Source organism: Dyadobacter chenhuakuii (assembly GCF_023821985.2).
GTDB lineage: Bacteria > Bacteroidota > Bacteroidia > Cytophagales > Spirosomataceae > Dyadobacter > Dyadobacter chenhuakuii.
The window spans coordinates 4,753,187-4,810,857 of sequence record NZ_CP098805.1 but is presented as its reverse complement, the minus strand read 5'-3'; the positions used below and the strand labels follow the sequence as shown (position 1 = coordinate 4,810,857).

55 protein-coding genes and 5 tRNA genes (2 of these 60 running past the window's edge) are annotated in these 57,671 nt (G+C 43.6%); 6 read left to right on the top strand and 54 right to left on the bottom strand.

From position 1 onward, the window contains the following. The 16 genes from rpoC to NFI80_RS20020 form a co-directional block, all read right to left on the bottom strand. Nucleotides 1-2,021 carry the beginning of a DNA-directed RNA polymerase subunit beta' gene (gene rpoC, locus NFI80_RS20095; protein ID WP_235165983.1) on the bottom strand. The gene continues 2,302 nt to the left of window position 1, outside the view, so the window shows 2,021 of its 4,323 coding nt (coding positions 1-2,021); the start codon lies at nt 2,019-2,021; its stop codon lies beyond the left edge, outside the window. A 79-nt stretch (nt 2,022-2,100) separates the two neighbouring features. Beyond that, entirely contained in the window at nt 2,101-5,967 is a 3,867-nt protein-coding gene (gene rpoB / locus NFI80_RS20090; RefSeq protein WP_233798994.1) for a DNA-directed RNA polymerase subunit beta, read from the bottom strand. 321 nt (nt 5,968-6,288) lie between these two features. Then, the gene (gene rplL, locus NFI80_RS20085) at nt 6,289-6,675 is read right to left on the bottom strand and encodes a 50S ribosomal protein L7/L12 (protein ID WP_026631780.1); all 387 of its coding nucleotides are present in this window, start codon (nt 6,673-6,675) and stop codon (nt 6,289-6,291) included. A gap of 85 nt (nt 6,676-6,760) precedes the next feature. Beyond that, the gene (gene rplJ, locus NFI80_RS20080) at nt 6,761-7,291 is read right to left on the bottom strand and encodes a 50S ribosomal protein L10 (RefSeq protein ID WP_026631779.1); all 531 of its coding nucleotides are present in this window, start codon (nt 7,289-7,291) and stop codon (nt 6,761-6,763) included. Between the two features lies 1 nt (nt 7,292). Beyond that, nucleotides 7,293-7,991: a 50S ribosomal protein L1 gene (gene rplA, locus NFI80_RS20075; protein ID WP_233798995.1), complete on the bottom strand. Its 699-nt coding sequence runs from the start codon at nt 7,989-7,991 to the stop codon at nt 7,293-7,295. Nucleotides 7,992-8,028: 37 nt separating this feature from the next. Beyond that, nucleotides 8,029-8,478 (bottom strand): 50S ribosomal protein L11, encoded by a 450-nt coding sequence (rplK, locus tag NFI80_RS20070; protein ID WP_026631777.1) that lies wholly within the window; start codon nt 8,476-8,478, stop codon nt 8,029-8,031. A 77-nt stretch (nt 8,479-8,555) separates the two neighbouring features. After that, the gene (nusG, locus tag NFI80_RS20065; protein ID WP_026631776.1) at nt 8,556-9,110 is read right to left on the bottom strand and encodes a transcription termination/antitermination protein NusG; all 555 of its coding nucleotides are present in this window, start codon (nt 9,108-9,110) and stop codon (nt 8,556-8,558) included. A 36-nt stretch (nt 9,111-9,146) separates the two neighbouring features. Further along, entirely contained in the window at nt 9,147-9,338 is a 192-nt protein-coding gene (gene secE, locus NFI80_RS20060; protein ID WP_026631775.1) for a preprotein translocase subunit SecE, read from the bottom strand. 16 nt (nt 9,339-9,354) lie between these two features. Further along, nucleotides 9,355-9,425 (bottom strand) — tRNA-Trp (locus NFI80_RS20055). Nucleotides 9,426-9,528: 103 nt separating this feature from the next. Continuing rightward, nucleotides 9,529-10,716 (bottom strand): elongation factor Tu, encoded by a 1,188-nt coding sequence (gene tuf, locus NFI80_RS20050; RefSeq protein WP_026631774.1) that lies wholly within the window; start codon nt 10,714-10,716, stop codon nt 9,529-9,531. A gap of 215 nt (nt 10,717-10,931) precedes the next feature. Next, a tRNA-Thr gene (locus NFI80_RS20045) sits at nt 10,932-11,003 on the bottom strand. 85 nt (nt 11,004-11,088) lie between these two features. After that, a tRNA-Gly gene (locus tag NFI80_RS20040) sits at nt 11,089-11,161 on the bottom strand. Nucleotides 11,162-11,219: 58 nt separating this feature from the next. Next, nucleotides 11,220-11,302 (bottom strand) — tRNA-Tyr (locus tag NFI80_RS20035). Between the two features lie 168 nt (nt 11,303-11,470). Next, nucleotides 11,471-12,574: an outer membrane beta-barrel protein gene (locus tag NFI80_RS20030; RefSeq protein ID WP_235161103.1), complete on the bottom strand. Its 1,104-nt coding sequence runs from the start codon at nt 12,572-12,574 to the stop codon at nt 11,471-11,473. 10 nt (nt 12,575-12,584) lie between these two features. Then, nucleotides 12,585-13,400, bottom strand: a complete 816-nt coding sequence (locus NFI80_RS20025) for a hypothetical protein (protein WP_235165980.1) — start codon at nt 13,398-13,400, stop codon at nt 12,585-12,587. Continuing rightward, complete coding sequence (locus tag NFI80_RS20020; protein WP_235161101.1) at nt 13,381-13,971, bottom strand: RNA polymerase sigma factor; 591 nt, start codon at nt 13,969-13,971, stop codon at nt 13,381-13,383. Before NFI80_RS20020 ends, NFI80_RS20025 begins: the two co-directional genes overlap by 20 nt. 160 nt (nt 13,972-14,131) lie before the next feature. Here NFI80_RS20020 and murI point away from each other — a divergent pair, with 160 nt between their 5' ends. After that, the gene (gene murI / locus NFI80_RS20015; protein ID WP_235165979.1) at nt 14,132-14,941 is read left to right on the top strand and encodes a glutamate racemase; all 810 of its coding nucleotides are present in this window, start codon (nt 14,132-14,134) and stop codon (nt 14,939-14,941) included. Between the two features lie 2 nt (nt 14,942-14,943). Here murI and NFI80_RS20010 read toward each other — a convergent pair whose 3' ends face one another. From NFI80_RS20010 to smpB, 21 genes are all read right to left on the bottom strand, one after another. Continuing rightward, complete coding sequence (locus NFI80_RS20010; RefSeq protein ID WP_235165978.1) at nt 14,944-17,460, bottom strand: glycosyl hydrolase; 2,517 nt, start codon at nt 17,458-17,460, stop codon at nt 14,944-14,946. A gap of 130 nt (nt 17,461-17,590) precedes the next feature. After that, nucleotides 17,591-17,872: a CAMCR motif-containing small membrane protein gene (locus tag NFI80_RS20005; protein WP_235165977.1), complete on the bottom strand. Its 282-nt coding sequence runs from the start codon at nt 17,870-17,872 to the stop codon at nt 17,591-17,593. Continuing rightward, on the bottom strand, nt 17,869-18,408 hold the full coding sequence (locus tag NFI80_RS20000; RefSeq protein WP_235165976.1) for a DUF420 domain-containing protein: 540 nt from the start codon (nt 18,406-18,408) through the stop codon (nt 17,869-17,871). Before NFI80_RS20000 ends, NFI80_RS20005 begins: the two co-directional genes overlap by 4 nt. Nucleotides 18,409-18,410: 2 nt before the next feature. After that, nucleotides 18,411-19,034 carry a hypothetical protein gene (locus NFI80_RS19995; protein ID WP_235165975.1) on the bottom strand — a complete coding sequence of 208 codons (624 nt, stop codon included), beginning with the start codon at nt 19,032-19,034 and terminating at the stop codon, nt 18,411-18,413. Nucleotides 19,035-19,043: 9 nt separating this feature from the next. Continuing rightward, nucleotides 19,044-19,373 (bottom strand): cytochrome C oxidase subunit IV family protein, encoded by a 330-nt coding sequence (locus NFI80_RS19990; protein WP_026631765.1) that lies wholly within the window; start codon nt 19,371-19,373, stop codon nt 19,044-19,046. A gap of 29 nt (nt 19,374-19,402) precedes the next feature. Further along, complete coding sequence (locus NFI80_RS19985) at nt 19,403-20,173, bottom strand: cytochrome c oxidase subunit 3 (RefSeq protein WP_233799003.1); 771 nt, start codon at nt 20,171-20,173, stop codon at nt 19,403-19,405. A gap of 10 nt (nt 20,174-20,183) precedes the next feature. Next, complete coding sequence (locus NFI80_RS19980) at nt 20,184-20,771, bottom strand: cytochrome c oxidase subunit 3 (RefSeq protein ID WP_235165973.1); 588 nt, start codon at nt 20,769-20,771, stop codon at nt 20,184-20,186. A 19-nt stretch (nt 20,772-20,790) separates the two neighbouring features. Beyond that, entirely contained in the window at nt 20,791-21,684 is an 894-nt protein-coding gene (gene cyoE / locus NFI80_RS19975) for a heme o synthase (protein ID WP_235161099.1), read from the bottom strand. Nucleotides 21,685-21,702: 18 nt separating this feature from the next. Further along, nucleotides 21,703-22,728, bottom strand: coding sequence for a COX15/CtaA family protein (locus NFI80_RS19970; RefSeq protein WP_235165971.1), 1,026 nt, complete (start codon nt 22,726-22,728; stop codon nt 21,703-21,705). Beyond that, a complete protein-coding gene (locus NFI80_RS19965) occupies nt 22,706-24,586 on the bottom strand; it encodes a cytochrome c oxidase subunit I (protein ID WP_051350275.1) in 1,881 nt (626 codons plus the stop codon). Before NFI80_RS19965 ends, NFI80_RS19970 begins: the two co-directional genes overlap by 23 nt. Nucleotides 24,587-24,614: 28 nt before the next feature. Further along, nucleotides 24,615-25,721, bottom strand: a complete 1,107-nt coding sequence (locus NFI80_RS19960) for a cytochrome c oxidase subunit II (RefSeq protein WP_235165970.1) — start codon at nt 25,719-25,721, stop codon at nt 24,615-24,617. A gap of 22 nt (nt 25,722-25,743) precedes the next feature. Then, entirely contained in the window at nt 25,744-27,096 is a 1,353-nt protein-coding gene (locus tag NFI80_RS19955; RefSeq protein WP_235161096.1) for a quinol:cytochrome C oxidoreductase, read from the bottom strand. A 33-nt stretch (nt 27,097-27,129) separates the two neighbouring features. Beyond that, nucleotides 27,130-27,753: a c-type cytochrome gene (locus NFI80_RS19950; RefSeq protein ID WP_235161095.1), complete on the bottom strand. Its 624-nt coding sequence runs from the start codon at nt 27,751-27,753 to the stop codon at nt 27,130-27,132. After that, a complete protein-coding gene (locus NFI80_RS19945; RefSeq protein WP_233799010.1) occupies nt 27,753-28,283 on the bottom strand; it encodes a DUF3341 domain-containing protein in 531 nt (176 codons plus the stop codon). The genes NFI80_RS19950 and NFI80_RS19945 overlap by 1 nt, the downstream gene beginning before the upstream one ends. 34 nt (nt 28,284-28,317) lie before the next feature. Continuing rightward, complete coding sequence (gene nrfD, locus NFI80_RS19940) at nt 28,318-29,751, bottom strand: NrfD/PsrC family molybdoenzyme membrane anchor subunit (RefSeq protein ID WP_026631755.1); 1,434 nt, start codon at nt 29,749-29,751, stop codon at nt 28,318-28,320. A gap of 48 nt (nt 29,752-29,799) precedes the next feature. Next, nucleotides 29,800-32,892 carry a TAT-variant-translocated molybdopterin oxidoreductase gene (locus NFI80_RS19935; RefSeq protein WP_235165969.1) on the bottom strand — a complete coding sequence of 1,031 codons (3,093 nt, stop codon included), beginning with the start codon at nt 32,890-32,892 and terminating at the stop codon, nt 29,800-29,802. A gap of 46 nt (nt 32,893-32,938) precedes the next feature. Beyond that, entirely contained in the window at nt 32,939-34,177 is a 1,239-nt protein-coding gene (locus NFI80_RS19930; protein ID WP_235161093.1) for a c-type cytochrome, read from the bottom strand. A gap of 342 nt (nt 34,178-34,519) precedes the next feature. Further along, a tRNA-Cys gene (locus tag NFI80_RS19925) sits at nt 34,520-34,590 on the bottom strand. An 81-nt stretch (nt 34,591-34,671) separates the two neighbouring features. Then, nucleotides 34,672-36,498 (bottom strand): 30S ribosomal protein S1, encoded by a 1,827-nt coding sequence (gene rpsA / locus NFI80_RS19920; RefSeq protein WP_233799013.1) that lies wholly within the window; start codon nt 36,496-36,498, stop codon nt 34,672-34,674. A gap of 198 nt (nt 36,499-36,696) precedes the next feature. Next, nucleotides 36,697-37,206 carry an HNH endonuclease gene (locus tag NFI80_RS19915; protein ID WP_026631751.1) on the bottom strand — a complete coding sequence of 170 codons (510 nt, stop codon included), beginning with the start codon at nt 37,204-37,206 and terminating at the stop codon, nt 36,697-36,699. A gap of 144 nt (nt 37,207-37,350) precedes the next feature. Further along, entirely contained in the window at nt 37,351-37,809 is a 459-nt protein-coding gene (smpB, locus tag NFI80_RS19910; RefSeq protein WP_026631750.1) for an SsrA-binding protein SmpB, read from the bottom strand. 60 nt (nt 37,810-37,869) lie between these two features. On the opposite strand from smpB, the gene NFI80_RS19905 reads away from it, so the two are divergent. Next, a complete protein-coding gene (locus NFI80_RS19905) occupies nt 37,870-38,349 on the top strand; it encodes a nuclear transport factor 2 family protein (protein WP_235165967.1) in 480 nt (159 codons plus the stop codon). 1 nt (nt 38,350) lies between these two features. On the opposite strand, the gene NFI80_RS19900 is transcribed toward NFI80_RS19905, so the two are convergent. Together NFI80_RS19900 and accD are read right to left on the bottom strand one after the other, a co-directional pair. Then, nucleotides 38,351-39,328: a radical SAM protein gene (locus NFI80_RS19900; protein ID WP_235165966.1), complete on the bottom strand. Its 978-nt coding sequence runs from the start codon at nt 39,326-39,328 to the stop codon at nt 38,351-38,353. A gap of 1 nt (nt 39,329) precedes the next feature. Beyond that, a complete protein-coding gene (gene accD, locus NFI80_RS19895) occupies nt 39,330-40,172 on the bottom strand; it encodes an acetyl-CoA carboxylase, carboxyltransferase subunit beta (protein ID WP_233799016.1) in 843 nt (280 codons plus the stop codon). 238 nt (nt 40,173-40,410) lie between these two features. Between accD and NFI80_RS19890 the strand changes: the two genes are divergently transcribed. Continuing rightward, nucleotides 40,411-40,953 (top strand): NADPH-dependent FMN reductase, encoded by a 543-nt coding sequence (locus NFI80_RS19890; RefSeq protein ID WP_084439741.1) that lies wholly within the window; start codon nt 40,411-40,413, stop codon nt 40,951-40,953. 38 nt (nt 40,954-40,991) lie between these two features. On the opposite strand, the gene ftsZ is transcribed toward NFI80_RS19890, so the two are convergent. The 15 genes from ftsZ to NFI80_RS19815 all read right to left on the bottom strand — a co-directional run bounded on the left by ftsZ (nt 40,992) and on the right by NFI80_RS19815 (nt 55,568). Beyond that, a complete protein-coding gene (gene ftsZ / locus NFI80_RS19885; RefSeq protein WP_235165964.1) occupies nt 40,992-42,416 on the bottom strand; it encodes a cell division protein FtsZ in 1,425 nt (474 codons plus the stop codon). A 34-nt stretch (nt 42,417-42,450) separates the two neighbouring features. Next, nucleotides 42,451-43,812: a cell division protein FtsA gene (gene ftsA, locus NFI80_RS19880; RefSeq protein ID WP_233799018.1), complete on the bottom strand. Its 1,362-nt coding sequence runs from the start codon at nt 43,810-43,812 to the stop codon at nt 42,451-42,453. Between the two features lie 15 nt (nt 43,813-43,827). Beyond that, nucleotides 43,828-44,526 (bottom strand): cell division protein FtsQ/DivIB, encoded by a 699-nt coding sequence (locus tag NFI80_RS19875; protein ID WP_233799019.1) that lies wholly within the window; start codon nt 44,524-44,526, stop codon nt 43,828-43,830. Nucleotides 44,527-44,629: 103 nt separating this feature from the next. Further along, complete coding sequence (gene murC / locus NFI80_RS19870; RefSeq protein WP_235165962.1) at nt 44,630-46,021, bottom strand: UDP-N-acetylmuramate--L-alanine ligase; 1,392 nt, start codon at nt 46,019-46,021, stop codon at nt 44,630-44,632. A gap of 33 nt (nt 46,022-46,054) precedes the next feature. Beyond that, entirely contained in the window at nt 46,055-47,152 is a 1,098-nt protein-coding gene (gene murG / locus NFI80_RS19865; protein ID WP_235165960.1) for an undecaprenyldiphospho-muramoylpentapeptide beta-N-acetylglucosaminyltransferase, read from the bottom strand. Between the two features lies 1 nt (nt 47,153). Further along, nucleotides 47,154-48,308 (bottom strand): FtsW/RodA/SpoVE family cell cycle protein, encoded by a 1,155-nt coding sequence (locus NFI80_RS19860; protein ID WP_233799022.1) that lies wholly within the window; start codon nt 48,306-48,308, stop codon nt 47,154-47,156. A 21-nt stretch (nt 48,309-48,329) separates the two neighbouring features. Beyond that, entirely contained in the window at nt 48,330-49,682 is a 1,353-nt protein-coding gene (gene murD, locus NFI80_RS19855) for a UDP-N-acetylmuramoyl-L-alanine--D-glutamate ligase (protein ID WP_235165952.1), read from the bottom strand. A gap of 117 nt (nt 49,683-49,799) precedes the next feature. Continuing rightward, entirely contained in the window at nt 49,800-50,132 is a 333-nt protein-coding gene (mscL, locus tag NFI80_RS19850) for a large-conductance mechanosensitive channel protein MscL (RefSeq protein WP_235161085.1), read from the bottom strand. A gap of 25 nt (nt 50,133-50,157) precedes the next feature. Next, entirely contained in the window at nt 50,158-51,081 is a 924-nt protein-coding gene (locus NFI80_RS19845) for a DUF3078 domain-containing protein (protein WP_235165950.1), read from the bottom strand. A 93-nt stretch (nt 51,082-51,174) separates the two neighbouring features. After that, the gene (locus tag NFI80_RS19840) at nt 51,175-51,777 is read right to left on the bottom strand and encodes an RNA polymerase sigma factor (protein WP_235165948.1); all 603 of its coding nucleotides are present in this window, start codon (nt 51,775-51,777) and stop codon (nt 51,175-51,177) included. Between the two features lie 135 nt (nt 51,778-51,912). After that, a complete protein-coding gene (gene tsf, locus NFI80_RS19835) occupies nt 51,913-52,749 on the bottom strand; it encodes a translation elongation factor Ts (protein WP_233799026.1) in 837 nt (278 codons plus the stop codon). Between the two features lie 184 nt (nt 52,750-52,933). After that, a complete protein-coding gene (gene rpsB, locus NFI80_RS19830) occupies nt 52,934-53,767 on the bottom strand; it encodes a 30S ribosomal protein S2 (RefSeq protein WP_233799027.1) in 834 nt (277 codons plus the stop codon). Between the two features lie 88 nt (nt 53,768-53,855). Beyond that, the gene (gene rpsI, locus NFI80_RS19825; RefSeq protein ID WP_026631735.1) at nt 53,856-54,242 is read right to left on the bottom strand and encodes a 30S ribosomal protein S9; all 387 of its coding nucleotides are present in this window, start codon (nt 54,240-54,242) and stop codon (nt 53,856-53,858) included. 3 nt (nt 54,243-54,245) lie between these two features. Then, nucleotides 54,246-54,689 (bottom strand): 50S ribosomal protein L13, encoded by a 444-nt coding sequence (gene rplM, locus NFI80_RS19820; RefSeq protein ID WP_026631734.1) that lies wholly within the window; start codon nt 54,687-54,689, stop codon nt 54,246-54,248. A 165-nt stretch (nt 54,690-54,854) separates the two neighbouring features. Further along, complete coding sequence (locus tag NFI80_RS19815; protein WP_235165947.1) at nt 54,855-55,568, bottom strand: hypothetical protein; 714 nt, start codon at nt 55,566-55,568, stop codon at nt 54,855-54,857. Between the two features lie 127 nt (nt 55,569-55,695). On the opposite strand from NFI80_RS19815, the gene NFI80_RS19810 reads away from it, so the two are divergent. From NFI80_RS19810 to NFI80_RS19800, 3 genes are all read left to right on the top strand, one after another. Then, nucleotides 55,696-56,415, top strand: coding sequence for a 3-keto-disaccharide hydrolase (locus NFI80_RS19810; RefSeq protein ID WP_235165946.1), 720 nt, complete (start codon nt 55,696-55,698; stop codon nt 56,413-56,415). A 51-nt stretch (nt 56,416-56,466) separates the two neighbouring features. Then, on the top strand, nt 56,467-57,270 hold the full coding sequence (locus NFI80_RS19805) for a Rossmann-like and DUF2520 domain-containing protein (RefSeq protein WP_233799030.1): 804 nt from the start codon (nt 56,467-56,469) through the stop codon (nt 57,268-57,270). A gap of 65 nt (nt 57,271-57,335) precedes the next feature. Continuing rightward, on the top strand, nt 57,336-57,671 hold the 5' portion of the coding sequence (locus NFI80_RS19800; protein ID WP_235161081.1) for a KdsC family phosphatase. It continues 186 nt past the right edge of the window; only the first 336 of its 522 coding nucleotides appear in the window; it begins with the start codon at nt 57,336-57,338; its stop codon lies beyond the right edge, outside the window.

Genomic DNA, 57,671 nt, shown 5'->3' with positions numbered 1-57,671 from the left:
ACGTCCAGTTTCGCTTGCTCGATCAGTTTCACTTTTTCGTCTGGCACCATTACGTCGTTCAATCCCATTGACAAACCGCCTTTGAAGGCCATCTGGAAACCAAGTTCTTTGATTTCATCCAGGAACTGAGCTGTACGGGCAACACCAGCCAATTTGAACACCAAACCGATGATCTGCTGCAATTTTTTCTTAGTCAGCAACTCATTAATGTAACCTACTTCCTCAGGAACAGCCTGATTGAAAAGGATACGTCCGGCAACAGTGTCAACCATTTTCGTTTCAAATGTTCCGTCGTCGTTACGAACGCGCAGGCGGCATTTGATATTCGCATGTTTTGACAATTTGCCTTCGTTGATGGCAATGATCACTTCGTCAGGACCGTAGAAGATCATTCCTTCTCCGATAATCGGATAATGATCTGTGCTTACGCGGCCTTTTGTAACATAATACAGACCCAAAACCATGTCTTGTGATGGAACCGTAATTGGCGCACCGTTGGCAGGGTTAAGAATGTTATGTGACGAAAGCATCAACATTGAAGCTTCCAAAACGGCTTCTTGACCCAATGGCACGTGAACGGCCATCTGGTCACCGTCAAAGTCAGCGTTGAATGCAGTACAAACCAATGGGTGCAACTGGATCGCTTTTCCTTCGATCAGCTTAGGCTGGAATGCCTGGATACCCAAACGGTGCAATGTTGGAGCACGGTTAAGCAGAACAGGGTGTCCTTTCAAAACGTTTTCCAAAATATCCCAGATCACAGGATCCTTACGATCTACGATCTTCTTCGCTGATTTTACAGTTTTAACAATTCCACGCTCGATCAGCTTGCGGATAATGAACGGCTTGAATAATTCTGCCGCCATATCTTTTGGCAAACCGCATTCGTGCAATTTCAATTCAGGTCCAACGACGATTACCGAACGACCAGAATAATCGACACGCTTACCAAGCAAGTTTTGACGGAAACGTCCTTGCTTACCTTTCAGCATGTCAGAAAGTGATTTCAATGCACGGTTACCTTCTGAACGCACCGCGTTTACTTTACGGCTGTTATCGAAAAGCGAGTCTACCGCTTCCTGCAACATCCTTTTTTCGTTACGCAAGATCACCTCAGGTGCTTTGATCTCGATCAGACGCTTCAAACGGTTGTTACGAATAATAACACGACGATAAAGGTCATTCAAATCGGAAGTCGCAAAACGACCACCATCCAAAGGCACAAGCGGACGAAGTTCTGGTGGAATTACCGGAACCATCTTGATCACCATCCACTCAGGACGGTTTTCGATACGTGTATTTGCATCACGGAATGCTTCGACAACTTTCAGACGCTTCAATGCTTCTGCTTTACGTTGCTGCGAAGTGTCCGTTGCTGCCTGGTGACGAAGTTCGTATGAAAGCTCATCCAGTTTAATTCTGTTCAAAAGCATTTCAAGCGCATCAGCACCCATTTTCGCGATAAACTTATTTGGATCCGTGTCCGGAAGCATTTGGTTTTCGCGAGGCAATTTGTCAATGATATCCAGATACTCATCTTCGGTCAAGAAGTCAAGATAACCTACGCCATCTTCTTCTTTAACACCAGGCTGAACGACTGCATATCGCTCGTAATAAATGATTTGATCCAATTTCTTGGTCGATAATCCCAGCAGGTAACCGATTTTGTTCGGCAAGCTGCGGAAATACCAGATGTGCGCAACTGGAACCACCAGTTCAATGTGGCCCATACGCTCGCGACGCACCTTTTTCTCAGTAACCTCTACACCGCAACGGTCGCAGATGATTCCTTTGTAACGGATACGTTTGTATTTCCCACAATGACATTCCCAGTCCTTCACAGGACCGAAGATCCTTTCGCAGAATAATCCGCCCATCTCCGGCTTGTAAGTCCGGTAGTTGATGGTTTCAGGCTGGGTTACTTCACCAAATGAGCTCTCAAGGATAGACTCAGGTGAAGCCAGACTGATCGTCATTCTGGAAAAATCACTATTAAGTTTTTTGTTCTTTTTGAAAGACATAATTAAAAAGTCGTTTGTCTGTTAGTCGAAACTCAATTGATTTCATTATGGCGCGGTTTCCCGCGCCAACGACTAAATATTAGTCCAGTGTAATCTCCAATGCTAATCCACGAAGCTCGTGAACAAGTACGTTGAATGACTCCGGAATATTCGGTTTCGGAAGGTTTTCACCTTTCACGATTGCTTCATATGCTTTGGCACGGCCCACCACGTCATCAGATTTTACCGTAAGAATTTCCTGAAGAATGTGAGATGCACCGAATGCTTCAAGCGCCCACACTTCCATTTCTCCAAAACGCTGACCTCCGAATTGTGCTTTACCACCAAGCGGTTGCTGTGTAATGAGTGAGTATGGCCCGATAGAACGCGCGTGCATTTTATCGTCAACCAAGTGACCCAGTTTCATCATATACATCAAACCAACTGTGATCTGCTGATCAAAGCGCTCTCCACTCAAACCATTATAAAGGAATGTACGTCCCCAATCTGGCAATCCGGCTTCTTTCAACTCAGCCGCAACTTCTGCTTCCGTAGCTCCATCGAAGATTGGAGTAGCATAGCGACGACCTAGTTTCAAACCTGCCCAAGCAAGAATGGTTTCATATATCTGACCAATGTTCATACGTGAAGGCACCCCAAGTGGGTTCAACACGATATCCATTGGTGTTCCGTCTTCAAGGAATGGCATATCTTCATCACGAACGATACGCGCAACAACTCCTTTGTTACCGTGACGACCTGCCATTTTATCCCCAACTTTCAATTTACGTTTCTTGGCAATGTATACTTTTGCCAACTTCACGATTCCAGCTGGAAGCTCATCACCTACTTCAAGCGCGAAACGATCACGTTTGAAACGGCCCATCAATTCGCTACGGGCGTTCAGGTAATTTTTCAACACCAAAGAAACTTGCAAGTTGGTTTCTGAATCCTCAGTCCAGGAATCCGTTAACACGTCACCGATCAAGTTAACTTCTTCGGCAACTGCATACTGAGATTCATCGCGGTAAGGGTTATTTGCAGGGAACAAGTTCTCAGAGATATTTCTCACATTGAACTTCATTCCTTTGCTTACTAACTCATCACCGAATTTATGCTTAACACCCTGGCTGGTTTTACCGTCAACCAATGCAACCAACTTCTCAATAATACGACCACGAAGCGCTGTAAGCTCACGGCCATATTTTTTCATCAATAAGCGAAGCTCATCTTTGTGTTTAGCACGCTCTTCTTTGGTAGGGCGAGAGAAAAGTTTAGTGTCGATAACCACACCCTTCATCGATGGCGGTGCTTTCTTAGAAGCATCCTTCACATCACCAGCTTTATCACCAAAGATCGCACGAAGCAGTTTTTCTTCCGGAGTTGGATCCGATTCTCCTTTTGGAGTGATCTTACCAATTAAAATATCTCCTTCTTTAACTTCTGTACCAACCTGAACAATACCATTCTCATCAAGATTCTTAACAGTTTCCTCACTTACGTTTGGAATCTCAGCTGTAAGTTCTTCTTCTCCGCGTTTTGTATCACGCACTTCCAATTCAAATTCTTCAATGTGAATAGAAGTAAAGATATCTTCACGAACCACTTTCTCCGAGATTACAATCGCATCCTCGAAGTTGTATCCCTGCCAAGGCATGAACGCAACCAAAAGGTTACGGCCCAAAGCAAGTTCACCACCTTCTGTTCCATATCCCTGGCAAAGTGCTTCTCCTTTCTTCACCTTTTGGCCTTTAAGAACCATTGGTTGAAGGTTAAGGCAAGTGTCCTGGTTGGTACGACGGAATTTAACAAGATCGTAAGAAACGCTGTCTTCAATGAAGCTTACAAGGCGCTCATCATCTGTTCTATCGTATTTAACAACGATTTTCTTAGCATCTACAAATTCAATGACACCGTCGCCTTCTGCAACAACTAATGCTCTTGAATCCATTGCAACACGCTTTTCAAGACCTGTTCCAACGATTGGCGCTTGTGGACGCAACAATGGAACACCTTGGCGCTGCATGTTGGATCCCATCAAGGCACGGTTCGCATCATCATGTTCCAAGAAAGGAATCAATGAAGCAGCAACCGAAACGATCTGGTTCGCAGCAACGTCCATGAACGATGCTTGTGAAGGATCCACCATCGGGAAGTCACCTTCAAAACGCGTCTTAATTTTTTCTACCGTAAAGTTTCCTTTGTCATCCACAGAGGCATTTGCTTGTGCAATGTATTTGGAATCTTCTTCCTCGGCAGTCATATATATAAGCTCATCAGTCAGCTTACCAGCGCCGTCGATTACACGATATGGCGTTTCGATAAAGCCCATTCCGTTCACTTTTGCGAAAACGCAAAGTGATGAAATCAAACCAATGTTCGGACCTTCCGGTGTTTCAATCGTACAAAGACGACCGTAGTGCGTGTAGTGAACGTCACGAACCTCGAAACCAGCTCTTTCGCGAGAAAGACCACCTGGCCCAAGTGCCGACATTCTACGCTTGTGGGTAATCTCAGCCAATGGATTCGTTTGATCCATAAACTGTGATAATTGGTTTGTACCAAAGAATGAGTTGATAACAGAAGACAAGGTCCGCGCATTGATCAGATCAACCGGCTTGAAATCTTCATTATCACGCACGTTCATACGCTCCTTAATAGTACGCGCCATACGCGCAAGACCTACACCAAACTGAGCATAGAGCTGCTCGCCTACTGTACGCACGCGACGGTTTGACAAATGGTCAATATCATCGACAACCGCTTTCGCATTGATCAAGCCGATCAGATACTTCACGATGGAAACGATATCGCCGGTTGTAAGAACGCGAACGTCCAAACTTGTGTCAGAACCTAATTTTTTGTTAATCCTGTAACGACCAACATCACCAAGGTCATAACGTTTGTCACTGAAGAACAAGCTCTGGATAACATCGCGAGCAGTTTGTTCGTCCGGTGCCTCAGCATTACGCAATTGGCGGTAAATTTGCTCAACTGCCTCTTTATCAGAGTTTGAGCTATCTTTTTGAAGCGTATTATAAATAATGTTATAATCCGCAACATTCATATCTTCTTTATGCAGGATGACAGATTTCTGACCTGATTCCACGATTACTTCAATGTCCTCAGCAGAAATAGTCGAATCACGTTCAAGTAACACTTCGTTACGTTGAATAGAAACCACCTCGCCAGTATCCTCGTCAACGAAATCTTCTGTCCAGGTTCTCAAAACCCTTGCAGCCAAGCGACGGCCAACAGCTTTTTTCAAGTTTGTTGGTGTTGCACTGATTTCTTCTGACAATCCAAAAAGGTCAAGGATATCTTTATCAGATCCAAAACCGATGGCACGAAGCAATGTTGTAACCGGGAATTTTTTCTTACGGTCGATGTACGCGTACATCACATTGTTAACATCTGTCGAGAATTCAATCCAAGAACCCTTGAAAGGAATAATACGCGCAGAGTACAATTTAGAACCGTTGGTGTGCTTGCTCATTGAGAAGAACACACCTGGTGAGCGGTGAAGTTGTGAAACGATAACGCGCTCAGCACCATTGATTACGAAAGAACCTCTTTCGGTCATGTAAGGAATGTTTCCTAAGAAAACCTCCTGCTCAATGGTTTCAAATTCTTCGTGATCAGCATCATTACAAATTAAACGTAATTTTGCTTTCAGCGGCACTGCATAAGTCAGTCCGCGATCAATGGATTCATCGACAGAATATTTCGGTGGTTCAAGGAGATAATCAATGAACTCCAGCACGAAATTGTCGCGTGAATCGGCAATAGGAAAGTTTTCAGCGAAAACTTTGTACAATCCTTCTCCCGAACGATCTTCAACCGATGTATCAAGACTGAAGAAATCCCGGAATGATTGAACCTGGATTCCTAACAAATCCGGATAATCGATAATCTGATTGATCCTTGAAAAGTTTTTTCTAGGTGTTGTTGCTTTAATTGTAGCCAAGGCTATGTTTGATTTGGGTTAGTAGAAAAACTAATGCGCCGGAGTAACCTTTACGCGCCGCAATCGTAATAATTAGTTTTAAACCTAATCTATTGCCTCGTAGAGATAAATAACTGCCCCTATTCTCCTTTCCTACGAGTAAAGAAGTGTTTCGCGCAAATTATTTGAAAAGAAGAATGATAAACCCCGAATTAATAATGGGCTATCTAAGTACAAACGCAAAAAAATTATTTTTCGTTTGGTATACACATAAATAGGAAAAAGACCTGACGTAAATCAGGCCTCATTCCCTAGAATTATAGGCTATTGGTATAAAGCAAATTACTTCACTTCAACTTCTGCACCTGCTTCTTCAAGTTGTTTTTTCAAAGCTTCTGCTTCGTCTTTTGCAACTCCTTCTTTAACAGGCTTAGGAGCGCCGTCAACTAGTTCTTTCGCTTCTTTCAAGCCAAGACCAGTAAGGTCTTTAACCAATTTCACAACAGCTAGTTTGCTTGCACCAGCTGCTTTCAAGATAACATCAAAAGATGTTTTCTCCTCTGCTGCAGGAGCATCAGAACCACCACCAGCAGCAGGACCTGCTACCATTACCGCACCAGCCGCTGCAGGCTCAATACCGTACTCGTCTTTAAGAATTGTAGCCAATTCGTTCACTTCTTTAACCGTAAGGTTAACAAGCTGTTCTGCGAAAGCTTTCAAATCTGCCATTTTTATTTAGATTTTTTGATTATACAATAAGATGATTTTAAAAGCTCCATTTTTTGTCCCGGAGAGCTCAGCCTGGCTATTAATATTAGTCTTCTTTCTCAGACAAGGTCTTCAAAATACCAGCCAATTTGTTTCCACCGCTTTGTAGGGCGCCGATAACATTCTTAGCAGGCGATTGCAACAATCCGATAATCTCTCCAATCATTTCTTGTTTTGATTTCAGAGCGATCAGAACGTCAAGCTGGCTTTCGCCAACGAAAACAGATGAATCAACAGAAGCTCCTTTGAATTTAAGCTTGTCTGTGCCTGATTTCTTCTTGAATTCCTTAATCAATTGTGCAGGAACCTTACCTGACTCCGGGTGAAACATAACTCCGGAAAATCCTTTCAAAACTTCGTCAAAAGAGGAATAATCCGTATCTAATGTTTCTAGTGCTTTCTTAATCAATGTATTCTTAACAACACGATACTCCACACCGCGTTCGAAGCAAAGGCCTCTTAGCTGGTTTGTTTCACCGACAGACATTCCGTTTGCGCTGGTGATATAGAAGTATGGGGTGCTAGCGAATTTTTGACTTAACTCGTCTATAATTACTGCTTTCTCTTCCCGTGTCATATTATAATCCTGGAATCGTGTTTTTATCAATAGTAACACCCGGGCTCATCGTGCTTGACAAGTGAATGCTTTTTACGTAAGTTCCTTTTGCCGATGATGGTTTAAGGCGAACCAGAGTATTGATAACTTCTGTAGCATTTTGTACAAGCTGCTCGTTTCCAAAAGAAACTTTACCAACACTTGCATGAATGATTCCTGTTTTATCAACTTTGAAATCAATCTTACCTGCTTTTACTTCCTTCACAGCTTTCGCTACGTCCGGCGTTACCGTTCCTGATTTAGGGTTTGGCATCAATCCGCGAGGACCTAAAACCTTACCTAACCGTCCCACTTTTGCCATCACACTCGGCATTGTGATAATTACGTCGATGTCTGTCCAGCCTTGTTCTATCTTTTGGATATATTCATCAAGACCAACAAAATCTGCTCCTGCTTCTTTCGCTTCTGCCTCCTTATCTGGAGTACACAAAACCAATACACGCACTTCCTTTCCGGTTCCGTGTGGCAATGTTACCACGCCACGTACCATCTGATCTGCTTTACGAGGATCTACGCCCAAACGAACGTCGATATCCACGGAAGAATCAAATTTGGTATAAGAAATCGTCTTAAGGACGTCCGCTGCTTGTTCAAGAGAATAAACTTGATTCGCGTCGAATTTCGAAAGAGCTTCTTTTTGCTTTTTGGTTAGTTTTCCCATGTTCTTTGTTTCTTTCAGCGTATAAAAATTTCTACGCTCAGTTGTTTTCTTCCCACGGGGCTTTGCCTGCTACAGTAATACCCATACTACGAGCCGTTCCCGCAATCATTTTCATAGCAGAATCAATTGTAAAGCAGTTTAAGTCTGGCATTTTAGTCTCAGCGATCGTACGAACCTGATCCCATGATACCGAACCTACTTTCAAACGGTTTGGCTGAGCCGAACCTGTCTTTACTTTTGATGCTTCCAGAAGCAGAATCGCGGCCGGGGGGGTCTTAATGACGAAGTCAAAAGACTTATCCTTATAGTATGTAATAACTACCGGCAATACCACACCCATTTTATCTTGGGTACGGCCATTGAATTGCTTGCAAAACTCCATGATATTCAAACCTTTCGATCCTAGTGCAGGACCGATTGGAGGTGAAGGGTTGGCTTGGCCACCTTTTACCTGTAGTTTGACGTATCCACCTATTTCTTTTGCCATTGTTTTGTAATTTGTCGGTTCATTGATCGTTTAACGGCTTAACATGCAAGTGGAAGCTTACCCTGCCCGTTACTCTTTCAACTATCCTTTTCTACTTGTGCGTAACTGAGTTCCACGGGTGTATTACGCCCGAATATTTTTACAACTACATTGAGTTTTTTCTTCTCATCGAATACTTCTTCAACCACGCCTATAAATCCGCTGAAAGGACCGTCTACAACTTTGACAGTTTCCCCTCTGATAAATGACATGCTTGGTGCTTCTTCGTGCTGCTCAGCTTCGTCTACTTTACCTAAAATCCGGTTGATCTCAGATTGACGAAGCGGCACAGGAACTTTTGAGTTGCCTTCTGCACTTCCGAGGAAGCCTATAACACCAGGAATACTGGTTATAATGTGCAAAACCTCTCCTTTTGACAAATCCGCTGAAATGATAATGTAACCAGGAAAGAAGTTTTTTTCTCTAACCCTTTTCTTACCGTTACGCATTTCATATATCTTCTCAGAAGGTATCAGGATCTGCGGAACGAATTCATCCAGTTTCTGCCGAGCGATTTCATTTTCAATGTAGGACTTGATTTTCTTCTCTTGTCCAGACACCGCTCTCAATACAAACCAATTTAGACTACTCATACCATTCCGGGGGTTGCCACTATAATAAAAATAGCCTTAGAAAGACTGATAAAACAGATTCAGTGCATTCTCAAAGACAAAGTCCATAATGCCTACAACGAAGGCAAAAATGAGGGAACCGACAAGCACTAGTGTCGTATTAGCCTGAAGCTCGTTAAAAGGAGGCCATGTTACGTGCTGGGTGATTTCTTCCCAGGAAGCTTTCAAAAAAGAAGTAAATTTTTCCATTTTTCCTTTTAATATGCACGGGTGGAGAGATTCGAACTCCCATCAACGGTTTTGGAGACCGCTATTCTACCCTTGAACTACACCCGTTTATCGAACGACCCGGTACTTTCGGGCTGCAAAGATACGATTTAATTATAAAAAACAAGTGCATCTCATAAGAAATGCACTTGTTTTAATATGCTAATCTTGATTAGTCAAGAATTTCAGTTACCTGACCAGCACCTACGGTACGTCCACCTTCACGAATCGCGAAACGAAGACCTTTTTCCATAGCAATCTTGTTGATCAATTTCACATCAATTGTGATGTTATCACCAGGCATAACCATTTCAACACCAGCTGGCAGAGAAATTTCACCTGTTACGTCCGTGGTACGGAAGTAAAACTGAGGACGGTATTTGTTAAAGAATGGAGTGTGACGTCCACCTTCTTCTTTCGAAAGTACATAAACCTCGCCTTTGAATGCAGCGTGAGGCTTAACTGAACCTGGCTTGCAGATTACCATTCCACGACGGATATCTTCTTTGTTGATACCACGAAGCAAAAGACCTACGTTATCACCAGCTTCTCCACGGTCAAGGATCTTACGGAACATCTCAACACCAGTTACTACTGATTTAAGACCTTCTGCACCCATTCCTAGGATATCAACTGCTTCACCAGAGTTGATTACTCCTCTTTCGATACGACCAGTTGCAACAGTACCACGACCAGTGATCGAGAATACGTCTTCAACAGGCATAAGGAAAGGAAGATCAGTCATACGTGGAGGAATTGGAATGTAGCTGTCAACAGCGTCCATCAATTCTTCGATCGTTTTAACCCATTTTTCTTCGCCATTCAAACCACCCAAAGCAGAACCTTGGATTACAGGAATGTTGTCTCCATCGTAATCGTAGAAGCTTAAAAGCTCACGGATTTCCATTTCAACAAGTTCAAGAAGTTCTGGATCATCAACCATATCCACTTTGTTCATGAACACAACAAGCTGAGGAACACCAACCTGGCGAGCCAAAAGAATGTGCTCACGAGTTTGTGGCATTGGTCCATCAGTAGCAGCAACTACGATGATAGCGCCGTCCATCTGAGCAGCACCAGTTACCATGTTCTTTACATAATCCGCGTGACCTGGACAGTCAACGTGAGCATAGTGACGGTTTGCTGTCGAATACTCAACGTGGGATGTGTTAATCGTAATACCACGCTCTTTCTCTTCAGGAGCATTATCAATTGATGAGAAATCGCGAAGTACTGCTAAACCCTTTTTCGCCAACACAGTTGTGATAGCAGCAGTAAGGGTAGTTTTACCGTGGTCAACGTGCCCGATAGTACCAATATTTACGTGGGGTTTCGAGCGGTCAAACGTCTCTTTTGCCATGACTTAAGTACGCTTAAAATTAAAAGTTACAATTTATTAAACACTAATGATTGATCCTGTTTAGCTTACACTAGCCAAGCACCCCAAAATCAATTTAACTAAATACAAGGATCAAAATCTTTACCGAGCTTTTGAGGGGATTTGAACGGCACCGGCCGCCAGGCCCTGACCTCTTCCTTACCAAGGAAGTGCCCTACTCAACTTCTCATCTTCCGAGCTTTTGAGGGGATTTGAACCCCTGACCTCTTCCTTACCAAGGAAGTGCTCTACCCCTGAGCTACAAAAGCAGAAAACCGATTACAACCAAAAAGCGATTAGCGAAAAAGTATCTAATGAATGTTTTCGCTAATCGCTTCGATGGTGTTTTAAATGAGCGGAAGACGAGGTTCGAACTCGCGACCTATAGCTTGGAAGGCTATCGCTCTACCAGCTGAGCTACTTCCGCATTTGTTTTTGCCTGCTTCTAAACTGGTAATTTCAGAAGCACATTGTGGCATTAACTGTGGGGGCGGATGGATTCGAACCACCGTAGGCATACACCAGCAGATTTACAGTCTGCCCCATTTGGCCGCTCTGGTACACCCCCAATCAACATTTCAACACAACCGTGAAAACCGCTTGTCTCACTTTTTGGAGTCGCAAAATTAAGCCCTTTTCTTAAATTCTCAAATTCTTTTGAAAAAAAAATAAAGAAAAATAGCGGCTCAAACAAAATACATTGTTTTAAACCGCTATTACGCACATTTGAACTCTTTTAAAATAACCTTACCCCAAAACTAAGCATCCTTACAGACGGTCCTTTGCCATCCTGATAGAGATTATTGAAATCATAGTTGACAAAGAAATCGGGGAAGTTTCTGATTCCTAGCTCTGCGGACAGGCCATATCTCAGATCTTCAATGTAAAAGTTTTTTCTGACATGGTCTACATCCTTACTTCCCTCACGTCTTAACTTGGTGTAGCTGCCTAACCGGTAACCTCCGTAAACGCCTGCGCTAATATAGGAAATGAATGATCGGGAGAAACTAAGCGTCGGCATGAATGAAATGTTTACGTAAGGAACAGTGAGCTTGCTCTTTTTCATCTCAATCTCTTCGCCGTTTTCATTGGTAACAAGTGGAAAACTAATTTGAAGCGAATCTTTCGCAACTGTATTATTCCCATCGAACATCAAATTGTACCAAGAGAAATCAACCCCAAAATCAAGGTGAAGGCGCGCATTTTTACCTTTTGCAATGGTTGTACTCGCAATGTAGCCTAAGCTGATATATCGGGACCCAAATGGTTTAAGGTCATAGTCGTCCTTGGAGAAGCCTGGCGTCGTTTCATTTGTACCGTAAGTATTGAGGCCTAATGCAATATTGAACCCTTTTCGTGGACTGGATCCACCGCCCGATCGATAGAAACGCTTGCCCGTGCGCCTGTAATTTGAATCTGATTTATCGTTGTCATCATCCTCGTCCTCCACCTCGACTCCCTTCGCATTAATTTTGACTTCTGTGTCCCCATTTTTAATATGGATTCCTCGCAGGCCAATTCTTACATAATCCTCGTCATTCGATTTATCTTTCAAATATTTGCTGCCATTAATCTCCTCCCGCAAATAAGTGGTGTCTGCATCGGTGCTGTCAAGCCTGATTTTCAAGTCTTTCAACAATGTGTTCAGGTCATACTTCATGATCTTTTCTAGTTCCTTGCGGTCTTCTCCATAGATAATGAGTCTTGTCCTGTCGCCAAAGGTCACGATAATTGAATCTTTCTCCTGTGGGGTATTTTGTTGTGCAGGTTTCAGAGCGCCTGCATACACATTCATTCCAAAAACAAGGAATAGGCCGGCAATATATAATTTCAGTTTCATGGCTGTGATTTTAAAGTTTTGTTTTGTCTTTGAGGTTATGATACTTTTCCGACACTTTTTCTTCTCCGTTGCGCAAACGGTCGTCTACTTTCGCAACGAGGCTTTTTGGATTAAAACCCACTTCTTCCCAATCCACGCGCTCGCCCGCTCTCGCATTTTTTAGCTGACGAAATACTTTTGAAAATTTAGAAGACTTGGGTTTATCCTCATCCTGATCACTGGTCTCCACGGCGACTACAACAATCCTGGTCTGTTCAACAGGCGTTGGCGTGATCTTAGCCGCTAAAACTTCTTCTGCTATCGGGGCACTTTTCTCGATCGCCGGCAACTTAGCAACAGGCTCTTTCTCTAATTCAACATCATTTATTGCCAGGTTTTGAGGTTCAATGCTCTGAATGGGCTTATCAATAGAAATCGGTTCCTTCGCATTTGGCCTTGCATTACCTGGATGCTGTAATGGCTTTTTCTTCTCATTTAACGCAATGTCCTCAGAAGAAACTTGAATCTCCTTAGCAGGAACCGGAATCTTTTCAACTTGATGTTCCTGAACGATTTCCCTTTCCTTTGCTATTTCCGTTTGTTTAGAAATAACTGCGATTTTCTCCTCCTTACCAATCGTTTCAATATTGGAGCGCTCACTATTCCAAACGATATAACCTGCTACAAGCGTGATGACAACGCTCGCTGCGGCATACCAGACCCAACCCGCAAGCCTGCGCTCTTTTTTTGTGCTTGTCTGAATTTTTTCCCAGGCAGCGGCAGATGGCTTTTTTTCGAACTCCGAAAGCCTGCGCTTGAAAAGATCATCAACCGGATGCTTTTTCATATACTACTTTTTTTTTAAAATCATTTTCCCAATCCGCCACCATTTTTTGCAGCATTGCCCTTGCCCGGTGCAACTGCGACTTGGATGTGCTTTCTGTTATGCCAAGCATTTGCGCAATTTCAATGTGCGGATAACCTTCAATGGCATATAAATTGAAAACCGTCCTATATCCTGTTGGCAGCGACTCAATCAATTGCAACAATTCCTGCGTTTCCAGATTTTGATCAGCGTGTGCATAATCCGGAATGTTATTAGCCTCTTCTGACAGCGTGTCTTCGAGGATTCGTTTTTGTTTTCTTAAATAACCCAGCGCCTCATTTACCATAATCCGACGGATCCAGCCTTCAAAACTGCCTTCTTCGCTGAACTGCTCTATTTTGGCAAACACTCTTATAAAACCTTCAACCATCACATCCTCAGCCGCCATGTCATCACAGATATAACGAAAACATAAAGCCAGCATGCGAGCGCTGTATTTATCGTACAACTGTCGCTGAGCCTTAGGATCTTCCTTCCTAAGTGCTTTGAGCAGCTGTGCTTCGTTACTGAAAAGTGATAAAAGTCGACCCATTCATTTGGTGGTTTCAATAGCAAGATGCGCATTCCACATCGTCGGGTTGCATGCATTTCCAAAAAATTTCTGAATAGGTCTAATTTTTGAAAAGTTATTCAAACCGTTCCTTTAGTTTTGGACCAAATATTCTTAGTCAAAAAGATTTACTTCTTCCATTATGTTTGATTCTTCGGCGCCGATTGGGATTTTTGATAGTGGCATTGGCGGGATGACCGTTGCCAGTGCAGTTACCAGGCTTCTGCCGCAAGAGAATACAATTTATTTTGGCGACACGGCGCACCTTCCCTACGGCGATAAGTCTCAGGCGGCAATTCAAGCTTATTCTATCAAAATTTGCAACATGCTTCTGCAGCAAAATTGCAAGCTTATCCTCATTGCCTGCAACTCGGCTTCTGCGGCGGCTTATGAGCTGGTGCGGGAATATGTGGGTAGTAAGGCGAAGGTTTTGAATGTAATTGATCCGGTGGTGGATTACATTAAGGAACATTATGACGGCAAGACGATCGGCCTGATCGGAACAAAGCAAACGGTCCTTTCTAATGTATATAAAAAGAAAGTGGATGCTTTGGGTAAAAATATTCAGTTAAAATCACTGGCTACTCCTTTGCTGGCGCCCATGATTGAAGAAGGTTTTTTTGATAATAACATTAGTGAAAGCATTATAACCAGTTATTTGTCTGATCCTTCGCTGACAGATATTGAAGCATTGATTCTTGGCTGCACGCATTATCCGCTGATCAAAAACCAGATCGGCGAATTTTATAAAAGCAATGTAGAAATCCTCGACACATCCGAGATCGTGGCTTTTTCACTAAAATCCTGGCTCGAACAACATTATCTGGTCAATGAAAAGGGAGATGGCAAGCGCGCATTTTACGTGTCCGACTACACGCTGTCCTTTGAACAATCGACAAACATATTCTTTGGCAGGCAAATCCAGCTTGAACATTACCCGCTTTGGGAGTAGTATTAGTGGAAAAGGATTTTCACTGGTCCCAGTAAACCTGATGGCATAGGCTCCCATTTTGTCGCGTCAAACTTTTTATAAGTGATATCGACAATGTTAATGTCATGAAATTTTTTCCAATCGGGCTTTTGCGTGTCCCTCAGGCGCATATAGTTGCCTGAAAGATTGGTAACCTCAATTTCAAGCACGTTATCCTTTGATTTAAGCTTATCTGTAAAACCCAATTGGAAAGGAATGCTCCAAGCTGTTCCTATGGGCTTACCATTCAGTTTTACGGTGGCCACTTCTCGCACATCACCAAGGTCCAGGATTTTAGCGTCAGTGTTCATCAAATTGGCAGGACAATCGAAGTGAATTTCGTATCTGGCTGTCCCTGAGAAGAAAATTGCGGAATCAGGCAGGCTTGTCCAGGTTTTGAGTTCGTTCAGATTGGCGGTGACTGGAATTGAAGGCCGGCCTTTTAGAAATTTCAGATTCCAATTACCTTTTATTTCAAATTGCTTATCGGCAATGTTCGCTTTCTCTGTGCGTGTATTTTTTGCTGTTTCTCGTAAAAAACATGATTGTCCTGGCAAAAGCTTTAAATAAATCGCATCTCCATTTCGCGGAACTGACTTCCAGGTTGCATTTTCATCCAGTGCATCAAATTTTTCAAACCCGCCGACATTGCTAACCTTAATCCAACCTTCCTTAAACTTATCAGCCAAGTTACTGACAAAGTAAAGTCGTTTGTTGTCTTGTGTTTTTTTACGGATAAATGTCAACCCATTATCTGCAAACGATTCCCGAAGTGCTCCGCTTGCCACCAATTCTTTTTCAAAATCATTCGAAATGCGGACATTCCTTTCTTTTTTCAGCATTACTAACTCATTCTCAAAGCTGTTTTGCCTTTCAGTCTCGACAGCGTAACCGGTTGCTTTTTCCGGCATGTGGTTTTGGAATATGATCTTTGCTCCGTTCCCGGCGAGTCGTTGTAGTTCTTTTAATGTTTCCCCGGGCATATAGGTGCTTGAGGGTATGATTATGGATTTATAAATTGCGTTTCCGCTGGTAAGATTACCATTACTATCCAGCTTTAAACGGCTCAATTGCAAATCCGAAACGTAGTCAAATCCAAAACCCTTTTTCCAAAGTTGCTGTGCAAGCTTACCAAAAGGCAGGTCCAGCAGCCATCGATCCACGTGATGCACTTCCAGTAAATGCACATTGCCGGAAGACTTCGCTTTGGTTGCCCAAAGGTCATGTATCGGAAAATATACCAGCACATCATTGTCCGATTTAGTGTTTTGAAGCAGCTCCTGGCAGCGTTGTACGTATTTATTTAGCAGGGAAAAGTGTTGAGCGAAATGTGAGGTCGATCCAAAGTTCGTGGAAGCGTAAAATAACCAACCCGGAAATGGCTCCTGAGCAGGTGAATAAGTGCTCCCATGATAAAAAATGTGGTTAATGCCGGCGGTAAAAAGCTCATCAATTTGCGGCTTGACCTGCGACAGCGAAACTTTGAAATGATTGGCAAGCCATGTTCCGGTTTCGGAACTGACAAGCTTCTTGCCAGAAAAATGTGCTGCCGATGAGGCAAATTTCATTGCCAACGGATCAGGTGTCCCAAACTGGTCGATGGAATAGTCAGGATCAATGCGTAATCCGGGAATTGAAAAACGGCTGGTTCCAAAAGATTCAGTTTCCGGAATGTCGGCGGTGTCGTACAAGTCGAGCAGGTTTCCGGGCGAACCATGCGCCTGATATCTGGTCAGAAAACCGTGATTTGTGCTCCAATCGGTCCAGGGCTTGGCATAGCGCTCTCTCAGTAACTCCGATAATGTTTGATGGTAATCGATCCGGACAAGATCTGAGCCGGCCTTTCCAGTTGAATCAGTCAGTAAAGCCAGATTTTCACCCAGTTCATAACCGCGTCTTTTTTTAAATTCCTGCAAAAAATCGTCGGTCCAGTTGGCTCCATATGCCTCATAGGAATCATTGTACATGGAACGCGGCAAATCTTTTCTATTAGCAAACGCAGAATCGAACCTTGTAAGATAGCGTAGCATTGCGGTGGCATGAAACGGATCGAGGACCAATCCTTCTCCACCTGGCGCCGCACGTTTTACTCTTTGTTTTGTGGGTTCAATGGCGATAGCTCCATTTTTAACCAGCATTTGCTTCGCCCCGAGCTCTGGAGAAACATTGGGACCGCCAAATGGCCAGCCGGTTCCTGTCGTCATATCGACACCCAGTCCCAGCCGCTTGCCTTCGCGCACTGTATACTGCATCAGATCCAACCACTTTGGCGTCAAAAACGGAACGGATTGTGACTCGTAACCCTTAACCTGATAAATGGGGATAATGTGTACGCCACCTACTCCTGATTTTTGAAAGTATTCTAATTGAGCCGTAATGTCTTTCTCATTCACCGCACTGCCCATCCACCACCAGAAAGTCCAGGGTTTTGAAGTTGAAATTGTTTGTGCATTTGCTAAGGCACTATTCAGAAGCAATATGAGTAAAATTAACAGTCGCATAATCCCAGTTTTCTCATTAAAGACACTGAAACGCTTTTCTACGCCCTTTGATAACATTATTTATGCATTCAGATTGGACATAAAAAAAGCGAAGCATTTTGCCTCGCTTATCATATCATTATCCTAAGTCCTAGCCTTGATAAGCCTGCTTCACACGGGAAGCGATGAACTGGCGTTCCTGTAAATTCTTTTTGCTATTGCGATACCATAGGTAGCCAATTATCCCAACTAATAAATAAGGCATTACGAATAGAAACATAATGCCGGTGTTAAGCCCGACTCCTACATTGTTCCTGCCATTTCCCATAGAACTTTCCACAGAACCGCGGCACATCGCACATTGCGCCCAGGTATCGACGCCTGAGAGAACAAACAGCATTACAAAACCGAATATGATCTTAAAGTTTTTCATACATAATAAGGACTAATCATCAGGTAAACCACAACACCACTGATACTCACGTAAAGCCAGATAGGAAAAGCCCATTTCACAGCCTTTCTGTGTTCAATAATTTGATTAGTATAACCAAAATACACCGCACGCAACACAAACCAAACGACTACAATAGACAAGGTAATGTGCGAAATCAATAAAAAGTAATAGATCGGCCGCACAACTCCTTCACCACCAAAAGGTGTAGATTGATTTGAAATGTGATATAAAATATAACAAACCAAAAATACAGCTCCCAACAAAAATGCACCTGTCATCGCCTTGCGGTGCCCACTAATGTTATTGTTTTTGACAAAATAAAACCCTGCAATCAAAAACACCGCCGTCAGCGTGTTAATTACCCCGATAACATGAGGCAGAACCTTCGTCCATGCTCCTAACTCAACTTTCTGCCGAATGCCTAACAACGCCGCAACCGCAATCGGGATCACAATGGCGAGAATGTTGATAATGCGTTCGTATTTGGGTTTCTTTTCTAATACTAATGAAGCCATAACTATTTATCAGCACTTGCTTTATTCTCGTAATTTAAAATCTTTATTTCCGCCATCAGGCGATCAATCTCCTCGGGATCCATCCCATTGTAGTAACCTCTGGTGTAGCCTCTGCTATCTATCAACATTAACCTGCTTTCGATCGGATAAAGCTCAGAGGTATCTTGCGAAGATGGCAACGCCAACAAACGCTCGGCGTCCATTATTGAAGCTTTCCAAGTTTCCCATCCCTCCTTACCCAACTCAATCGGATAGGTTGAGGAAGTGGCTAAACTATCCTCTGTAAGCGTCTTAATAGTGAGATTATTGGTCTCGCTGCGCATATCAAAGATCCTTTTCAGGTTTGACAGCACAAGCTGGCAACTATCCGCGCAATTTTTTGGCAAAAAACTGATTACCGTAATTTGGTTTGCAATATCAAAACTTCCCGATGACAGTTGCACCTTTGACTGCTTGCGAAAAACAGTATCTCTATTTGCTATCACCACCTTTCCATCGTTACTAATCTCCGGGTTGAAATAGGGAAGATCGTAATGATTGGTTGCGAAAAGTCTGAGGAGTACAAAAATCAAAGCCGGTATTACTAATGTTACGATCAGTAATCCGGCCTTGGGAAAATTCTTCATGCGTATTATTTAATCGAATATGGCTTCAAAAATCGCATTACCTTCTAACATAAGCGCCAAAATTAACCAGGCTACGAAGATAACGGGAACCAGGATCGACCAGATCAGTGACTTCGTTTCATGCTTTAAGTGCATGAATTCACCCACGATATAGAACGCCTTAACAATCGTCATCACGATGAAAATGGTGACCTTCAATATTCCGTGAGGAACCGTGAATGCGATAAGGAATTCTACGGCAGTCAGGATAAGGAGAATCCAAAAGGTTTTCCAGATTGCTTTACGTTGCTCAGCACCTGCGTTTGGATCCTGGTTATGAATATGGTGTACTTCCGACATTTGATTAGGAATTAGTATTATTGGATGATTTAAACCAGATAAAAGAATGTAAATACGAATACCCACACTAAGTCTACAAAGTGCCAGTAAAGTCCAACTTTCTCGACCATTTCGTAGCTTCCCCTCTTATCATAAAAACCTGTGGCAGTACGGAAGAAGATCAGAATGTTCAGGATCACGCCACTGAATACGTGCGTTCCGTGGAAACCCGTGATAAAGAAAAAGAAGTCAGCAAATGCAGGAGGACCATACTGGTTTTCCGTAAGGTTCGCCCCAAATATTGTCTTATCCACCCAAACTCCGTTTTCAATAACTTTCATTACACTTCCTGTATCCGTTCCATGGATAAAGTGAGCCCATTCCCAAGCCTGGCAGCCCAGGAAAGTAAATCCGCCAAGGATTGTCCAAAGCATATATTTTTCAACATTGGCACGGTCCATACGGTGACCTGCTTCTACTGCAAGAACCATCGTCACACTACTCGCGATCAGGATGAATGTCATGATCCCTACAAAGACCAGGGGAAGAGAAATTCCGTGAAGGAAAGGCACCGCCTCGTACACCTTTTCCGGAATTGGCCAATACATGTTTGAAAATGTAAAGTCATCCACGTTTCCGGAAAATGCCGGAAAGGCGAACCTTGCTGTACCGTAGGCAACGAGCAGGGCTGAGAAAGTAAAGGTATCCGAGATAAGGAAAAACCACATCATCAGTTTACCATAACTAGCTCTCATAGGCTCAATTCCCCCCATCCACATTTTGGGTTCTACCGCGCCAGGTGTTGTTACATTTGCAGCCATTGAAAAAGTATTAATTAAAAGTCAATAAAAAAACAAAAAGGTATAACCAAAGTAAATCTAGAAAATGCCAGTAACTGGCACAGATCTGAATGCGTCTCAAATTCTTCGAGTGCACTTTCAACTTGAACGCCGCCGTCAAAGAATAAAGCAACACGATTAATCCGCTGATGATGTGAAAACCGTGTAATCCTGTGAACACATAAAAAAACGAACCAGACGGGTTTCCAACGAAATAAACATTCATGGCAACCAGCTGTTTCCATCCTTCAAATTGCATCCAAAGGAACGCCAGACCAAGTACAAAAGTAATAGAAATTGCTATTTTCAATTGTTTGAACTGATCTTTTTTTGCCGAATAAAACGCCCATTGCATAGCTGTGCTGCTCATTAAAAGAACGCCTGTGCTATACCAGAAAATCGTTGGCATTGAGAATTCCAACCAGTTCCCCTCGGCTCTTCTCACCAAATAAGCACTTGATTGAGAAGCAAATAACATGATAATACTAACCAAAAACAGCCACAGAATGAATTTCATTGGATCCATTGCCAATGTTTCCTGCGGTTCTCTATCTACTTTATACTGCTGAACACTTTCCATTTTCACTGATTTTTCATTTTCACAATTTATCCAACAAAAACGCGATCTGCACAATTGGCAAATATATAAACGATCCGAACATCAATTGCCTTGCCGTTTTATCCGTGCAAGTGCGCATCAAATGGAACGTCTGAGCCAGGAACAAAACGCCAAACACGGTTGCAACAAAAGCCGAATTGATCCCGGTCATACCCAATTCGTAAGGCAGCCAGCCAATCGGCAACAGGAACACCGTATAAATCATTATTTGCAATGTCGTATTAACGTCCTTCAGGCCGTTGGCAGGAAGCAATTTAAACCCTGCTCTTTTATAGTCCTCATCAAGCACCCAGGCAATCGCCCAAAAGTGTGGAAATTGCCAGAAGAACTGAATCGCGAACAAGATTCCCGGCTCTAAGCCGAAATGATTTGTCGCTGCTACCCAGCCAATCATCGGAGGAAATGCCCCTGGAAAAGCTCCGACAAAAACCGCTATCGGACCAACCCTTTTTAATGGTGTGTAAACAAAACCATACAGCACCAGCGACAAAAGCGAAATTAAACCTGTGCTCAGATTAAATACTAGCACGAAAATCGCCAGAGAAGTAATTCCCAGAAAAACCGCCCAAATGATTGCCTGATCTACCGTAATGCGCCCACTAGGCAACGGCCGGTTGGCAGTCCGCTTCATCAATTTATCAAAGTCCTTTTCGAGAATCTGATTGATAATGTTTGCTGCTCCGGTGATTCCGATTGATGCAATGATGAAAAGCACCAACTTTCCCGTCTCAACTTCCTTCGCACCCAGGCAGTAGCCCATAGCACCAGAAAATGCGATCAGCGAAGCCAGCCTGAATTTTAGCAACTCAAATAAAACGCCTATCCTCTCTCTTAACTTCCCTACGCCTCCTAAGCTTCCCTCAGCTGATATCATTACTACAACTATTTGTTTCTAAATCGTACTCTTTTCCAGACGGATATCTGACGAATACTTTAAATACTTATTTCCATTTACGACAAGCCAAATCACAAATTGAAGGCCGATCAATAATATTGCAAATGTAAGGTGCAATGGCTGGGCAAATGCTGGTACTCCAAAATAAGCCATCAAAATCCCTGTGGCAATTTCGACTATCAATAAACAAAAGCAAGCAATTGCAATCCTTCCTGCTATCGAATACCTGCCTTCTGCTTTAAAAATTTTGCTGATCCAATAAAGGTTTACAACAAAAAGAACAATTGAAAAGGACCGGTGTATATAAAAGTTCAAACCCAACTCATCAATCCATTGGCTTCTCGCCTGATAACCTAACCTGTGAACCACCTCGTCAATTGCCTCCCTAACCTGAGTTCCAAGCAAGATCTGAATCAAGGACAATGTGATTACTACTACGCCAATCCCACCGATTGCCTTCTTGCTCGACTCTTTCAACTGTAAAATATTGCCAGCATAAGCCGACCAGGTGTAGAGAAACAAAAGCAGAAAAACAATCACAATGGCTAACAGCATATGGAGCGTTACAACCACCGGCAACAATTCAAAGGACACAACTTTGGCACCCAGCCACCCCTGAAATCCTACCAGAATGAACGCTGACAAACTGTAATAGAAGATTCGCTTGTTTCCGGATTTAAGGAAAGGTATGGAGGCTAATAGTGTCAGGAAGATCATTACCCCTGTGAAAGCGCCCAGAAGTCTGTTTACGTATTCAATCCATGTTTTAACCGGATTAAATTCAATCTCTCCTTTTAGCTTAGCGCCGTAAATTTCCTTGTAGTTGGCCGGTAATTGCGAAATTTCAGTCGGCGGAACCCATCGTCCGAAGCAACGCGGCCAATCCGGACAACCCATTCCAGCGCCCGTGCTCCTCACTACCCCACCCGCTATAATAAGAAAATAGAGTACAATGACAGTATTCAAGGCCAACCGACGGAACCGTCGGTTGGCCTTGATATCAATGTGCGTTGAACTGATCATTATAATTTTGTGACTCAATCGCCTTTTCTGTGGCTATCAGTTCATTCTCATGCGGGAAGTTGGATTCCAATGTTTGAGAATATGGTACGTTTTGCGGAATGAAATCTTCCTTAGCGCCCGGCTTGCTGTAATCGTAAGACCAGCGGTAAACTGCGGGGATCTCTCCAACCCAGTTTCCGTGACCAGGATTAATTGGTGTAGTCCATTCCAATGTGTTTGATCTCCATGGATTTTGAGGAGCTCTCTTCCCTTTGAAAATGCTGTAAAAGAAGTTCCAAAGGAAAATGAACTGCGCAAGGAATGACAAGATGGCTGCGATAGATATGAACATGTTCATGTCCATAAACTTATGCGTGAAGTCGTAGCTGGTGAACTGGTAATATCTGCGCGGGAAACCTGCGATACCCACATAGTGCATTGGAATAAATACAAGATAAATACCAATGAATGTCAACCAGAAGTGAATCTGACCCAAAGTCGTATTCATCATTCTGCCAAACATTTTAGGGAACCAGTGATAAACCCCTGCGAAAAGTCCAAAGGCAGATGCAGCTCCCATTACAAGGTGGAAGTGGGCTACTACAAAGTAAGTATCGTGAAGTTGAATGTCAAGCGCACTGTTTCCAAGGATAATCCCCGTCAAACCACCAGATACGAACAGCGAAACAAGACCGATCGAGAACAACATTCCAGGTGTGAAAACAATGTTTCCTTTCCACAGCGTGGTAATGTAGTTAAATCCTTTCACAGCAGATGGAACCGCAATGATCAATGTAAGGAACATAAATACGGATCCAAGGAATGGATTCATACCTGTTACAAACATATGGTGAGCCCATACGATAAATGCAAGGAATGCAATACCCAACATGGATGCAATCATCGCACGGTAACCGAAGATAGGCTTACGTGCGTTGGTTGCAATAACTTCGGAGGTGATACCAAGTCCTGGCAATAGTACAATGTAAACCTCAGGGTGACCCAGGAACCAGAACAAATGCTGGAACAAAATCGGGCTACCACCTACATTAGGAAGCGCTTCACCATTGATATAGATATCTGAAAGATAAAAGCTTGTACCGAAGTGACGGTCGAAAATCAGAAGCAATACAGATGACAAAAGAACAGGAAAGGAAATCAGACCCAAAACCGCTGTGATAAGGAAGGACCAGATCGTTAGTGGAAGACGGTCGAACGACATTCCTCTTGTACGCAAGTTGATAACCGTAGTAATGTAGTTGATCCCACCCAAAAGCTGAGATACAATAAAAAATGCCATACTAGCCAACCAAAGCGTCATACCCATTCCTGAGCCTGGGTGTGCCTGTGGCAGTGCGCTCAATGGTGGATAAATTACCCAACCACCTGCTGCTGGCCCTGCTTGTAAGAACAATGACGCAAACATGATAACACTGGCCAGGAAGAAAAACCAGTAAGACAACATGTTCATGAAACCAGACGCCATATCGCGTGCGCCGATTTGCAAAGGAATCAAGAAGTTACTGAATGTTCCGCTCAGACCGGCAGTCAATACAAAGAATACCATGATGGTCCCGTGCATTGTAACCAAGGCGAGATAAAAATTAGGATCCAATTTACCAGCATCACTGATCCATCCGCCCAAGACAGGTTTTAGCCAGGAAAGATTAGAATCCGGCAAACCCAATTGAATACGAAAAATCACTGACATGGAAATCCCGATCACCGCCCACAAAATCCCGGTGATCAAATATTGCTTCGCTATAACTTTGTGGTCTTCACAAAATATATATTTCTGCCAAAAGTTTTGTGCTTCATGGTGGTGTTCATGCTCAGTTTCGTGGTGATGAGCTGTTTCCAATCCTTCAATAGCTGACATATACTTTTAATGTATTTAAATTAACAAATTAGCGTAGACTTGTACTTGTTCCTGCTCCTCCTGTCGAAGTTGCTGAACTATCAGCAGGAGTTGCCGCTTCGGCTGGCACATATTTCATCGCCTTCGCTTTCAAATTCTCTGGCACTTTCGCAAGATATTCAGGGTAAGTTTGAAGGAAAGTTGCTTGCTCAGCACACCACTTCTTATAAGACGCTTCGTCTTCAACTATCAATCGCATTTTCATTGAAAAGTGTCCCTGACCGCAAACCTCAGTACATGCTATTTCGTAATCAAAATTAGCATTGCCGGTTTCAGCGCGCATATCAGCTGTTGTCTTGTCCGCCACGAACCAGAATTTCGTCGGCATACCTGGAACAGCATCCATTTTCACACGCATGTGAGGGATAAATACACTGTGCAAAACATCCCTGGCGCGTATTTTAAGCAGCACTGGACGATTTACAGGAATGTGCATTTCACTTGGATTGGTGAAATCATCAAAAGAATTCTCATCAGAAAGATCTATACCAACCTCATTTTGAGAATCGATCAATTTATAGTTATAGTCTCCCAATTTATTATCGCTCATCCCAGCATAACGTGCAATCCAGTTGAATTGCTTGCCTGTGATTTCAATCACTTCCGCATCTCTCGGTGCATCAGAAGTTATATCCGACCATGCTTTCCAACCTGTAAATACCAAAAGCGCCATTACAATTGCCGGAACGATCGTCCAGATAAGTTCAAGTCTGTGGTTATCAGGATAGAATGATGCACGGTGATTTTTCTTATGCTGATATTTCCATGCAAAAAAGAAGATCAGGAAGTTAACGATGATGAAAGGAATCGTCAAGATTCCCATTGAAAACCAAAACAGGTCGTCGGTTCTCCTTCCGTGAATCGAAGACGCCTCAGGCAAAAAGAACTCACGGGCATGAAGATAAGACCAAGTGATCGCAATCGCTCCTACAATGAGGATTACGATAAACATGGCACCATTCCATTTATTACCCGACGGCTCCGCATCAGGCGAATCGGTTTTATTTACATTCTTGAGAACATTCTGAAGCCTGGATATCACAACGCCTGTGAGAACCAGAAAAACAAGAGCAACTAATGCGATAATAATATTCATGATAATAAACTGGGTTTTGCAATTAGGCTATATCGTGATGCAATGATTCCTCCAACATTGGATGATTCCTTGGTATCAAATTCGCCTTTTCTAACTGACTTGCAATTGAATAACCAAACGCACATATAAAAATAAGGAAGAAACCCCATTCCAACGGACCGAAACCTGCACTTGCTCCAAGCGTACCCGGCATTATATTGGTATAAAAATCCATATAATGACCAATAATCACACTCCAGCAAGCCACTTTGAGAATTGAATGTGTATACTTCGCATCACGCGTCATTAAAACAAGGAATGGGAAGAAGAAATTCAGGAACAACGTGATAAAGAATGGCGCCTTGAAAAACCCACCGTGACCTCTAAAACGCTCCAAAAAGTAAATCGTTTCTTCCGGTAAGTTAGCGTAGTAAATCAAAAGGAATTGAGCAAACCACACATAAGTCCAGAAGATACTGAATGCAAATACGAATTTCCCTAAATCTCTAAGGTGACTTGAATTTACTGCTCTCAAATATCCACGCTCTCTCAGCATTACAATAACCAAAGTGATTACTGCAAGGCCAGCAACGTGCCAGCTAGCAAGCGTATACCATCCAAACATTGTGCTGAACCAGTGGGTGTCAATCGACATAACAAAGTCCCATGCAGAAGTCGAAGAAGTAACACCAAACACTACCAGGAACGCAGTTCCGAACCGGATCGATTTTTCATAAAACTCAGTTCCGCCAATTTCATCTTCTTTCAAAGATAAATTACGGATCACACGCCACAACCAATACCATACCGCGAAATAAAATACAAGTCTGAAAACAAAGAATGGTGTATTCAAAAAGCCTCTTTTCCCAGCGATAATCGGATCATATTCAGGTCCGCCTACTTCGTAAAGCCCTTCATGAGTCCAGTGAAACAAATCGTGACCTCCGAAAATAAACGTTAACAACATCACAATCCCCGTAAATGGCAAAAACGCTGGTAACGCCTCAGGAACTCTTTTAAATACAGCAGACCATCCCGCTTGCGCCAGATAATTGTAAGAAATAAAGAACATTCCCACAACGGCCATACCAGTGAAATAAACACCATTTACCCAAAGGTTAGCCCAGATGCGAGTCATCAAGCCAGCCTCGTGATGTCCCGTCGCAGCAGCAGCTTCATGTCCGGCAGCACCATGTCCTGCTGCCCCATGTCCAACTGCGGCAGCTGCTTCCGCACCATGTGCTGCAGCCTCGTGTCCGCCACCATTAGCTGCCAGGAAAGCACCTAATGCAACTAACGCTATGCCGATGCCACCGCCAATAATTAAATTTCTTTTAGCCCCCGAAGTAAATTCAAACCGTTCTTCAATAGAAGGAATCGAATGTGCTGATGCCATTATTTATTTTATTTCTCTGTTATCAAAAACTAATTAAGCTCCCTTCTGCAATTTTTGTACATAATGTACAATCTTCCAACGCTCCTCAGGATTGATCTGAGATCCATGTGGCCACATACGTGCTTTTCCATGCGTAATGACGTGGAAAATGTGACCTTCATTTAGATTTTTGTAGGCGTCGCTTGCATAGTTGGGAACCCCTTTATACATCGCTGCAACTTTTCCGTCTCCGGCTCCTGTTGCGCCATGGCAATGCTGGCAATATCTGTCGTAAAGTACTTTGCCTTCTGCCAAAGTATTTTCGTTTAATGGAATAGGGTTTTTCAACACACGCTCTGAAATGGAGATGCTGTCAGCAGGAATGTTGTAAACCATCAAATCTGTATTTACAGAATCCGCTTCACCGAAGGATGTCTGATAATTACGTCTTGCCACTGTTCCGGCCACAGGTAATCTCATTGTCAAGCCCATAGGGTTGATCGGGTTTGCCTTTTCCTGTTTGTATGGTTCATAACCAACAGGCAAGTACATATTGGGTGCATACTCTTTACCAGGATCATTAGGATCCCTTGTGCAACCAGCCGCAGCAGTAAGGATTACAGCAGCAACTAACAGATATTTATATAAATTTTTAAATTTCATTTTCTCAAACTCCATTAAAATTGCTTAATGTTGACTTCTTCTGCTCCGCTGTCTCTCAATGCTCTTGAAATTTCATCTTCTGACATTGAATTTCTTCCCAGATCAATCGCCATTACAAACTTGTTATCTGTTGAGCGCAAATCAAATCTTGGATGAAAATGCGTACCGGGTCCCAGGCCATTTGAAATAAAGAATGTTGTAACCATTCCAAAAGCTGTGAATAGAACAGTAAGCTCAAATGTGATCGGAATGTAGTTAGGAATTGAAATAGGATCCTTACCACCGACAATCATCGGCCAGTCAATTCCCATTGTCCAGATCATCAGCGTCAATGCAACGCAGCATCCAGTTACACCAAACATGAAGGCGGCAATCCCAATCCTTGTTCTTGGATGACCCAATGCTTCGTCCAGTCCGTGAATCGGAAATGGAGAATACACTTCTTTTATTTTTACTCCTGCTTTTCTGAGCTTTGGCACTGCATGAAGAACAGTATCGTCATCGTCGTAAACTCCGACCAAATATTTACCAGATAATTCTGCCATATCAATACTTATATTAAAATACCTGTCAGTCTAATTATTCTTTATCCTTATCAAAAGCCGGTTCAGCTGTACCACGCTGTCTAACCTTCGCCACACCAGCAATTTTGGTAGGCAGATTAGCAGATGTAGAACGAATCACTGCCTTAACTTCCGCCATATTGATCACCGGCAAATATTTGGAGAACAATAGGAATAGGGTAAAGAACAAACCGAATGAGAAAATGTAGTCACCGATGTCATAGCGTGTAGGCGAGAACATTGCCCAGCTAGAAGGAATGTAGTCACGGTGCAGCGACGTAACAATGATTACAAAACGCTCGAACCACATACCAATGTTTACAACTACTGAAATGAAGAATGTAAAGGTGATGCTTCTGCGTAATTTTCTCGACCAGAAAAGCTGTGGAGAGATTACGTTACAGGTCATCATCGCCCAGTATGCCCACCAGTAAGGACCGGTCATACGGTTGAAGAATGCATAATATTCATATTCAACACCCGAGTACCAAGCAATAAAGAACTCGGTAATGTAAGCCACACCAACCACAGAACCGGTCAACGTGATTACCTTGTTCATTGTTTCAATGTGCTCAAGCGTGATATAATCTTCAAGCTTGTAAACAACCCTTGTGATCAGCATCAGGTTTTGCACCATCGCAAATCCAGAGAAGATAGCACCCGCAACGAAGTATGGAGGGAAAATTGTTGTATGCCATCCCGGAATAACCGACGTTGCAAAGTCCATACTTACAATCGTGTGAACTGAAAGTACGAGTGGTGTAGAAAGACCCGCAAGAATTAAGCTGATGTATTCATAACGTGCCCATGTTTTTGCTGATCCGTCCCATCCCATTGCGAATGTTCCGTACATTAAACGAGACACTTTACTTGTTGCACGGTCACGGATTGTAGCAAGGTCAGGAATAAGACCAATGTACCAGAACACTAATGAAACTGAGAAATATGTACTGATCGCAAATACGTCCCAAACAAGCGGCGAGTTGAAGTTAACCCAAAGAGATCCGAATGCGTTTGGAAGCGGAAGCGCCCAGTATGCCATCCAGGGACGGCCCATGTGCATCAGGATAAATGATGCTGCGCAGATAACCGCGAAAATCGTCATCGCTTCTGCTGCACGGTTGATAGATGTTCTCCATTTCTGACGGAACAAAAGCAAGATCGCGGAGATCAGCGTTCCGGCGTGACCGATACCAACCCACCAAACGAAGTTAGTGATATCCCATGCCCAGCCCACTGTCTTGTTAAGACCCCATACGCCAAGCCCTTCCCACCAAGTCCATGCAAGACAAACCGATCCATAAGCCAAAACAATCAGAGAAAGCCCAAAAGCAATTTTCCATTCCTTGGTTGGAGCTCCTTCAACATGCCGACATATGTCTTCCGTTACGTCTGCGTACGTTTTCCCACCTTGAATCAGCGGTTCTCTTACAGGTGAAGTAACATGCATACTACTATAATTTATAATGATTTAATCTTCTAAAACTCTATTTTCAAATTAAGCGTGTTCCTTTTTTTCAGGAGCCTTCGCAGCAGCGTCTTTGTTACGAACCTTGGTTAAATAAGAGATTTGTGGACGAACATTGATCTCTTCCAGCATGTGGAATGCGCGGCCTTCCTTCTCAACTTCAAGCAATTTCGAAATTCTGCTCTCTGGATCGTTCATGTCTCCGAAAGTGATCGCGTTGGTCGGGCAAGACGAAGCACAAGCCACATTTACCTCTCCATCTACGATTCGTCTTCTCTCTTTCTTAGCAGTCAGTTTCGCTTCCTGGATTCTGTGAACACACATTGAGCATTTTTCAATAACTCCCCTCGAACGTACAGTAACATCAGGGTTGATCACCATTTTACCAAGATCATTGTTGAAGTGGTAATCAAAGTTTTCGTTATCAAAATATTTGAACCAGTTGAAACGACGTACTTTATATGGGCAGTTATTCGCACAATATCTTGTACCAACGCAACGGTTGTAAGTCATTTGATTAAGCCCTTCTGAACTGTGCGTAGTAGCCAAAACAGGACAAACCGTTTCGCATGGCGCATTATTACAGTGCTGGCAAAGCATCGGCTGGAATGTAACTTCCGGATTTTCAGAAGCGATTTCCAATCCTCTCAAATCTTCAACGTCTGCATCACTGCTGTAATAGCGATCGATACGCAGCCAGTGCATTTCACGCGCATTGATTACTTCCTGACGTCCTACAACCGGAATGTTGTTTTCAGCCTGGCAGCTAACCACGCATGAGCCGCAGCCAAAGCATGTGTTCAGGTCAATGACCATTCCCCATGAATGGTTTTTATATTTATGTCCATTCCAAAGAGACAGATCAGTCGCATCTACTACGCCATCTGATGTCGGGATTTTCGGAACAAACCGGCCCGCCATCGGATCTTTCTGGAAATGAGCCAAAACAGTCTCTTGAAGAACCGACTTACGGTTCATCACCGTATTGTGTGTCTGAGTCTGAGCTATTTCTCTTGTATCACCTGTTTTAGAAACAGTTACTTCACCAGGAGCGAATGTCAGATAACCGTCAGCGAATGCTGCAAGCGGATAAACATTCTTTCCAACTCCATTCGCAGATTTTCCTGCTTTTTCACGACCAAATCCAATTGCAATAGCAACTGTGCCGTTGGCCAGACCTGGCTGAATGATAACTGGTACTTCAACCGCTTTACCTTTAATATCCACTTTTACCACATCTCCCTGTGCAAGGCTAAGATCTGCCGCTGTCTTCTGGGAAACACATGCGTGGTTATCCCAGCATGCTTTGGTAACCGGCTCAGGTAACTCCTGAAGCCATGGGTTATTTGCTGCAAATCCGTTACCAAGACCGACATTTTCGAACAAGGCAAGTTCTATTCCGGAAGTAGAAGCTTTATATTTTTTAGCAATTCCTGCTGCTGCTGCACTCAAATCTCCTGAGAATGTTGCTCCCGTAGCTGCCGTAGTTGCAGGCACGTCATACACACCGTCATGAAGGGACTTAATCCAGAATTTTTCGAAATCTCCCGTTCCACCTTGCGTGTAAACATTCTTTTTCCAATATGCCTTAACATATTCGTGATAGTCAGTTGGCAGTCCAGCCCATTTCAGTAAGCTAACTTGCGCCTGACGTGTGCTGAAAATCATGCTGATAGCAGGCTGACCAAGGCTGTAAGATCCTGCAACCGGCTCTGCATCATTCCAGGATTCCAGGTAATGTGGAGCTGGACAAATGTATTTTAACAATGAAGATGTTTCGTCCGCGCGGTCATTAAATGAAACGCTCAGTGAAACTTGTGGTAAAGCTGCTGCCAATTCTGCACCGCGAGGGTGATCGTAAACCGGATTAGCACCAAATAAAATCAATGCCGCAACTTTTCCGCCTTTCACTTCGTCAACAAGACTGTTCATCGCCACGTCATTTCCTTGACGATAATTAGCAGGCTTATCCAGGTTAATGGTCGTTCCGTAGCTTCCAAGCAAGCCGTTCAAAGCATTGATAACTACTTGAACAGATGCATCATTGATACCACTTACAACCAATGCCTGTCCTTTTGCAGCTACTAAATCAGCTGCTGCTTTATCAAGATTAGGAACATCGATTGCAGCCGTTGAAATAGGCGATCCACCTAATTTGGCGGCTACTTTATTATAAAGAGCAGCTGCCACCAAACCAAGTTGTGATGGCTTAACTGCTGTACGATAATCTGAGTTTGAACCCGTTACAGAAAGAATCGCTTCAAACTGGTAATGACGGGACATTTCTTTCTTGCCTTCTTTGTCACTGCCTAGTCTACGTGTTTCTGCAAACTGAGCCGAGAATGTATCCGGTGAAACCCAGGTTCCAAGGAAATCAGCGTCAATGCCTACGATAACCTTTGCTTTGCTGAAATCATAAGATGGGAAAACTGCTTTGCCAAATGAAAGCTCATTTCCTTTCAAAATCGCTGACGACGAGTTAGCGTCGTACATGACATGCGTAGTCGTAGGATATTTCGTGGTGAAATCGGCAATAACCGACTTTGTAGAAGGGCTCAGAATCGTAGAAGAAAGAATTCTGATCGCTCCGCCTTGTGCTGAAATTTTAGTAAGTTGATCTAAGATCTCTTTATCAACTGCATCCCAGCTAATTTTTGTATCTGAACCCTTTTTAGGGCCTTTTAACTTTTCGTTATCATATAATCCCAAAAGCGAAGCGTGAGCGCGGGCGCTGACACCAAAAGATGTTTTGGAAAGTGAATTGCTTTCAATTTTAACAGGGCGCCCTTCGCGTGTCTTAACGAGAATACTTGCGTAATCGCCACCTTCCGCGTATGTCGATGCGTACCAGTTGGCTATGGTTGGGAATTCGCCCTCAGGCTTATTAACGTACGGTATTGCTTTCTTTACAGGTGCTTCGCAAGCTGCCAATGATACTGCAGCCATTCCAAAACCCAGCACTTTCAAAAAATCTCGGCGGTGGGTTCCGGCTCCATCTACCAAACTTTCGTATTGGTTTTCGGTCGGACCGTCGGAAAACTCAGAACGCGCTTCTTTTACAAATTTCTCGTCGTTCCGCAGCTCTTCTAGTCCCCGCCAGTATCTTTTATTAGTATTTTCCATAAAACTATTCAATACAAATGAGTTGTATCAGGTAATATTGTTTTGATTAATAGTGGCATTTAGAACATTCCAACCCACCTATATCAGCAACTTTCAATGCTTCTTTGCTTTCACCAGCATGCAGCTGTACCAACTTATCGTAGTACTTGTTGTCTTTTGTATTAACCTCCGTTTTACGGTGACAGTCGATACACCATCCCATTGTTAAGGATGAGCGTTGCTGGATCACTTCCATTTTCTCAACCTCTCCGTGACAGTTCTGGCATTCAAGTCCGCCGACGTTAACGTGCTGAGCGTGATTGAAATAGGCCAGATCAGGAAGGTTATGCACCCTTACCCATTCGATAGGCTGGTTGTTTTCAATAGAAGTATAAATTTTCTGAATTTCAGGTGATTCCTTTTTGATGACGCCGTGGCAGTTCATACAAATGTTAGCAGAAGGAATATGTGCCGATTTACCGCGGTTTACGCCGGTATGGCAATAGTTACAGTCAATCTTGTATTCACCTGCATGCAACTTGTGAGAGAATGAAATCGGTTGTTTTGGTGCGTAACCTTGTTGCACACCTACACTATACGCACCGTCCAATGTTGCTTTTAAAACAAGCAGAACAAAGATCCAGATAGTAGCAGAACGAATGGCAGGATCAGAAGCGATTCTTTTCAGCGAGTTGCCCAGGCGACTCATAAAATCCCCTTTTTCAACCGTTGTTCCCGGCTCGCCGCTCACTGCTTTGGAAAGCAATGATACAATTACTAAAAGAACTCCAAGCACCAGAAGCATTACCACTACAAGTGCCGCAAGCACAATCACAAACAAATCAGAAGGACCATCGCCTTGTGAAGAAGCACCACCGGCAGCAGCGCCACCAGCAGCAGGAGCTCCGGCAGCCGCAGGAGCAGCGGTTCCAGCTTGATCAATATAAGCGAAGATTCCTTTTATATCATCGTCTGATAAGTTAGGAAAGCTTGTCATTTGCGCTTTCGAATACTCGTTGTAGATCTTAACGGCATAAGGATCTCCGGAAGCGATGACAGCCTGGGAATTGCGAACCCATTTTGAAAGCCATGCAAAGTCATGACGTCCGCTCACTCCTTTAAGACCCGGACCAACTACACGTTCATCCGTAACGGCGTGGCATTGCGCGCAGTTATTTTTGAAAAGCGTCTCGCCTTTGGCAGCATCTCCGCCGCCAGCTGGCGCACCGGCAGCCGGTGCAGCTCCCGCAGCAGCAGTGCTGTCCTGAGCATATATTAAGCTTGGTACACTTAATAATATAGCCACGGCGATGGCAGCTATAAATGTTTTTGAGTAACTAAAGAAGGAACAAAACTTAGCGTCCTTTCGGAATGGTATATTCATAATCAACTATTCATTATTCTTCAACAGACAAAACTAGTTCACGATTTTTTATCCACAAAAGTATTTAAGGGATATTTTGGGCACCTATCTTATTTATAATTTGTCTAATTTGTACACATATTTTGGATGACTGAGTGATGGAATTTTTCGTTGATTTTCAGATACTTAGCAATAAAAAATGCCATTTGGAAACCAGCTTCGAGGTTTCAAACAAATGGCATTTTTCTACTATAAATTTGTGTGCCAATTTCATCAAGGCACGGGAGGTTCCGAGCGGATTCGAACCGCTGTACGAGGTTTTGCAGACCTCTGCCTAGCCACTCGGCCACGGAACCAATTTGGATTAGCTGCTGCTCTCGCTGGCAGCTAATCCGGGTGCAAAAGTATCAAAAAAATTGGCTACTCCGCACTATTGTTTACTTTTTTCCTTTCTTTTCGCTTTCTTCCATTTGTTCTTTCAATGCTGAAAGAACGCTCAGGTCTCCGAAAGTTGATTTCTCACCTTCTTTTGTTGAGTCCGAAGAAGGAGCGCTTTTCGCAGGAGCAGAAGATTGTGCCTTTGCAGGACGGTCTTCTTTTTTCTCCTCAGGAGCAGGCGCTGCTTTCGTTACTTTGGAATGCGTAAGAACGATTTTCTTTTCGTCTTTCAGGAATTCAAGAACAGTGAAGTCAAGGCTTTCACCTACTTCTGCCACTGTACCATCTTCTTTCGTCAGGTTTTTGATAGCCGAAACGCCTTCGATTCCGTAAGGAAGTTCAAGGGTTGCGAATTTATCACCTTTTGCAACAATTGTAGATTTATGAACAGAACCCACTTCAAAGATGCTTTCGAAAGTATCCCATGGGTTTTCTTCAAGTTGTTTGTGGCCAAGAGCCAGACGACGGTTGTCCGCATCCAGTTCAAGAACAACAACTTCAAGCTCGTCATTTACTTTCACGAAGTCAGAAGGATGTTTGATTTTCTTAGTCCATGAAAGGTCAGAAACGTGAACAAGACCGTCGATACCTTCTTCTAGCTCGATGAACAAGCCAAAGTTAGTAAGGTTGCGAACTACTCCTTTGTGACGTGTTCCGATTGCATACTTGTCTTTCAACGAAGCTTGTGTCCAAGGATCCTCAGTCAATTGCTTAATACCAAGAGACATTTTACGCTCGTTACGATCCAGTGTCAATACTACTGCACTGATTTCGTCATTTACGTTCATGAATTCCTGAGGATTGCGCAGGTGCTGAGACCATGACATTTCAGAAACGTGGATCAAACCTTCAACACCTGGTTTGATTTCAAGGAATGCGCCGTAATCAGCAACATTAACAATACGTCCTGTAACTTTTGATCCAACCTGCATTTCTTCTGCAAGAGAATCCCATGGGTGAGACTGAAGTTGTTTCAAGCCAAGAGAAATACGTTTTTTCTCTTCGTCGAAATCCAACACAACCACGTTCAATTTCTGATCCAGCGCAAGCAGGTCAGATGGGTGGTTGATACGGCCCCATGAAATATCAGTAATGTGAAGAAGACCATCTACACCACCAAGGTCAATGAACACACCAAAGTTTGTCATGTTCTTGATAACGCCTTCCAGAACCTGACCTTTTTCAAGGTTGTTCAGGATTTGCTGACGCTGTGCTTCAAGATCTTTTTCGATCAATATTTTGTGAGATACAACTACGTTATCATTTGCGTAGTTAATCTTAACAACTTTAACCTCCATACGCTTTCCAACAAAAATGTCGAAATCGCGGATAGGCTTAACATCGATTTGTGAACCTGGCAAGAAAGCCTCGATGCCGAATATATCAACAATAAGACCACCCTTAGTTCTTCTCTTCACGTTAGCATCGATAACCACATCCTCGTCAAACGATTTCTGAATGTTATCCCATGCAGTAATAACTTTTGCTTTTTTGCGTGAAAGAACAAGCTGACCCTGTGCGTCTTCCTGGTTTTCTACGTAAACTTCCACTTCGTCGCCAATTTTCATTCCTGGCAAATCGCGGAATTCATTTGAAGATACGATACCATCAGATTTGAAACCGATGTTAAGGATCACTTCACGGTCTGTAATACCTACTACAATACCTTTTACTACTTCCTTTTCCTGAACAGGAGAAATGGTAGTCTCATACATTTGTTCGAAACGATCGCGGTCAGCAGTTGAATAACCCGTACCGAAACCTTTGTCTGCTGCTTTATCCCAATCGAAATCAGGAAGAGGTTGATGTTGATTTTCCTTAGACATAAATAGGAATTATTGCTCTGTGTACATCAGCTTCCGAGCTAAATAGCTGAAAATTAGTTAAACAAGTATTTTTTGAAAAAATAGAGCGCAAAAGTACGCATTATTCAAAATAAAATCCCTAGTAAGAGTGGATTTTTTTGAAATCAATGATAGACGAGAAGAATTGAAGCTCTCGGAAGGGAAAATTCAGGCTATAAATTAATATGATCTTTCCTTAACACCCAGATACGGAAGCCATTCTGCATCAGCCAAACCGGAAAAATCCCTGATGAACATTAAAAACGAAGGACGGAAAGGGCGCTGGCGAAGTGGCATGCCTACTTCTTCCGGTGTATGGTCTCCTTTTCTTGAATTGCAGCGCTTGCAGGCAGTGGCGAGGTTATCCCAGGTGGTTTTGCCACCTCTGGATTTGGGAATAACGTGGTCTAGTGTGAGATTATCGTGTGTTCCGCAATATTGGCACCGGTTACTGTCCCGCTTGAAAAGGTTTTGCCTCGTCATGACGACACCTCTGTATGGAATATGAATGTAGCGGTTGAGGCGGATGACAACGGGCATGGGAAACTGATCGTTGACCGTTCGGAGATAATGTCTCGGCGATTCGGCCAGCATTTCGGCCTTGTTCATGTAGACTAATAAAAACGCCTTTGGAACGGTGCAAACACTTAACGCACTATAATCTTGATTAAGAACCAGTACTTTACCCATGAGCCCTAGAGGTATTTAATTCCGACAATATAGGAATTTTTACCTTACAAAACGCGCCCGCAAATTCAATTATTGTGAAAAAATAATTTGCAGAAGATGCCCTGTATCACCCATTTAGCTGTTTTTAGAGTAAAGGATAGTTACCTAAAGATTCATGCGATCCGTTTCGCGCTTCATGTCCTTTTCTTTGATGGAATCGCGCTTGTCGTACAACTTTTTACCTTTGGCCAAAGCAATGTGCAACTTCGCCAGCCCGCGCTCGCTGGTAAAAAGCCTTACCGGAATGATCGTTAAGCCCTGATCTTTCAGATTCTCATTCAACTTCCGGCGTTCTCTCTTGGTAATGAGTAATTTACGGTCACGCATTGGGTCGTGATTGTAATGTGTCCCTTCCGTATAAGGGGAAATGTGCAGGCTCCTGATATAAAGCTCTCCGTCCATAAACAGACAGTATGCATCCTGGAAATTCACTTTGCCTTGCCGGATCGACTTTATCTCTGTTCCGGTCAGCACCATTCCGGTCGTAAACTCTTCCAGGAAGAAATATTCGAAGGAGGCCTTGCGGTTTTTTATATCTACTTTTTTAACTATTTTTTCAGACATATTAATTCTCAAATTCAAAAGGGGCTCAAAATTAAGCTTTTGTTAAAACTATACCAATTAATGAAAAAGCATGCACACATGAACCGTCTGAGATTCGTCCTGACGATGATCTCAATGTTTTTCTTTGCAAACAGCGCATTCAGCCAGGAATATGATCCTCGCATTATGAGCACTGTAAATGCATTGTTTGACGGAATGCGCGAAGGAGACTCAACGAAAGTGCGAAATGCCTTTGCGCTAGGCAGCACAATGATGTCGGTGCCGGAAAATCCAAAGGATTCCATTGCGATTAAGAAAAGCTCAATCGACGGATTTGTTAAAGCCGTGGGTAAACCACATTCAGAAAAGTGGGATGAGCAGATTTATAAAGTGAACATTTCAGTAGATGGGCCAATGGCCATTGTGTGGGCTCCTTATAAATTCTTCCTGGGGGAGAAATTCTCACATTGCGGCGTGAATGTTTTCACATTGATAAAAATCGCTAATACCTGGAAAATAACCTCCATAACAGACACGCGAAGAAAAGAAGGCTGCTTATAAACTAAAACCGCACCATCTGCTTCCAGGTCCCTTTAATGCGGTTATACTTAATGGTGCTGGGAAGCGCTTTCCACCAGTATTTATTCATTTCCACGGCAAATGAGGGCTGCATATAGCAATTGATTGCGCAGCTTTCGCATGCCGGTAATTTGCCTTCCAATGCTACGAGCTTTTGGACTTCGTCGGAATGATAGAGATCGAAGAGATTTCCTTCGATAGGAAAATCTTTCAGGCCCAAATGATAACAGGGCAAAACGAGCTTGTTTTCGGGAGAGATGACAATAGTTGTGCTGGCCGCTTTGCACACCGGATCTTCGACGTGGTTTCCGCCATCGAGCCGCAATTGGATGAATGCTTCGTTAAGGTAAATGTTCTTCTGTTTTCCCCACCATGTCAGCTCGTTCAATGTTTCTTTCGAAAGATTTGAGCCGACATTGTTGTATTCAAAAACAGGGTTTAAGATCAGAATCAGATCATTGGGTAAACAAACTTCTTCCCAAAGCTGCCGGATTTGATTAACATTATTTTCAAAAACCGTAAAGATAATGTCCGGGCGTTCGCCTAGTGATTTAGCGATCGCTATGGATTCCATCACCTTATCAAAGCACTTCACATTTCTCGATTTATCATGCTCATCGCGGTCCGGGGAATCGAGCGAGAAGTGGAGCATATCAATGAGGCCACGGAGCTTTTCCGCTTGTTTTGGATAAAGTAGTCCGTTGCTGGTCACCGTAGTGATCATGCCGTAGTCTTTGGCTTCTTTTAAGAGCACATCCAGCTGCCGGTGAAGCAGTGGTTCGCCGCCGGTAAAGTCGATGACCTTAACGCCCAGCTTTTTCAGATCCCTTAAATTTTCTCTTAAATTCTCAACCGTAATGTAGGGCGAAGGCTTTTCCCAAATGTCGCAGAAACCACATGATGCATTGCAGCGATAAGTCACGTAGTAATTGCAAAGGACCGGATGGGAAATCAAACGCATATCAACGAAGCATGGTAAGCAGGCTGGTTAATTTATCTTTCAGGTCTTTGCGGTCCACAATGAAATCCAGGAAGCCGTGTTCCAGAACAAATTCAGCGCTTTGAAATCCTTTTGGCAAATCTTTACCAATGGTTTCACGAATTACGCGCGGGCCTGCAAAACCGATCAACGCTTCTGGTTCTGAAATGTTGAAGTCGCCCAACATTGCGTAGGATGCAGTAACACCGCCCGTTGTAGGATCCGTCAAAAGTGATATATATGGAATTTTTGCTTCCGATAGTTGTGCCAAACGAGCAGAAGTCTTTGCCATTTGCATCAGTGAAAATCCAGCTTCCATCATCCGCGCTCCACCCGATTTTGAGATCATCAGGAACGGGTGCTTGTGCTCCAATGCATATGTAATCGCACGGGCGATCTTCTCCCCCACAACCGAACCCATAGATCCGCCAATGAAATTGAAATCCATACAAGCGATCACAATGTCCAGCTCATTCATCTTGCCGTGACCTGTCCTGACCGCATCTTTTAAACCCGTTTTCTGCATTGTGGACTTAATGCGGTCGGGGTAAGCTTTTGTATCAACAAAATGAAGCGGGTCGCCCGACATGAGATTTTCGTCGAGCTCTATAAACTCATTATCATCGAATAACAGGTTGAAATAAACATCAGAACCCACCTTTTCGTGATAATTGCAATGCGGACAAGTGAACGCATTCTGCTTATGCTCTCTGGTAGGCGTAATTTTTTTACAATTAGAACACTGGTACCATAAACCGTCAGGAGCTTCACGCTTCATTTCGGTGGGTGTATTAATACCTTTCTCTTTACGAATAAACCAGGACATACTATTACGTGAGTTAATTTTAAAAATCTGAATATCAGATTTTTAACTGCTTTTCATGATGAATGTTGGCCTCAAAGATAGCAATAAATGTCATGCATAGTAAAACGAACTATGCCGCAACATTACATTGATAAGCTGTTTAAGGCACTATCTTGAACAATTTTGTCCTTAATTTGTTACTAAATCAGCCCATTAAGGGGCAACATACAGGCGACATCCGCCTCTTTACTTTACATTCATGACAACAACTTCTTCTCCTATCGTGATCATTGTAGGCACTAACAGGCCCAACTCCATGTCACGAAAAATAGCGGACTATTATCAGGAAATATTCAATAAGCTCAATGTTCCCAGTACAATCCTTGATCTGATAAACCTGCCGCATGATTTCACCGTGTCGGCGATGTACGAAAATTCAGGGAAAAACTCAGATTTTAATAATCTCAAATCCCTGCTGGAACAAACGGACAAATTTATCTTTATCGTTCCCGAGTACAATGGTTCCTATCCCGGCGTTCTCAAAGCGTTTATCGACGGGCTGCCTTATCCCAACAGCTTTACCAATAAGAAGGCCGCACTGGTGGGCTTATCTTCCAATATGCAAGGAGCTGCATTAGCATTGAGCCATCTGAATGATGTATTCAGTTATCTGGGCATGAACACATTGGCATTACGGGTGAAGTTAGGGCAGATCCGCTCACATTATCATGACAATGTAATATCAAATGCGTTGTACAAAGAACTACTGGAACTTCAAGCCGGGCAAATGATCCATTTCTAAGCAAAAAAGGGAGCGTTTGCTCCCTTTTTTGTCCTTAATTATTTCAACCAGTGCTGCTCCATTTCGGTCGCTGGAACTGTGGGGCGTTTCCAGAGCTCCACGCGGCTCCGGCGGAACGCGGGGCCTTCGAGATCCCCGAATTTAACCAGGCCGTCTTTGAACGAAGCGATCATTACATCCAGTTTTCCAATTTCTTCATTGTCCCAGTCACTATTGCCTTCAACATCTGTGATCGGCAACTGAGCAAATCCGCTTGGTACAATTTCACGGTCGATGATCAGATCGATCGGGCCGGTTGGCGTGCTTTCTTCCAGCTCGCTCGTCACGACCAGTTCTGTTTCGTATTCGGGCGCTTTAATTTCTTCTATAACAGGCTTGGCATCCGGTGTTTTGGATTTAACGCCGTTTCTAAGCTCAATTCCCGGGATAGGTGACTCTATGCTATCAAATCCTGCTGCAACAATCGTCACGCGTAATTTATCACCCAAAGAATCATCTGTAATGGTTCCCAGCTTGAACATCCGCGCTTCTCCACCCACTTGTGAAAGCACATAACGCCAGATTTCGCGCTGCTCCTTCATGGTCGCTTCCTTTTTCTTGCTTGTAGCAAGCGTTACCAGGATGCGTTTTGCTCCGCGGATATCCCTGTCATTTAAAAGCGGCGAATCCAGCGCTTCCTTAATGGCCATCGAAGCACGATCAGCTCCGGTCGCCTCAGAGGTTCCCATTACCGACTGGCCTGCATTCTTAAGGACTTTCTCAACATCTTTAAAATCCGTGTTGATATTTCCGTTTGTCGTGATGATCTCAGAAATACTTTTTACAGCATTAAGAAGAATGCCGTCTGCCTCGGCGAATGCCTGTGTCAGGGTCATGTCCTCATAAAGCTCTTCCAGCTTGTCATTCAAAACCACCAGCACCGTGTCACTGAACTCCTTTAATTGCTCAATCCCTTCGAGTGCCTGTTCCTTTTTATCAAGTCCTTCCCAGGTGTAAGGCGCAGTTACTACCGCCACTGTAAGCTTGCCCATTTCCTTTGCAAGCTGTGCAATCACCGGTGCGGCGCCTGTTCCTGTTCCACCACCCATACCCGCTGTGATAAACACCATTTGGGTTGATCCGCCGAGCAGGCTTTTAATTTCTTCAATCGTTTCCAACGCAGCTTCCTTGCCTTTGGTAGCATCCGTTCCGGCTCCCAAGCCTTGCGTTAATGTTGCACCAAGCTGGATTTTTACGGGCACCGGGCTGTTAGCAAGCGCCTGGCGGTCGGTATTACACACTGCAAATTCTACATCCTTGATCTTTCTCTCAAACATGTAGTTGACCGCATTGCTTCCTCCACCTCCAACACCGATCACCTTGATAATGGCTGGCTCTGCCTGGTGTTCGCCGGTGGGCTGGTCTTTAATTATTTCGTTCACAATGTAGTCCTGGTCTAAAGATTGCAACAAGCTTTTATTCATATTTTCGGAGATTGAATGCGTTTATGCTTTGTTTTCAATAGTCACTCAGACCATCATCTTTTTTGCGGATAATGCTGTTAAAGCTATCCCAAAAAGTCCCGACTTTCTTACCCGGCTCTTCCTTAGGCGGAATTTCCTTTACTTTCTCACGCTGCACAACAGTGCCTGTGTTAAATGAAGTCGTAGGCTTGCAGACCGATTTTACCCGGGGATCTATATTACGAAGTCCGGCCCAGGCCAGACCGATCGCTGTGCTGTATGAAGAATTGCTGACCGCATCTGCTTTGGCGGTTCTTTCCAGGTTTTCGGGATAACCCACCCGGACTGACATGTTTGTTACTTTCTCAAAGAGTTTTTCAATCTCATCAATATTCGCAGACCCGCCGGTGAGCACTATTCCACCGATAAGCTTATCCAGATATCCTGATTTGATAATTTCTGCATAAACCATCGCTGCGATCTCCTTCAATCGCTCTTCAATGATCAATGCTACATTTTTCTTTAAAACCTGCTTTGGAGCACGTCCGGCCAGGAAGTTAACCAGGATTTCAATGTTTAACGGAACGTCGGCAGCAATAGCTACGCCGTATTCCTGTTTCAATCGTTCTGCATTCTCAACCTGAATGCCGCAACCTGTTGCGAGGTCATTCGTAATATGCCTGCCGCCAATCGGGAAAGTAGCAATGTGGCGTACAATGCTATCATGATATATTACCAGGTCCGTCGTATGGTCCCCGATATCCACCAGCGCAATGCCGGCTTTTGTTTCATTGTCTGTTAAAACCGCAAGACTGGTAGCCAACGGCGCAAAAACCATCTTGTCGCATTTCAAATTATGGTCTGCATCTGCCAGACTCTTTTTCGTACGCAGAACAGACTGACTGTTTGCCGAGATAATCAGGAAGTTACCGCCCAGTTTAATACCCGTCCTGCCTACTGGCTCACGCACATTCATAGAGTTGTCAACCACAAACTCCATGGGTAAAACATGCAGAACGTCGTAATTAGGCTCGATTTTAGCCCTGTACATATCGTCAACAAGCTGATCCACATCTCTTTGCGTTACCTCTTCGCCGGAAGACGCCGAAGGCCGGATCACGCCATCATTATGCTGACTTACCTTTACCTGCGTGCCGCCAAAACTAACATTCACCACCGCAATGTCCAGGTCCGAGCGGGAAGATGCTTCCGCGAGTGCTTCACGAACTGCGGTCCCAACTTGTTTTATATTTTCAACGGCTCCGTTTACAACTGCACCTTTGGGAACAGGGACTTCGCTAAAACCTAAAATTTCAATATTGTTTTGACGAGAGCCCGACGCGGCTCCCTGTGCAGCAACCACGGTAATTTTCGTGCTCCCAATATCTACGCCTACTACAATTTTTTCGTGTGCCATGCTGATGGTGAATTATTATTCACAAACTATTTGATTCTGAAACTTAATACTAATTTTTTTATACCTGCTCCAGTCCTGGCTCAATATCTTGTTATAGAACATTTTGAGCTTATCGAATTTGGATTCATAATTTTCTGCCGATCCAAACTCAATGCGCTGGTCACCCAGGACCGTCATCATATGAATTTCACCATCTTTGTCAGCGTCCAGCTGTGCTACCTGTGCTTTCCAAAAGGGATCCGCATTTAAAAAGCGCAAAAGCTCCATCAATGAAGCCCCCTTGGTTGTCTTTAATTTTTCAGGATCATTGAAAAATGAACCGGAAACCAGCAATGTCCTGGCCGAATAACTATCCGATAACGGAAAAAAAACGCCTTCATCACTGATATAGTAACCAGATGAATTGCGCATTTCGCCATTTTCAGAAGTGTTGATCCATCTTGCCAGCGGCCGTTCCTGCTCCACTTCTACCACCACATTCCCTTTCAAGTCACGATAAACCTGACACTTCCTGATCAGTTTGTTCCTGCGCACCCGATGCTCTAAATCATTGAGTGCAACGTCACTTAACCTGCTGCCTAACAGCGGATCTGCTCCATTTTCAGTTACCAGCATGCGTACATCCATCTGATTAAGGAACCTTGCTCCCGAATCTCCTTCAATGGATATCACAAGATTTGTACAACGCTGATTACCAAGCTTATTTTCTGCCATGCCTATCCCGGCTATTGGCAAAATGAGCCATAAACTACGTTTTAACAAAAGCCATGGATAGTCAAATTTACGTAACATCTTAGTAATATTAAAAATGCTTTGACTAATTATTCACAATTGAATTTTTCAGCAAGTTCCTGATCGGTTCAACCAATGTATCAATGTCTCCGGCCCCTATTGTCACCACAATATCCGTATTTAAATCAGCTAAAACGTTCAAAACTTTATCTTTAGTGATAAGTTGTTTCTCCTTTGCAGTGATCTTTTCCATCAGCATTCCCGAATTCACTCCTTCTATAGGCTGCTCCCTCGCCGGATAAATTTCCAGCAGGAGAAGCCGATCGGCCACCGAGAGGCTCTCGGCAAATCCGTCCGCAAAATCGCGTGTGCGGGTGAACAGGTGCGGCTGGAAAATTGCCGTTACATGTCTTCCCGGATACAGGCCCTTTACAGATGAAAGAAACGCTTCGATTTCCGTCGGATGGTGCGCGTAATCGTCAATGTAAATGTGTCCATCCTCTTCAAGCTGATATTCGAAGCGCCGTTTTACGCCGCCATAATTTTCGAGTGCTTCTTTGATTTTTTCCGGATCCACACCCACATGCAAAGCCACCGCGCTGGCTGCAACTGAATTTTCAATGTTATGGTAACCCGGGATCTTCATCGCAATTCCTTCGATCGTGCCGTCAGGATGGATGAGGTCAAAAACAAAACGCGCGTTTTCAATATGAATGTTTGCCGAATGATAATCTCCTGAATTGAGCGAATAGGTCAGCACTGTCGCTTTTGTCGATGAAGCCAGCTCCAATCCTTCACGCATAAAAAGCACGCCATTGTCGTCAATCTGGCTTACATAATCCCGGAACGATTCGAGCACATTTTCATGCTTTCCATAAATGTCCAGATGATCCGCGTCAGTGGAAGTAACAATGGCGATTTCAGGAAATAATGTCAGAAATGACCTGTCAAATTCGTCGGCTTCAACTACACAAAAAATTTCTTCCAGGTTGTCTGTTGGCTCATTGAGGAGGAGATTTGTCCCATAATTTTGAGTGATTCCCCCAAGAAACGCGGTGCTGTTTACCTTCGCATGGCGCAATATGTGTGCTACCAGCGAAGAAGTTGTTGTTTTTCCGTGCGTTCCGGCAACGCCAATTGTCCTCAGATTTTTGGTTAACAATCCTAAAACCTGCGAACGCTTTAAAATCAGGAAGTTATTATCCCGGAAATAGATCATTTGCTTATGCTGAACCGGAACTGCCGGCGTGTAGATCACAAGCGTTTCATCAGGATTTGCCGCGAATTCGGCTGGAATAGTGCCGATTTCATCTTCAAGCGTTACGGTAATGTCCTCATCTTGGAGCTTTTGGACTAATGTTGTCATTGTCTTGTCATAACCTGCCACATTGAAACCATTGGCCTTAAACCATCTTGCCAATGCGCTCATGCCAATTCCGCCGATTCCAACAAAATATATGTATTTCCAATTTGTCATAGATGACGACATAAGATCAATTCCTGAGGTTATTTACTTAATTAATTTAAAAACTTCCGCTGCAATGTCGTCAGCAGCATTGGGCCGGGCCAGCTTCCTGATGTTTAGCTTCAACCCGTCCTGTTTTGCAATATCCTTTAACAATTGAAGTGCCTGAGGGACAAGCTTTTCCATTGTTTCTGAATCTTTGATCATTAATGCCGCATCCTGCTCCACCAATGTCAATGCATTCTTCGTCTGATGGTCCTCGGCCGCGGCCGGAAATGGCACCAGAATAGCCGGTTTAGCAGCCAGACATAGCTCAGAAACAGACAATGCGCCTGCTCTGGAAATCACGACATCGGCAACCGCATAGGCCAGATCCATTGTATATATGAAATCGAAAGCTTTTATCTTATCTGTTCCAAGGCCTGCAATGGTTTGCTTGGCCGTATCAATGTAACTTCTTCCCGTTTGCCACAAAACCTGATAACCGGCTTCTAATAATTGAGGCAAGCCTGCATTTATACTCTCATTAATAGATCTGGCGCCAAGGCTTCCGCCCATGACAAACAAGGTCTTATGCCCACCATCCAGACCGAATTCGACCAGCGCCTCCTTATTTCTGGCAGAAACATCCACAATGTCACTCCTTACCGGATTGCCTAGCAGCGCGATCTTCTCAGCAGGGAAAAAGGCCTCCATGCCGGGATATGCCACACAGATTTTCTTCGCTTTTTTACTTAAAAACTTATTGGTAATGCCTGCATAAGAATTCTGCTCCTGGATCAATGTTGGGATGCCCGCCAGAGACGCCATCATGAGCAGAGGACCACTCGCAAAACCGCCCACTCCTACCGCAACATCGGGTTTAAAATCCTGAATAATGCGCTTTGCTTTGGACAGGCTGTTTAAAAGTTTGAACGGAACCAGGAGATTATCCAGAGACAAGGATCTCTTCAGACCTGCAATGGGTAAACCAACGATTTCGTAACCCGCACGCGGCACTTTTTCCATTTCCATTTTTCCCAAAGCTCCCACAAAAAGCACTTCGAGATCCGGATCTCTCTTTTGTAACGCATTGGCTATTGCAATGGCCGGATAAATGTGTCCGCCCGTGCCGCCGCCGCTGATAATGACCTTTTTTGACATTTTAAATCTTTTTCTCTTCTACTGTTTCCCCGCGGCTTACGCTCAGGATCATGCCCATTGCGATGCCGGTGAAGAGCAAAGACGTTCCGCCCTGACTAAAAAATGGTAATGTTTGCCCTGTAACCGGCACCAGTCCGACTGTTACGGCCATAGCCGAGAATGCCTGGCTAACGACAATGAATGTTAAACCGGCGGAAAGCAACCCGCCGAACGGGCGTTTGGTCGCTTCAATGGCCTTTAAGCCCCGGTATAAAAGAATGAGATAAAGAATAATCAGAATGGTGCCGCCCAATGTGCCGTATTCTTCCACGGCAACAGCAAAAATGAAATCTTTCTGAGGCTCTGGCAGGAAGCGGCGCTGGCGGCTTTTTGCTACGCCTTCTCCATACAATCCGCCGCGGGCCATGGCCATGTAGGATTGCTGGGATTGATATACAACAATGTCTTTGTCAAAAAACGCAGAAATCCGGTTTTGGGCTGTTCCAGATCGTTGTGTTGAATTAAGTAAAATGGCGATGGTTGCGAAGAAAACGAGGCCTAATGCCGTGAAAAACAGATAATGCAGCGGGACTTTGCCTACAAACATTAAAAGAAAGCAAATGCCCGCCAGCATTACTGCCGTAGAAACATTGCTAGTAAAAATCAGTCCGCAAACGATCCCTACCAATGCCAGCGGCTCTGTAAAAAGCTCTCTGGTGTTCCAGCCGCCTTTAATGTGCCTGGCCAGGATCAATGATAAATGCGCAATCAAAGCCACCTTCGCCCATTCCGAAGGTTGAAAACGCTGGCCTATGACCGGAATTTCTATCCAGCGGGCTGCATCATTCACCGACGTCCCGAAGAACATTGTGAAAATCAAAAGTAATATCGAACTCCAAACCGCGAGCCGGGTAACGTAAACGAATTTGATATAGGGAATGCGATGGACGAAATACATGACCATCAGCGACAGAAAGCACAACAGGACGTGTTTGTAAAGATAGTATTCGGTGTTTCCGTCCATCTGGCTGTACGCGTCCTTAACACTTGCGCTATACACCACCACAATGCTCCACATCAGCATTACAATGCAGATGCCCCAGATCCAGGGATCACCTTTCAGATTTTTGCTGAACCATGCTTGCGTGTCTTCTCTTGATTTGAGCAAGAAATCCATAATGGTAACCGGTAATGCTTATTAGTTATTATGAATGGTAAGATTTCTTACAGCAGTTTTAAATTTTTCACCCCGGTCCTCGTAATTTTTGAATAAATCAAAACTTGCGCAGGCGGGAGAAAGAAGTACGATATCCCCTGAAACACTCCACTGCTGCGCTTTATTTACCGCATCCTGGACGTCCTGGGTTATGTATATTTGAGGAGTAATTCCGGAAAAGTATCTTTCCAACTTTTCGGAATCTTTACTAAGAACTACTAAACCCTTCACTTTATTACGTACAAGCGCTTCTATCTGGCTATAATCATTGCCTTTGTCCACTCCGCCAGCAATTAAAATGATCGGTTTTTCAAAACTGCCCAATGCGTAAAATACAGAATCAACATTGGTTGCTTTTGAATCATTAATATAAGTCACACCATTGATAACTTCCACTAGTTCAAGCCTGTGCGGCGCATTAGTAAAGGATTTCAAGCCCTCTGAAATCTTCTCGGAACTAACGCCAACGAGCTGCGCAACGGCAATTGCGGACATTGCATTGATTGCATTATGTGGGCCTTTAATGGGTAATTCATCAAAAACCTGTTCAAATGAGCCGTTGGCAACATTTGAAATCAATTTTCCTTCATGCAGGAAAGCGCCTTCCGCAGGTTTATGGGCAAGCGATACCTTGATCTGATGAGAATCAATGTTGTGTTTGGAAAGCTCGGCCGCGATCACCTCACTATCTTTAAAAAAGATCAGATGATCTTCCGCAGTCTGATTTTGGACAATGTTGAATTTTGAGTTGATATAGTTCTGAAAATCATAGCCATACCGATCCAGGTGATCGGGCGTAATGTTTAGCAGAACAGCGATCTGCGGATGAAACTTTTCAATATTATCTAACTGAAAACTACTGATTTCCAGCACATAATAATCGAATTCCTTTTCAGCAACCTGCCACGCAAAACTGTCTCCAATGTTACCCGCAAGGCCAACATTGAGTCCCGCATTTTTTAGAAGGTGATAGGTAAGCAGCGTGGTGGTGGTTTTACCGTTGCTGCCGGTGATGGCGATTATCTTAGCATTGGTATAGCGGGAAGCAAACTCGATTTCCGAGATAACAGGAATTCCTTTTTCCTTCAATGCAACGATCAGCGCGACCGTATCGGGAATGCCGGGACTTTTGATAACGAGGTCACTTTCGAGAACCCTTGATTCTGAATGCATTCCCTGTTCAAACGGAATCTGCTCGCGGTCAAGGACGTCAATGTATTTTTGGTTCAATTGGCCACGATCTGATAAAAACACGTCAAAACCTTTTGATTTGGCAAGGATTGCAGCGCCGGTGCCACTTTCTCCCCCACCCAAAATAACGACCTTTTTTTGCACAAGACTTCTTTTAAACGTTGAACAAACACCATTGAACACGAAGGTAAATCTTTTCCAGAAATAAAAAACGAGACACATTAAATGCGCCTCGTTTTCTCATTTTTTATATAAAATTGTCTACTCTTTTTTGACCAGTGACTCCGAAATCCTGAGCCTGTTGGCGAGTTTTACGATCATGAAAATCACCCATGCAATGATGATAAACTGGATCAGAACCTGGATGAAATTACCGTATTTAACGGCCACCTCGGGCGTATCGCCCACGGCTTCTTTTAACACGATTTTCAACTGAGTGAAATCCACTCCGCCGATGATCAGACCCAAAATCGGGTTGATAATGTCTTCGACCAGGGAAGTCGTGATCTTTCCAAATGCAGCACCAATGACCACACCGACGGCCAGATCAAGGACATTTCCCTTAGCAATAAAAATTTTGAACTCCTGGAGCATAACAAGTTGAGGTTAGTTGGAAGAATTAAAATGAGTATAAAAATCCGATGCTTAAAGCCTGGGCAAACTGCACTTTGTTGCTTTGGTCGTCATCATAAAGCATAATGGCTCCCAAGTTAACATTCACATACTTGTTTATTTTCGCTGTCAGCATTGCGTCCAGCCGGTTATCAATGTTACCAGGTCTTTTGAAGCTGGAAAACATCAGATATCTGAATTTTAAATTCACGTCCTTGGCAATGTCTTTGTCAAAGTTCGCGACGATTTGTATCAAAGCAGCCTCGGTCCTGAAACTTTTTCCAATGGGCACTCCATAATTATTCTGGTCGGGTGTGTTGACGTACAGATTTTTATCCAGCACGATGGTCTGCCGTAGTGCGCCCGGCGCGAAATCAATAAAGAAATAAGACGCAGGACGAAATTCTATACCGATGGCTTCTGTCACATATGCCGGAGAAAATATTCCGGAAACCTTCTTTTTAGCATCCGTGGAATCGGGCGCAGCGGAATAATTATATCCGTCCCCAAATTGCGAGAGGAAGTTAACATTGGCAAAAAGGCTCCACTTTGAACCGATGGACCTATTATATTTCGTATCAAAAAATATGCGGTCAACATTCTTGCGGCTTTGCTGGCCTTTATTCCTTACAATCCCATATTGCGATTGAAAGTCATTCCGCCAGGCATTTTTCCCTTTAATCTTCTCATTAAGGGCATTGAAAAACAAGCCTAATGCAATAGAATTAACACCACCACCGGTCCAGTTTGAACTGAAAGAGCCCTGATTCAGATTAGCTCCGAATTCAATTTTTTTCCACGCCGTATCACCAGGAACCTTTAGTTTTCCTGCATTAAGCGGATTACTAAGGTCTACGGTTTGTGCTAAACCGGGAAGTGTTATCAAAAACACAAGAAAAATGAAGAAATAGCGTGAAAATGTTCCGCTCATTTGAGATGTGGTTAGTAAAAAATTGCAGAGCCTCAGCTCTAGGCTTACAGGAAGAGAAATTGCAACAGTAAGTAATCAATAGATTACCAGAATTCATAACTCCTGCCCGAAATTCACTGCATATGATATTTCAAGATAGATAATTCTCAACTTCTCACGGGAGCGTAAGAGCCTCATTTTAACCGCACTTTCTGTTATTTGGGACGTTGTTGCAATGTGCCGGATGCTCCGGTCATCCATATACTTCATGTATAGTAAGGCTTTTTCCTCCGCAGGTAATTTGTCGAGCGCTTGTTTTAGAATCTTAGTATTGACCTCCTCAGTAGTAAAAGCGCTGTCCAGATCTACGTGCTCAATGCAATCCGCATCTTCTGCATGCACAATGATCACTTTTTTTCTGTTGGATCGCATGAGATCCATGCAGTGGTTATACGTAACAGTGTAGAGCCAGGTGGAGAATTTTGCTCCTTTCTTAAAAGTATTCATTTTAAATACCAATTTAAGAAATACGTCGTGGGTAATGTCTTCTGCCTTGGAGGCGTCGCGCGTAAGTGAAAGGCATTTTTTGAATACTTTCAGCACATATCGGTCGTAAAGTTTTTCAAAATATCGGTTTTCCCCGGATTCCAGAAAAAGCTTAACCAATTCCTCGTCTGTTACATTATGCGGTGCATAATTTGCGAATTTGTCAACCATCTTAATTTAAATCACTGTATAGCGCGTGTCCAAAAAATTAATGGATTAATTAATTTTTGGTAAATATTAAAAAACAACGCCTGGTATACAAATAGATACCAGGCGTTGTCAACATTATTTTATAAGAAGTGCTTTCTAAGCGCCGATTGACACTCTTTTGAAAGATTTTACCGTTAAGCCCTTAGCAGTTTTTTCTAATAACTGACGAATTGTTAACGAAGAATCCTTTACGAATTCCTGATTCAACAATGTGTTGTCTTTGTAGAACTTCTGCAATTTTCCTTGTGCAATTTTCTCAAGCATTGCTTCTGGCTTACCTTCTGCTCTTGCTTGTTCTTTACCTACTTCGATTTCACGCTCAACAGTTGCAGAATCCACTTCGTCTTTATCCAAAGCGATAGGCTTCATAGCAGCGATCTGCATCGCAACGTCTTTACCAAGCTCGCTTACATCTGTTCCATTTACGCCTTCGAACGCTACCAGAACGCCCAATTTGCCGTTGGAGTGAATATAAGGAACAACTTTGTCAGCTGTTACATTTTCGTAAGCAGTGATTTCAAGTTTCTCTCCCAATTTACCTACCAGATCCACGATGTGCTCGCTAACCGGACGGCCGTCAGGCAATGTAGCAGAAAGCAAAGCGTCTTTGTCAGCAATGTTATCTGCTACGGCTTTGTCCAAAATGCTTTGTGCAAGATTTTTGAAATCTTCAACATTAGAAACGGGCTCAGTTTCGCAAGCAAATGCGATCAATTTACCATTTGTTCCGTCAGCGCTGATCTGTACAACCACTGTTCCTTCTGAAACTGCGTTGTCAGCACGTTTAGCTGCCACTTTTTGTCCTTGCTTACGAAGAATATCAACGGCTTTGTCAAAATCGCCATCAGCTTCCTGAAGTGCTTTTTTACAATCCATCATGCCCGCGCCGGTCATTTGGCGGAGTTTGTTTACATCTTGTGCGGTAATTGCCATGATCTATTTTTAATATTGGTTATTACTGATTTGAAAGGAAACGGCTGTTAATGCTGTGTTAGAAAACGATTAACAAATCCGCATCCGGTAGAATTTTAAAAAACTGTAGCCCATAGCAATAGGCTATGGGCTACTTTATCTGTTCAGACAGGAAAGGTCAGAAACCTATTCCGTATCGCCCTGATTACTCTTCATCACTTTCAGCAGCAACGCTTGTCTCAGCAGGCGCCTCAGCACGAGGAGCAGCCGCAGCTGTTTCTTCATTGCCTTTGTCAACCTGACGTTTCGCTTCTTCCTCCTCTACCATGCGCTGATCGTCTTTATCTTGTTTGCGTTCCATCAAACCTTCTTCGATTGCTTTTCCGATCGCCAAAGTGATCAATGAAATTGCTTTGTAAGCATCGTCATTGCTTGGGATTGGGAAATCAACTAATTCCGGGTTTGAGTTGGTGTCGCAGATTGCAAAAATGGGGATGTTCAATCTTTTTGCTTCTGAAACGGCAATGTGCTCGCGTTTTACATCAACGATGAAAAGGGCAGCAGGAAGACGTGTTAAGTCAGCTACACCACCTAACACTCTTTCCAATTTATCCTTTTCACGTGTAAGCATCAGGCGTTCTCTCTTCGCGATATTGCTAACCGTGGTTTCGTCTTTTAGCATCTTCTCAAGAGTCTGCATTTTTTTCAAAGACTTGCGAATTGTGCCGAAGTTTGTAAGCATACCACCCAACCAGCGATCAGTTACGTAAGGCATTTTAAGGCGTTTCGCCTCTTCCGTTACGATTTCCTGCGCTTGTTTTTTAGTAGCAACAAACATGATCTTACGTCCTGAACGAACGATTTGCTTCAACGCAGCCTCAGCGTCGTTAATGCAGCTCAATGTTTTGTTCAGGTCAATGATGTGGATCCCGTTCTTCTCCATGAAGATGTATGGAGCCATACGTGGATCCCACTTGCGGGTAAGGTGACCAAAGTGTACACCTGCATCCAATAGTTCTTTATATTCTATTTGTGCCATTACAGATTAATGTTTTGAAAAAATGTCTTAATAAAATTACGCAGCACAGCACATCGGGCACGATAAGTACTGTCTGGACATTTGAATATTAACGTTTCGAGAACTGGAATCTCTTACGAGCCTTAGCGCGACCGTATTTCTTACGTTCAACCATACGAGGGTCACGAGTAAGGAATCCTTCTTTTTTCAACGCGCCACGGAATTCTCCGTTGTATTCGCAAAGTGCGCGGGAAACAGCCATACGGATTGCTTCCGCCTGTCCTGAAATTCCACCGCCTCTTACATTTACTTTAAGATCATAACCATTGCCTCCGCTGATCACAGCAAAAGGTTGCTGAAGAACGATCTGGTGAACTTCAAATGGAAAGTATTCTTTGTAATCGCGACCGTTTACTTTGATATCTCCTTTACCGGGCGTCATATAAATACGGGCCACGGCTGTTTTTCTTCTACCTATTGTGTTGATAACTTCCATGAATTACAACTGGATTTCTTTTGGTTGCTGAGCGCTGTGCGGGTGTGTTGCATCAGCATAAACAAACAGATTTGTGAATAAACGACGTCCCAAACGGTTCTTTGGAAGCATGCCTCTTACGGCTTTCTCGATTACACGACCTGGGTGTTTTTCGAGCAACTCACGAGGAGTTTGAAAACGCTGACCTCCTGGGTAACCCGTATGACGAACATAAATTTTGTCGGTCATTTTCTTACCTGTCAACTTGATTTTATCGGCGTTGATAATGATAACATTATCACCACAGTCCACATGAGGAGTGTAATTTGCCTTGTGCTTGCCTCTGATAATTTTCGCAACTTCACTTGCCAAACGGCCTAAAATTGCATCCTGAGCATCCACAACAACCCACTCCTTGTTCACTGTGTTTTTGTTCGCCGAGATGGTTTTGTAGCTTAACGTATCCACGATTAACAAAAATTTAATTGATTTTCAATAAATTACACTGTAACAAGACAGTCCCATCGCAAAATGGGAGTGCAAATATAGAGTTTAACAAATTGAATAACAAGTATGTTTGTGAAATTTCACCGGCCATGAGGATTCAAGGCCGCTTTGATGCTAATACATCTCTTAATGTTGCAGCGGAAAACTCAGCGCAGCATACGGCATGCCATAGTTTTGTGAAACACGGCGTTGCTTATTGTCCAGGAACACCTTGCGGTCATCGGCCTTATGCGTGTGATACGCAATATGCCCGTATAAGTATCCGATTTTAAGCCCGATTCCCCTGGTCAGATAGATGCGTGCGTATGCCTCAGACTGTCCGTTATAGTTATCTAAAAATAAAGGCGCAGCATTGAAAATAACCGGCGAGGTTGATAACCATTGATTGTAATTAGGTGCGCCAACACCCGGCGTTGTCGTGGTTTTTTCGTAAAAAGCCTTTCTTTTTGATCCAAAAGATGCTCCTATAAGGTCTGTGTTAACGCCGAGATCTATTTTCCAAAATCGCAGGTTTGCCCCAACCACAAAGCTTAACCCATTGGCAGATACTTTTCTGTATTCCAGGTAATCCTGCGGAGAGCCGGTTTTTGTATATAAATTGGTCCGGTTAGCATAATAACCCCATGCTCTTATCCCCAGCCCAAGCCGGAACCACGGAACGCGGTTCAGACCTATCTGCTCATAATATAATACAGAGGGTGCCCAGGATTTATCATCGCTGAAACCGGTGCCGACGTCGATAACCGCACTGATCTGTGATTGGCCTTGGCCATAAACCTGAACTGTGCCGAGGGCTGCTGTAAGTGCTGCGAAAAAGCAGAAGAGCTTCATTCTAAACATTTTAAAAAATTTTAGTGTGAGAAATTTATTTTAACCAATATACCTGGATCCAAATATAGTTTACTGCATTTGAAGAATTGCGATATTGCGCCTTTCCCAATCCTAAACCTCATAAGTAATCATTCAGATGAAAAGTACTTTTTCAAAACATTATGCGACGGCCTTGCTGGCTTTCGCCCTCTCGCTGCAAATCAGCTTTGCGCAGGCTCCTGAAAATCTTTCATTCCGGCCGCTCTTCAATGGCAAAAACCTCGATGGGTGGATTGATGTAAACACGTCGAAGGAAACCTGGAAAGTAAAAAACGGAACATTGATCTGTTCCGGTAAGCCCATTGGCGTGATGCGGTCCGACAAGCAGTATGAAAATTTTATCCTGGAAGTGGAGTGGAAACATATGGAAGCAGGCGGGAATTCGGGCGTTTTCGTATGGAGCGAAGGCACGCCGCAGGAAAATGACCCGCTGACCAAAGCGGTTGAGGTCCAAATGCTGGAACTGGATTACGCGCCCCAGCACAATGCGACAGAAGATTACGTGCACGGCGAGCTGTTCCCGACCATGGGTATGACAGCCATTCCGGATAACCCCCGCGGCATCAGAAGCAAATCCCTCGAAAAGCGCTGTAAAGGCAAAGGCGAGTGGAATAAATATGTGGTGGTGTGTGTAGACGGAACCGTGAAGCTTTCTGTTAATGGCAAGTTTGTCAACGGTTTGCGGAACTCTGAAAGAAAACGCGGCTACATTTGCCTGGAAGCCGAAGGCGCTGAAATCCATTTCCGTAACATGCGCATTATGGAATTGCCCGATGGCATTACCAGCGCAGCACAAACCGCCCCGCTAGTCAACTGATTTGTGAAATTAACTTTATGCCATATCTTAGGCGGATATAACGTTTTGTGAATGAAAATCTCTTTCGTTGGTTCCGGAAACGTGGCCTGGCACCTTGCCCAGGCCTTTGAAGACGCCGGTCACTGGATTTGTGAAGTATATAGCCGCGACACCCAGAAAGCCCGCCAACTGGCTTCCTACCTGTATGATACCAACATTCAGCCGGACCTTAATTTTGCTGAAAGTGAAGCTGATCTCATCGTGATAGCCGTTTCCGATGATGCTCTGGAAAGTGTGATCGAACGCATCGTGCTCCCCGAAGGCGTAATGCTGGTCCACACCTCAGGAACCAGATCATTAGCAGAATTCCAGAACCTGGTCGAGATTTACAGCGACGTATATGTGCATACCGGTGTCTTTTACCCGCTTCAAACCTTCACAAAAGGATTGGAAATGGACTACAAAGAACTTCCATTTTGTATTGAATCAAAAAACGAACTGATTGAAAATAAGCTCATTCAATTGGCACAGAGCGTGAGTGACAATGTAAGCCGCATGGATTCCGATGAGCGCTTTATCCTGCATGTGGCAGCCGTATTTGCCAGCAATTTCACCAATTATCTTCTCACTGTTTCCCAAAATATGCTCGAAAGGGAACAGTTGAATTTTGATTTACTAAAACCCCTTATCCAAACCACCATTCACAAAGCATTGCTTTCCAATGATCCTTCGCTGGGCCAGACCGGGCCGGCAAGGCGTGGCGACTGGAAAACGACCAACCGGCATTTGGAATATTTGCAGGAAACCAATGAGGATTGGACGGAGATTTACAGGCTGCTGACGGATAAAATCAGGAACTTCTACATTTCAAAATAATAGGGACCCGTGCTGTCTCCTGAAAAGTTAGGCTATATTTGCGGGATTCATTATTCGGATTTTTCATGAATGCAGCACTAATAGACCGCTTTAAACGCATTACAACCTTTATTTTCGACATCGACGGCGTCATGACAGACGGCAGCGTGATTGCGCTGGAAAGCGGAGAACAGCCTCGTAGTTTTAATGTAAAGGACGGTTACGGCATCAATCGCGCGATTAAGATGGGTTACCGGGTGGCTATTATTTCTGCACAAAATCAAATGGGTGTCCGCAAACGGCTTGAATATCTGGGCGTATCGGACATTTTCATCGGAACTTCACCGGATGGGAAGTTGCCGATTTTTAAAAAATATCTCGAAGAAACCAATCTCACAGAAGACGAGATCGTGTTCATGGGC

Coding starts and splice junctions, on each gene's coding strand:
- accD (WP_233799016.1), bottom strand. CDS start 40,172: ATGTCCTGGTTTATTCGTAAAGAGAAAGGTATTAATACACCCACCGAA.
- NFI80_RS19960 (WP_235165970.1), bottom strand. CDS start 25,721: ATGAATATTATTATCGCATTAGTTGCTCTTGTTTTTCTGGTTCTCACA.
- NFI80_RS19840 (WP_235165948.1), bottom strand. CDS start 51,777: ATGGTTGACAAATTCGCAAATTATGCACCGCATAATGTAACAGACGAG.
- NFI80_RS19950 (WP_235161095.1), bottom strand. CDS start 27,753: ATGGAGTTTGAGAAAATGAAATTTAAAAATTTATATAAATATCTGTTA.
- nusG (WP_026631776.1), bottom strand. CDS start 9,110: ATGAGTAGTCTAAATTGGTTTGTATTGAGAGCGGTGTCTGGACAAGAG.
- rpsA (WP_233799013.1), bottom strand. CDS start 36,498: ATGTCTAAGGAAAATCAACATCAACCTCTTCCTGATTTCGATTGGGAT.
- rplL (WP_026631780.1), bottom strand. CDS start 6,675: ATGGCAGATTTGAAAGCTTTCGCAGAACAGCTTGTTAACCTTACGGTT.
- NFI80_RS19805 (WP_233799030.1), top strand. CDS start 56,467: ATGAAAATCTCTTTCGTTGGTTCCGGAAACGTGGCCTGGCACCTTGCC.
- NFI80_RS19915 (WP_026631751.1), bottom strand. CDS start 37,206: ATGGGTAAAGTACTGGTTCTTAATCAAGATTATAGTGCGTTAAGTGTT.
- cyoE (WP_235161099.1), bottom strand. CDS start 21,684: ATGATATCAGCTGAGGGAAGCTTAGGAGGCGTAGGGAAGTTAAGAGAG.
- rplK (WP_026631777.1), bottom strand. CDS start 8,478: ATGGCAAAAGAAATAGGTGGATACGTCAAACTACAGGTAAAAGGTGGC.
- murC (WP_235165962.1), bottom strand. CDS start 46,021: ATGACAAATTGGAAATACATATATTTTGTTGGAATCGGCGGAATTGGC.
- NFI80_RS19990 (WP_026631765.1), bottom strand. CDS start 19,373: ATGTCGGAAGTACACCATATTCATAACCAGGATCCAAACGCAGGTGCT.
- tsf (WP_233799026.1), bottom strand. CDS start 52,749: ATGGCAATTACCGCACAAGATGTAAACAAACTCCGCCAAATGACCGGC.
- rpsB (WP_233799027.1), bottom strand. CDS start 53,767: ATGGCACAAATAGAATATAAAGAACTATTGGATGCAGGTGTACACTTT.
- NFI80_RS19860 (WP_233799022.1), bottom strand. CDS start 48,308: ATGGATTTCTTGCTCAAATCAAGAGAAGACACGCAAGCATGGTTCAGC.
- rpsI (WP_026631735.1), bottom strand. CDS start 54,242: ATGGAAGTTATCAACACAATAGGTAGAAGAAAAACAGCCGTGGCCCGT.
- NFI80_RS20030 (WP_235161103.1), bottom strand. CDS start 12,574: ATGAAACTGAAATTATATATTGCCGGCCTATTCCTTGTTTTTGGAATG.
- NFI80_RS19945 (WP_233799010.1), bottom strand. CDS start 28,283: ATGGCAGAATTATCTGGTAAATATTTGGTCGGAGTTTACGACGATGAC.
- NFI80_RS19935 (WP_235165969.1), bottom strand. CDS start 32,892: ATGGAAAATACTAATAAAAGATACTGGCGGGGACTAGAAGAGCTGCGG.
- NFI80_RS19995 (WP_235165975.1), bottom strand. CDS start 19,034: ATGAAGAATTTTCCCAAGGCCGGATTACTGATCGTAACATTAGTAATA.
- NFI80_RS20005 (WP_235165977.1), bottom strand. CDS start 17,872: ATGAAAAACTTTAAGATCATATTCGGTTTTGTAATGCTGTTTGTTCTC.
- NFI80_RS19810 (WP_235165946.1), top strand. CDS start 55,696: ATGAAAAGTACTTTTTCAAAACATTATGCGACGGCCTTGCTGGCTTTC.
- tuf (WP_026631774.1), bottom strand. CDS start 10,716: ATGGCAAAAGAGACGTTTGACCGCTCGAAACCCCACGTAAATATTGGT.
- ftsA (WP_233799018.1), bottom strand. CDS start 43,812: ATGGCACACGAAAAAATTGTAGTAGGCGTAGATATTGGGAGCACGAAA.
- NFI80_RS19955 (WP_235161096.1), bottom strand. CDS start 27,096: ATGGCATCAGCACATTCGATTCCTTCTATTGAAGAACGGTTTGAATTT.
- NFI80_RS19875 (WP_233799019.1), bottom strand. CDS start 44,526: ATGGCAGAAAATAAGCTTGGTAATCAGCGTTGTACAAATCTTGTGATA.
- NFI80_RS19815 (WP_235165947.1), bottom strand. CDS start 55,568: ATGTTTAGAATGAAGCTCTTCTGCTTTTTCGCAGCACTTACAGCAGCC.
- murG (WP_235165960.1), bottom strand. CDS start 47,152: ATGTCAAAAAAGGTCATTATCAGCGGCGGCGGCACGGGCGGACACATT.
- secE (WP_026631775.1), bottom strand. CDS start 9,338: ATGGAAAAATTTACTTCTTTTTTGAAAGCTTCCTGGGAAGAAATCACC.
- nrfD (WP_026631755.1), bottom strand. CDS start 29,751: ATGCATGTTACTTCACCTGTAAGAGAACCGCTGATTCAAGGTGGGAAA.
- smpB (WP_026631750.1), bottom strand. CDS start 37,809: ATGTCTGAAAAAATAGTTAAAAAAGTAGATATAAAAAACCGCAAGGCC.
- NFI80_RS19970 (WP_235165971.1), bottom strand. CDS start 22,728: ATGATCAGTTCAACGCACATTGATATCAAGGCCAACCGACGGTTCCGT.
- NFI80_RS19965 (WP_051350275.1), bottom strand. CDS start 24,586: ATGTCAGCTATTGAAGGATTGGAAACAGCTCATCACCACGAAACTGAG.
- NFI80_RS19900 (WP_235165966.1), bottom strand. CDS start 39,328: ATGCGTTTGATTTCCCATCCGGTCCTTTGCAATTACTACGTGACTTAT.
- rplA (WP_233798995.1), bottom strand. CDS start 7,991: ATGGGAAAACTAACCAAAAAGCAAAAAGAAGCTCTTTCGAAATTCGAC.
- NFI80_RS20020 (WP_235161101.1), bottom strand. CDS start 13,971: ATGGGTCGACTTTTATCACTTTTCAGTAACGAAGCACAGCTGCTCAAA.
- NFI80_RS20025 (WP_235165980.1), bottom strand. CDS start 13,400: ATGAAAAAGCATCCGGTTGATGATCTTTTCAAGCGCAGGCTTTCGGAG.
- NFI80_RS19980 (WP_235165973.1), bottom strand. CDS start 20,771: ATGGAAAGTGTTCAGCAGTATAAAGTAGATAGAGAACCGCAGGAAACA.
- NFI80_RS19985 (WP_233799003.1), bottom strand. CDS start 20,173: ATGGCTGCAAATGTAACAACACCTGGCGCGGTAGAACCCAAAATGTGG.
- NFI80_RS20010 (WP_235165978.1), bottom strand. CDS start 17,460: ATGCGACTGTTAATTTTACTCATATTGCTTCTGAATAGTGCCTTAGCA.
- NFI80_RS19890 (WP_084439741.1), top strand. CDS start 40,411: ATGACAACAACTTCTTCTCCTATCGTGATCATTGTAGGCACTAACAGG.
- NFI80_RS20000 (WP_235165976.1), bottom strand. CDS start 18,408: ATGGCTTCATTAGTATTAGAAAAGAAACCCAAATACGAACGCATTATC.
- NFI80_RS19905 (WP_235165967.1), top strand. CDS start 37,870: ATGAAAAAGCATGCACACATGAACCGTCTGAGATTCGTCCTGACGATG.
- mscL (WP_235161085.1), bottom strand. CDS start 50,132: ATGCTCCAGGAGTTCAAAATTTTTATTGCTAAGGGAAATGTCCTTGAT.
- NFI80_RS19845 (WP_235165950.1), bottom strand. CDS start 51,081: ATGAGCGGAACATTTTCACGCTATTTCTTCATTTTTCTTGTGTTTTTG.
- ftsZ (WP_235165964.1), bottom strand. CDS start 42,416: ATGAATAAAAGCTTGTTGCAATCTTTAGACCAGGACTACATTGTGAAC.
- murI (WP_235165979.1), top strand. CDS start 14,132: ATGTTTGATTCTTCGGCGCCGATTGGGATTTTTGATAGTGGCATTGGC.
- rplJ (WP_026631779.1), bottom strand. CDS start 7,291: ATGACACGGGAAGAGAAAGCAGTAATTATAGACGAGTTAAGTCAAAAA.